Here is a 56152-nt window from a genome sequence, read left to right as displayed (position 1 = left end):
TCGCAGACCCAGGCGAGCGCGCCGTCGAGGGCGCGGGCGACCTGGACGCTCATGCCCGTGGTCCTGTGCTTGCCGGAGTACAGACAGCGGTGCGTGCGCCACGACCAGCAGGGAAGCAGCGTGCCGTCGACGATGTACTGGTCGGTCGGGTCGAGCTCGTCGGCCGTCGGCACCTGCACGTTCTGCCCGCACATGTGTTTCTTGCCGGAGAACGGGCCGTGGTGGTCCTCGCGTTCGCCGACCGGGGCGACGAACCCGTCGACCAGCACACCGTCCCGGTGAGCCTGGTCGAGACGCTGATCGACCTCGGGTCGGGTGACCCAGCGCAGGATCGGCCGTAGAATCTGGTGATGGCGGGTGATGGTCGCCTGGGAACAGCCGAGGACCTCGCCGAGGACCTCGTCGGGCAGGTTGTGCCGCAGCCCGAACAGTACCGCGATCACCGCCGTGGGCAGCGGCAACACGTGCGGACGCCCGACCGGCGGGTCTCCCACTCATCGCCGACGATCTCACGTACCCTGCCGATCAGGTCGGCGAGCCGGTCAGCGGGAAGTCCTGTCATACATTCACAGCGCAGCGACTGGCCCTCGATCAACTTCACCACGAAAGATGATCTACAAGATCCCGGCCGCTGCGTCTACTCCGGACACTCCCCCGTGATGCGACCGACTTCAAATCTCACCCAGCTTAACATTCATGAGGGTCGACCAAGTTTCAAATGACCCTTCTGGCGTCCCGCACCGGAAACTCGCCCACATAATCGGGCGAGTGACTCGATATTCTTTTCGGCGGTCCTGGTCCAGGTGAACGGTCGCGGGTTGGTGTTCCAGTCGGCAACCCAGGAACGGATGTCGGCTTTCAGGGCTTGGACGCTCTTGTGGACGCTGCGCCGGATTTCTGTTCGGTGAGGTGGCCGAACCAGCGTTCGACCTGGTTGATCCAGGAGGGGGTGGTCACGGCACTAGGCGGTGGGAGATAGTGGGATGGTGACTTCCATCTACCGCAGTGTCCAGGGACAAAGCCGGCTTCAGGGTTGGTGTTCTGATCAGCTTGATCGCTGGACGGTGCCGCACCAGCGGTTCTCGGTGGCAACCAGCAGGGGCGATACGCATGTGGTGTCCGCCGGTGAGGGGGCGCCGTCCGTGGTCGTGCTGCCGGGTACGAACTTCAACGCGGCGACGTGCCTGCCGTTGACGGAAACGTTGGCGCAGCGGTGGCCTGTGTGGGTCTTGGACGTTCCGGGACAACCCGGTCTCAGCGCGGCCGAGCGTCCGGACCGGGGAGGGCTGGCGTGGTATGGCCGATGGCTTGGCGAGTTTCTCGACCGAGCGGCGATCGGGCCGGTGGTGATCGTCGGCCACTCCCTCGGCGGCGGTATCGCGCTGGCCTGCGACTCGCCACGAGTCGTGGGTCGGGTTCTCGTTTCGCCGGCTGGCGTCGTCCGGTTACGCGTTACTGCCGGAGTGTTGGCCGCGACCCTGCCATGGCTGACCCAACCGACCAGCAGCCGTAGTGCTCGCCTGCTGCGGATGATGCATGGACCGGGCGAACATCCATCGCCTGTCCTGACAGATTGGATGACCCTGGTGGCCCGCGAGTGCCGGTCCAGCCTCGCGCCCCTCCCGTTGCCCGTCGCCACGCTACAGCGGGCGGCCGGGGTACCGATGGCGGTAGCGACGGGTGAGCGCGACGTGTTCCTTCCGCCATCGCGACTACGACGGGCGGTGTCACGGTCCCTTGGCGTCGACATGGAGGTGCTGCCAGGCGCGGGGCACCTGGTGCCGGACGAGCACCCCGAACAGGTGCTGAGCCTCGTTGATGAGGTGATTGGACGCGTTATCTAGTGTCCTGCGCCGGAAATTCGCCTGATAAGTGGGTAGGGTGGGGGGATGCCGAGAACTGGTCGTCCCACCCCGCCGCTGACGCTGACCGACGAAGAGCGGACTACGTTGACCCGCTGGTCACGGCGGGCGACGTCGTCACAGGTTCTGGCGATGCGTGCACGGATCATCCTGGCGTGCGCCGAAGGGGCGTCGAACACGGACGTCGCATCGAGTCTCGGCGTACATTCGTCCGCTGTGGAGTAAGGGGCGGCGGCGTTTCCTGAAACTACGCTGGACGGCCTGGTGGACGAGGAACGGCCGGGCCGCCCGCCGTCGATCAGCCTTGACCGGGTCGAGGATGTGGTGGTCGCGACCCTGAAGCAGACGCCACGTGACGCCACCCACTGGTCCCGCGGGTCGATGGCGGACAGGTCCGGGTTGCCCAAGTCCACGATCGGGCGGATCTGGCACGACTTCGGCCTCAAGCCCCACCGTACCGACACGTTCAAGCTGTCCACCGCATCGGTGCCGCCGCCCTCCACTGGGCGCGACGGTGGCGGGTGTTCGGCCGCGAGGTACGGCGCTTCGGTACGGCCATGGAACGGCCTCCTCTCATTTCCACACAGGAGATAACGGTAGCTCTTTTCATTAAGATCGCCGGCCGGTCGGGCGACCGGAACCGCCGACCGACCACCAGCCGGTCGACCGGTCACCCACAGCGGCCGGTCACCCGTCGTGGTCGGGGGCACGCCCCCCGGACCGTGATCGGGCAGGTCACGATCGGCGTGGTCGGCGTGGAACAGCGCCTCGGCCAGCAACTGCCGGACATGCACGTCGGCGGCCGAGTAGTAGACGAAGGTGCCTTCCCGCCGCCCCCGGACCAGCCCGGCCAGCCGCAGCTTGGCCAGATGCTGACTGACCGCCGTCGGCGCGGCACCGACCAGCTCGGCCAGGCAGGCGACCGACGACTCACCCTGCAGCAGCGCCCACGATCCCCGGGGTCATCGCAGCGGTGGTCAACGCGGCCGGCTCTGCCGACCCGGCCGGCGGCGGTGGCTCGTCCATCTCCAGCAGCAAATCGGCGAGCATTCGCTCGGCCAGACGCAGCACCGCCGACCGGTACGGCACCTGCTCGAACACGGCGGTTACCGGCAGCTCCACCGAGCTGAGGAACATCGCCCCCCGGCCGACCAGCCAGCTGCGCTCACCGGCGGTGCTGCGTTTCGCACCCCGGGCCACGAAGCAGACCATCGGCTCGTACAGCAGATCGGTCGGCCCGGCCCGGTCGTCGTCGAAGCGGACCAGCCGCAGCCGGGGCACGGCGCTCTCGACCGCCGGCACCGGGCGGCAGTGCCGGGTGACGTCATCCGGCGGGCGCACGCCGTCCACCCGGTGTCGGTGCTGCAGACCGAGTACTCGGTGTTCGAGCGGGCGGTGGAGCCGCAGGTGCTGCGACGGTCCGCGAGCTGGGCATCGGGTTCGTTGCGTACTCGCCGCTCGGCTGCGGCTTCCTGACCGGCGCGGTCCGGCCCGCCGCCGAATACCCGGACGGGGACATGCGGACCGGGGACGAACGCTGGCAGCCGGGCAACTACGAACAGAACCTGGCCGCGGTGCGCGAGCTGACCACGATGGCCGCCGCCAAGGGCGTCGCGGTCACCCAGCTCGCCCTGGCCTGGCTGCTTGCCCAGGGCGATGACATCGTGCCGACCCTGGGCACCCGCAACCCGCAACGGCTCGCCGAGAACGTGGCGGCGGCCGCCGTACCGCTCACCGTGGCCGAGGTCGACCGGATCCGCCAGATCCTGCCGCACGGCGCGGCCGGCTCCCGCTACCCGGCCGCCCGGATGCCGGTCTGATGACATTCGACGCGCGGCTCGATCTGCTCGTGGTTCAGGCCACGAGCTGGCCGAGCAGCCACAGTCCGGCGATGGCGAGCGCGGCACCAGCTCGATCAGCATCGCCAGCCCGACCGCCAGCACCGCCCGCTTCGTGGCCGGCCAGGCGGCGGCGAAGTCACCGAGCCGCTGCCGCTCGGCCAGCCAGACGCCGAGCACGAAGCCGATCACCAGGCCGAGTACCGGGACGAAGAAGAAGCCGACCAGGCCCAGCTCGCCGCCGACCAGCAGCGACCGGTTGGGTACGCCGGCCCAGCAGAGCAGCAGAGCAGCAGACCGGGCAGGATCGGCACGATCACGCCGATCAGCCCGACCAGAATGGCCAGGCCGCTGAGCAGGACGACCAGCGTCTGCGTGTCGTCGAGATCCACACCGACAGGGTGACCGACGGCCGCCAGTGTGGCGAACCCGGCGGCGGCAGAGGGCTGCGATTCGGCTACGGATCCGAAACAATGTCCGAAACCTCGGGAGGATCGCGTGGCCGCTGCTGCACCGGCAGACGATGTTCATCCGGCCTGGCTGCCGGCGCAGGCGTGGCGCGCCATCGGGTCGCGGCACACTCTGGTCTCCGGCACCGAGAAGTCCGTCGCCACCGTGTACGCCGAGGTGCAGGCGGCCTGCGACCGGTTTGGCGGATCGGTGACCCGGCTGTCGGTCGACGGTGAGGCGGACCTGATGCTGGCGTTGACCGGTGCCGCCGGTCCCGGGGCGACAGCCGGTGCGGTCGACGACCTCGGTGAGGAGGGCTACACGATCGGCCGGGCCGGCAGCCTCACCACGGTCACCGCCGCCGCTCCCGCAGGGCTGCTGTACGGGCTGTTCCACGTGGTCCGGCTCGGCGAGTCGGCGTTCGGCGACGACATGGCGACGCGGACGCACCGGCCGGCGATCCGGCGGCGGATGCTCGACCACTGGGACAACGTCGACGTGCACCCGGTGATGGGGCAGGTGGAGCGGGGCTACGCCGGCGGGTCGATCTTCTGGCGGGACGGCGCGATCACCGACGACACCGACCGGGTCCGGGCGTACGCCCGGTTGCTCGCCGCCAGCGGCGTCAACGCGGTCACCATCAACAACGTCAACGTGGGGCGTACCGAGGCGCGGCTGCTCACCGACCGGCTCGACGACGTCGCCACGTTCGCCGGCATCTTCCGCCCGTACGGCATCCGGTTGCACCTGTCGGTGACCTTCGCCGCGCCGATGGTGCTTGGCGGCCTGGCCACGGCCGACCCGCTCGACGAGGCGGTACGCGACTGGTGGGCGGCAACCACCGCCCAGGTCTACGCCAGGGTGCCCGACTTCGGCGGATTTGTGGTGAAGGCCGACTCGGAGGGCCAGCCCGGCCCGTTCGCGTACGGGCGCAGTCACGCTGACGGCGCCAACCTGCTCGCCGACGCCCTCGCCCCGTACGGCGGGGTGGCGCACTGGCGGGCGTTCGTCTACAACCACCGGCAGGACTGGCGGGACCGCACCACCGACCGGGCGCGGGCCGCGTACGACCAATTCGCCCCGCTCGACGGCCAGTTCCGCGACAACGCGATCGTGCAGGTCAAGTACGGGCCAATCGACTTCCAGCCCCGGGAGCCGGTGTCGCCGGTGATCGGCGCGATGCCGGCTACCCGGCTGGCCGTGGAGCTGCAGGTCACCCAGGAGTACACCGGGCACCAGCTGCACGTCTGCTATCTACCTCCGCTGTGGAGTGAGATACTCGGCTTCCGGTTCGACGGCGACAGCCTGGAAGCCGACGGTGACATCAGCGGTGACCTGGGTTCGTCGGTCGCCGCAATCACCAGGCGTGGCGGCACCCTGGCCGCCGTGTCGAACGTCGGCGACGACCCGTTCTGGTGCGGACATCCGCTCGCCCAGGCCAACCTGTACGCGTTCGGCCGGCTCGGCTGGGATCCGACCGCCGACCCGGCCGCGCTGCTCGACGAGTGGATCGACCTGACCTTCCCCGTCGGCGACGCGGCCGGCAGCGTCGCCGATCCGGGGCGGTTGCGGCAGGCGCTGCACGCGATAATGGACGGTTCGTGGCGTACCTACGAGCGGTACACCGCGCCGCTGGGTGTCGGCTTCATGGTCAGCCCCGGCAACCACTACGGTCCGTCCGTCGACGGGTACGAGTACTCCCGATGGGGCACCTACCACTTCGCCGACCGCGACGGCGTCGGCGTGGACCGGACCCGGGCCACCGGCACCGGCTACACCGGCCAGTACCCGAAGCCCTGGTCGGAGGTGTACGAGTCGTTGACCGATTGCCCCGACGAGTTGCTGCTGTTCTTCCACCACGTGCCGTACGACCACCTGCTGCACAGCGGCTCGACGGTCATCCAGCACATCTACGACACTCACTTCGCCGGAGTCGACGAGGCGATCGCCATGCGGGAGCGGTGGCTGGACATCGCCGACACCGGCCTCGACCCGGCCCTGTACGCCCGGGTCGCCGACCGTCTCGACGAGCAAGTCCGCTCGGCGCGGGAGTGGCGCGACCAGATCAACACCTACTTCTTCCGCAAGTCCGGCATACCCGACGCGCTCGGCCGCCGGATCCACTGACCGGCCTCGTCACCGGTCGAGCCCGGTCACCCGGCGAGCAGTGCGCCGGAGCCGATGCGGAACGGGACGGCCGCTCGGCGGTCAGCACCTCGCCTTTCGTCGTAGTCATGTGCTCGACGTCGTGTTCACCGTCGAGCCGGAACAGCCGCAGGGTGACAGCGGAGCTCCCCCGCGCCATGATCATTTGATGGCTTGCTGGGAGAATCCCGGCGTGTCGCCCAGCAGAGCATCAAACGATCATCAGAACGACGAACCGCTATGCTGACCGGTCCCAGGCTCGCGGATCACGGCCCAGCAGTGCGAGCAGTTGGATCTGGTGGTCCGTGGTGGGACCCGGATCGTGGCCCAGTACGTCGAAGTCTGGCCGGGCGATGTCGAGCCTGCCGAGTTCGGCAAGGTCGATGCCGTCAAGCACCGGGACCACCGCGAGGTTACCGCGGACCACGTGGTCGACCAGCGCCCGTACGTCCCACTCGGAGCACGGCGTCGGGGCGCTCCACTGGTCGGCGCCGATCTGCGCGACGAGGTCGCAGAAGTACCCGTTCTGCTAGATTCCAGTGGAGTTCTTAATCTTCGGAGGTCAGGTGGGGTATCGAGGTCCGTTGCCGCAGCGACTCGTCGACCGGGTCAACGCCTGTACCGCAGCCCTGTACTCGTCGCCACGGTGGGGGCGGCTGGTCCGTCGGCGCATCACGATGATTACCTACACCGGACGCCGGTCCGGTCGCACGTTCAGTACCCCGGTCGGCTACCGCCGGGCCGACGGCACCATCACCATCACCGTCGTAGTGCCAGACGCCAAGAAGTGGTGGCACAACTTCACCGGTGCCGGTGGCCCGGTTTCGCTGCACCTGGAAGGGATCGACCGATCCGGTCATGCCGTCGCCCGCCGCGACGACCGCGGCCGGGTCACGGTGACCGTCGAACTGGACTCCTGACCGGCGCGGTGCGCCGGCTCAGCTCGACGGCAGCTCCACCCCGTCCGGGGCGCGCATCCGCCAGGCGTCGGTGACGAGTTCGGCTAGCCGGTCGACGTCGACCCGCGCCAGCCGGAGCATCACCAGCGGCAGTCCGTCGTAGCCGGGTGTGGTGAAGAACAGGTCGGGCTCGCCGAGCAGCAACGCCTGCTTCTCCGCCTCGTCGCCGACGTACAGCACGGCGACGTCGGTCCGGATCACCCGTGGCTTGCCGGGCCGACGCTCCGGATAGGACCAGACGAGGCCCTTCCCGGCGACCCGAAAGTCAAATCCATCGCTGTCGATCTCGACGACCTGCGGTAGGGCCGACGCCAGTCGCCGGACGTCATCGGCGTCAGCCATCGGGGCACCCGTACCGCACCGCGCTTCGCATCCCCACAGGTTAGCCAGCCGGCTCCGTCGCCACCACGAACACCCTCGGAACGGGAACGTGACGAGCCATCGAGCGTCCGCCGCCACCGATCGGATCGCCTTATGCGACGGGGCGTCGAAGTTGCCCGGCACCTGAACCGGACCGGTGACCCGAGCGCCCGGGCGGCGGCGACCATCTCGGTCGACGAGTCGATCCCGGTCACGGTGGCTCCCGACCAACGGTCTGCAAGGTGGACGGCGAGGGTGCCCGGCTCGCAGCCGAGGTCGACGACCACGGCCGGGTCGGCGACGGCGACCCTGGCCAGCAAATCAGCGAACGGGCGGGAGCGGTGGTCAGTGAAGCGCAGGTAGGCGGCCGGATCCCACATCGCTGTCTCCTCCCGGCCGATCCGATGTCCGACCGGCGTCACGGCCGGGCCGGCGTCCGACCGTCGCGGTACGCCGCCCACTCGTCGGCCAGCATCGCGAAGTCGAGTTCCGTACTCCATTCGCCTTTGAACAATTCGTTGCGCACCAGCCGGGCCTCCTGACGCATCCCGAGGCGTCGGGCCAGCCGGGCCGACGCCTCGTTGCGCTCGTCGACCCGGGCCACGATCCGGTGCAGGCCCAGGTGGTCGAAGCCGAGACCGAGCAGCGCCCGTGCCGCCTCGGTGGCGTAGCCCCGGCCGGCGGCGTCCGGGTGTACGACGTACCCGATCTCGCCGCCGCGATGGATTCGGCTGCGCCAGAAGAGCACGACGTCCCCGATCAGCCGGCCGGTGGCGGCCACCTCGACGCCGAGGGTGAGGGCCTGACCTTCGTCGCTGAGGCCGGTGTTGGCCCACTGGGTGGCGAGCCGCTGGACGACGACGTCGCGGGTCATCGGCTCGAGCGGCACGTACCGGCAGACGGCCGGCAGACTGCGGTAGGCGAGCAGCGCGTCGACGTCGTCGCCGGCCAGCGGTCGCAGCAGCAGCCGCTCGGTGCGGACCGGATAGTCAGGATGCAGGGCGGGATCTTCGGAATGCAGGGCGGACTGCTGCACGGTCGGCACGCCGCCCATGCTGCCACCACGCCCACCGTCGATCGCCTGCCACCACACCCGCCGCCATCCGATTTGCCGGGCCGTCCAGCAGCTGAGCCAGCCGGTCGACGGACGTGAGATCCAGCTCACATCGACGCTCAAAGCCGGGCCCGTCGCCCGGTCCGTCTTGCCAGTTGTGAACGACGACAGGAACGACGACAGGACGGGGCGACGAGGGTGACGGGTCGGATTCTCTTCGTGGAACTGCGCCGTACCGCGGTGGTGTGGTTCGGTGTCGGGCTGGCGTTCGCGGCGGCCTCGTTGGCCGTCGACGGGGAACGCTGGGACGGGTACTGGATGGCGGGGGTGCTGGCCCATCACGACACGCTGGAACTGATCTGGCCGCTCGCGCTCGCGGTCGGTGCCTGGCACGGGCGCCGGGACCACGCCAGCAGGATGACCGAGCTGATCGCGACGAGCGCCCGACCAGGCCTGGCCCGGGTGGCACCCCGGGCGGTCGCGCTCGTCGGCTGCCTCGCCGGCGGATTCACCGGCGGAGTGCTCGAGGTGCTGGCCCTCGCGGCGCTGGCCGCAGACCATCAGCCGGCCGGCTGGGTCTGGCCGGTGCTGCTCGGCGCGGCGAGCGTCGCGGCGGCCGGTCTGCTCGGCCTCGGCCTGGGTCGGCTGCTGCCGTCCCGGCTGACCGCCCCGCTGCTCGCCATGGGTGCGCTCGCCGCCGTCGTCGCACTGCAGTTGCTGGCCGACAGCGGCGACAACCGGGCGTTGCTGCTCAGCCCGACATCCCTCGGGCCGGTTGACGGCTACTCCACGATCGACGACCGAGCCGTCGCGGGCATGCTGGTGTGGTACGTCGCTCTGGCGGCGACCGGGTGGGCGGTGTACGCCGCCGCCACTCGCCGGTCCCGGCTGCTCGCCGTGCTGCCGGGCGTCGCCGGGCTGCTCGTCGCCCTGATCGTGCTGCCACCGGTCAATGAGGCTGCGCACCCCGACCTACGGGCCACCGAACTGGTCTGTGCCGACGGGACACCCCGGGTCTGCGTCAGCCGGGTCGACGCGTCGGTCCTGCCGGAGCTGGTCGGGCCGGCCCGGCGGGCGTTGGCTCTGCTGGCCAAGCTGCCCGACCCGCCAACCGCCGTCGTGCAGCGGGTCGGCCCGCACGGAGCCTCGACTGTGGAGCGCCGGAAGACGGCCAATTTCCATCTGCTCATCTACGGCGACGGAACGATCGCCACCGGGCTGCGCACGCTCGAAGCCGAAATCCTCGACGGCGCCGGGACCGTCGCGTGCGGTGCCGCTCCCGGCGACGTCGAGGGCTGGGAGCCGATTCAGGCGGCCCGGGCGGCGGCCGGCCTCTGGCTCGCGGGCCGGGACGCGGCACCGGACGAGTTCTGGGATCCCGTACAGGGCATGGTCGACGAGGCGCTGGCCACGCTGCGGTCGCTGCCGGCGGACGAACAGCCGGCCCGGGTCGCCGCACTTCGGGAGGCCGCGCTGAACTGTCGACCCGACCTCTACGAGGTGCTGACCGCCAACTGACGCGTATGGGCGGTAGACCCCATTTCGGATCGTGAGGGGTTGACGGCGAGGAGTCATCGACATCAACATGTTCGCCATTGGCGTTCAACGATCTTCGATGCCAACCGGTTGATCCCGGCCCTGCGATCCAGGAGACGATCGATGTCAGGACGCAAGCCCTCCCTACCACGACTATTGCCCCGGGCACGCCGCCTGCTGGCCGTCACCGCTGGTGCCGTGCTGGCCGGCGGGCTGCTCGGCGTACCACTGCCCGTCTCGGCCGCGCCCACCGACGGCGGTGCCGACGCCCCCGGTGCCGGCGCCGCCGCAGTCGCCGAGGAGCTACAGACCACAGTCGCCGAATCGACCGGCGACCGGGTCCAGGCGCTGCTGATGCTGCCCAACCCGCAACGCTATCCGACCAACCCGGACACCGCCGTCGACCAGCTGCGCGCCCACTCCGAGGAAATCCAGGCCGAGGTCGAGACGGCGCTGGAGGAGCACGCCGAGACCGCCGGCGACGTACGGGTGGTCAACCGCTTCTGGATCACCAACATGCTGCTCGTCGAGTTCACCGCCGACGCCTCCCGGCTGTCGGCGCTGGCGAGCCTGCCCGGTGTGCAACGGCTGCTGCCGAACTTCACCCTGAGCGTGCCGGAGACCGAGATGACCGCCGCCGCCGACCCGGCCGCGTCGATCATCGACGACCGGATCACCTGGGGCATGGACCGCATCGGCGTCGAAAAGGTCTGGACCGAGCTCGGTCTGGACGGCACCGGCGTCCGGGTGGTCACCCTCGACACCGGGGTCGCCATCGACCACCCCGACCTGGTCGGCAAGATGGCCACCGACGACCCGACCGACCCGACCTACCCGGGTGGCTGGATGGAGTTCAACTCTGCCGGCGGTCTGGTGGCCTCCGAGCCGCACGACTCGTCCACCCACGGTACGCACGTCTCCGGCACCATCCACGGTGGTGCGGCGTCCGGCGTGACAATCGGCGGTGCCCCCGGCGCCGAGATGGCGCACGGCCTGGTGATCCCCGACGGAAGCGGCTCCTTCGCCCAGGTCGCCGCCGGCATGCAGTGGGCGGTCGCACCGACCGACTCCGCCGGCAACCCGGCGGGCCGGCCGGCCGACGTGGTCAGCATGTCGCTCGGCGCGGCGACCTACGCGACGGAGATGGTCGCCCCGACCCGGGCGATCGTCGCCGCTGGCGCATTCCCGTCGTTCGCCATCGGCAACGAGGACATCTTCGGCAGCTGCGGCGTCGGTTCGTCCAGCCCCGGCAACGTGTACGAGGCCGTCGGCGTCGGTGCCACCGACATCGACGACAACGTCGCCGACTTCTCCTGCGGCAACGTGGTCAACAAGTCCAGCTGGGCCAGCCCACCCGCGGACTGGCCGGACAGCTGGGTCACCCCGGACCTGTCCGCCCCGGGCGACGAGGTGTGGTCGGCCCACCCGGACGGCAGCTACCGCTACGCCAGCGGCACCTCGATGGCGACCCCGCACACCAGCGCGGTCGCCGCGCTGCTGCTGCAGGGCGCACCGGAGCTCAGCGTCGACGCGACCCGTACCGCGCTGATCGACACCGCCTTCTGGGACGACCGGTACGCCGACGTGGCACCGGACACCCGCTACGGCCACGGCCGGATCGACGCGTACGCCGCCGCCGTGCAGGTGGCGCTCGACAGCGGCGTCACCGGCCAGGTCACCACCGCCGGCACCGGCGCCCCGGTCGCCGACGCCACGGTCACCGTCACGCCGGGCGGGGCCTCGGTGCGTACCGGTGACGACGGCAGCTTCACCCTGCGGCTGGCGCCGGGCAGCTACACGCTGACCGCCACCGCGTTCGGTCACGAGACCGCCAGCGTCCCCGACGTCGTCGTGGTCGAGGAGTCGTTCACCACCGTCGACCTGGCAATGGTGCCGCTGCCGATCGGGGTGGTCACCGGTGCCGCGACGTTCGACGAGAGCGGCCACGGCGTACCCGGGGTGACGGTCACGGTCTCCACCGACGGCGCGCCGGTCGGCAGCCCGGTGGTCACCGGCACCGACGGTAGCTACCGGCTCGAACTGCCGGCCGGCAGCTACCGGGTCACCGCCGAGCATCCCCGGTTCGACGTCTCCCCGGCCGTCGAGGTGGCCATTCCGGAAGGCGGCGCGGTCACCGCCGACTTCACGCTCAGCCCGCCGCCGCAGACGGTCGCCCTGGTCGGCAGCTACGTCGACACGTACGCCGACGAGATCTTCGCCCCGCGCGGCATCGAGACGGTGAGCTACGACTGGGACGAGCTGGTGGCCGCCGCCGACCATCCGGTCGTGGTGCTCGGCTACGGGGTGAGCAGCGACTACGACGAGGCGACCTTCCAGGCGTTCCTGGACGCCACCGACGCCGCCGGCACCGGGGTGATCTTCACCGACCACGCCTACAGCACCGGCAACGGCATCCGGCAGCTGTCCCAGCACACCGGGCAGCCCGTCTCGACCGGCTCCATCACCGGCGGTACCGGCGTGGCCGAGTCGTACTACGAGGTGACCGCCGAACACCCGATCCTCGACGGGTACGCCGTCGGTGACCGGATCCCGCTGGACGACAGCACCCAGGCCAAGTGGATCGCCTGGTTCGGCGACTACTCCGGCGACGGCCGGCAGACCCTCGCCGACCTGGGACGCAGCGACACCACCGGGATCTACGGCGGCGGCATCGGCGTCGACCAGCGGGCCACCAACCGGCACGTCCTGCTGTCCACCCACGGTGTGTCGGTGACCCGCGGCCCGGTCGACTGGACCGAGCAGGCCACCCAGGTGTTCCTCGACGCGATCGACTGGGCAGCCCGCCCGGCCGAGGAAGGGCAGCCGTACTTCGCCGTGCACGGGTTGACGGTCGACCCGGAGGTGGTGAAGAGCAACGAACCGGTACGGGTCACCGCCCAGGTGAAGAACATCGGCGCGGCGGCCGGTCCGTACCAGGCGGTGCTGCGGGTCGACGGTGAGTCGGCGGCGACCACCACGGTCAACCTCGGCTCCGGCGTCAACCAGACGGTCAGCTGGACGGTGCAACGGGCCGAGCTCGGCAACTACGCCGTGACGCTCGAGTACCTGACCGGGTCGTTCCGGGTGCGTCCGCCCCGGGTGAGCCTCACCGCGCGTACCGTCGACGCTCCGGACGCCGAGCCCGGCCCGCTGGCCGACGCCGCGGTCGAGCTGGTCCACGACGGCGCCGTGATCCCGGTCGGTGCGACCGACGACGCCGGCACCCTCACCTTCGAGACTCCGGCCGCCGTCGACCGCTACACCCTGGTGGTGCGCAAGGCCGCGGCCGACGGTGGTACGTCGTACCTGCTGCACAAGGCGATCACGGTGTTCGACGACGACGAGGTGCTGTTCGCGCCCCGGGTGCTGGCCGGTGGGCCGGCCGGGGCCGAGGCGGCCCAGGATCTGTCGACCCGGGTGGACCTCGCCGCCGACCTGGTCGGCGGCGACCATGAGGCGACCGTCTACCTGCGCCCGGCCGGCACCGCGCCGTGGGCGTACTCGTTCGGGCCCGGACCGCTGGTCGCGACGCTGGACAGCTACCAGGCGGTCACCGTGCACCAGCTGCCCCGGTTGGAACGTGACTGGTGGCTGGTCAGCGAGATCCTGCCGGAGATGGACTGGGTCGACCCGTTCGACGCCACGTTCGGCTTCGGCGGCACGGCGCAGGTCGAACTGGCCGCGTCAACCCCGGAGCCGGGCTCGGTCGAGGTGGACTGGTCGGTGACCGACGCGCACGGACACCCGTTCGCGACGGTGCGCGCCACCGACGTACGGCCGTTCGCCGACCTGCCGGCGGTGACCCGCCTGGAGGACGTCGTGCCGGCGGTACGGGCGTTGGCGCCAAACGAGGCCCGGCCGGTGCTGCGGCTGTCCGACCCGACCGGGGCCGAGATCCGGGCCGGTTACCTCGACTGGGCGGCCCAGCCGTACGGGTTCGAGGTCGACGACCCGCAGCCCGGTCGGTACCAGCTCCAGCTGGAGCTGGACACCGGCTGGTACAGCGGGCTGGTCGACGCCGAGTCGTCCCTGGTGCTGGCCGAGGCGGCGACGATCACCTCGACCTACCCGCAGACCGCCGAGGTGGACGGCTGGTTCCACCCGGAGGTCCGGGTGGTCAACCCGAGCGGGATCGACCAGGGCACCGCCGAGTCGACGCTGACGATCACCCACCCCGACGGTGACCTGCTGGCCCGCGACGTCGCGGTGCAGCTGCGGGTCGACGGGGCCTGGGTGCGGACTCCGCTGACGGTGCAGGACGGTGCTCTGGTCGGGACGATCTCGCCAGAGGTGGCGCTGACCGCCGGCACCGACCTGACCTGGGAGCTGCACGTACGCACCCGCCGGCCCGGCGCGTTCACCTTCACCCATCAGCTGGCCGGCGATGCGGTGGCGGTGACCGCCAGCTCGGCGGTGACGGTGGGCTGACGACGTCCGGCAGGTAAGGATCCTCACCGGCCGCGCGACCCCCGGGCCCGGGGGTCGCGCGGCCGGTGAGGATAAGGTCTGGCCGTGCGGACCAAGCAGGAGTTGAGCGACGCCATCCGGCAGCGACAGCGGGCGGTGCTGATCGTCAACGCCAGGTCCCGCCAGGGCCGCCAGTTCTACACCGACGCCGTCCGGCGGCTGACCGACGCCGGATTCGAGCTGATCGCCAGCTACCCGGTCGACGAGCCGGGTGAGCTGGAACGCAGCCTGGACGAGGCAGTCCGAATGGCCCCGGACCTGCTGATCGCCGGCGGTGGGGACGGCACCATCGGGGCCGCCGCCCGGCTGCTCGCCCACCGCGACATCGCGCTCGGGCTGCTGCCGTTGGGCACCACCAACAACTTCGCCCGTACCCTCGGGATCCCGATCGACCTGGATGCGGCGGTCCGGGTCATCAGCTCCGGCAAGGTGATCGACGTCGATCTCGGCCTCGCCGGTGACCTGCCGTTCGTCAACCATGTCGGCATCGGGTTGTCCGCCGAGGTGATGCTGCGCACCCCGCCCCGGCTGAAACGGGTGGTCGGCAAGTTCGCCTATCCGACGACGGCGGCGGCGTTGATGGCCCGGCACCGTCCGCTACGGGTCAGCGTCCGCACCGCCGGCAGCAACCGGGACTTCCAGACCCACCAGCTGTACGTCGCCAACGGCGGTCACCAGGCCGGCCGGCCGATCACCGCGGACGCCAACGCCGACGACCGGCTGCTGGTGGCGTACCCGGTCGGTGGTGCGACCCGGCACAGCCTGCTGGCCGCGACGGTACGCAACGCGGCGACCGGTCACCGGCGTACCCTGCGGCACGACCCGTTCCTCGCGGTCGGCGAACTGCTGGTCGAAACGGACCGGCCGGCGCCGGTGGAGATCGACGGTGAGGTGTGTGGCGAGACCCCGATCCGGCTGCGGGTCGACGCCAACGCGTTGCGGGTGATGGCCGCCGCGGGGACCGTCGACCACTGACCCGACCGCGCGGTCGGGCCGCACGACTCCGGCTGGCCGCCGGTCTCGCCCCACTGGAGGGCCAGGCCATCGTCGGCGGTGGACATGTAGTTCGACGCAGCACGTACCATGCGCTGGTGTCGACCGTCGCCGCCGCGATACGGCGGGTCCATCTCCGGTCAGTGGTCCGACCGGTCTGGCTGTTTCTGCCGAGTCTTCCTCCGTCACCGCAGGCCCAGGCGGTCGGCCGCACGCCTGGCGGCACCACCCGGCCGCTGGCTGCTCCAGGCATGGCGGCGGACCCGCCAGCTACCAACGCCACCGCCGGAACCGGTACTCGTACCGCACACGGGGTGCCAGCCGCGGTACTACCAGTGATGACGACATGTGGGCCGTCGCGCTCTGTTCAGGCACCGCCGGACTCGACCACGTCGCCGGCGGCGACCGGGTTGACCGAGTCGACCGCAGGTAAATTGGCGACGAAGGGTTCCCGGTCCGCATCGGACATCCGCAGTTCCCGCCGCGACGGCACGACCTCGCCACTCATCTGACCACCCTACGACGCGTTCGCCCACCCCCGGCCGCGCGCGGCGCGGTCCGGCCCGCTGCCTCGGGCCGGACCGCGCCGACGTCAGTGCCGGATCGGCATCAGCAGCGAACAGCTCCGGTCGTCGTCGGGCAGTCGCACGGCCAGCGGCCGGATCGGTCCGTCCAGGTCCAGCACCAGCTGACCGCCGCCGGCGGCCGCCACCGCCTGCAGCAGGAACTCCCGGTTCACCGCGACGTACCGATCCGGTGCGGCGTGCCAGGCCGCCTCGTCGACGCATTCGACGGTGCCGTCGTCGGTCGCCGCCAGCACCGCGACCGGGTGGGTGACGCCGAGGTGTTCGCGTACCACCGCCGGGGCACGGCCCGGCTCCAGCGCCCGTCGCAACTCGGTGGCGTCCACGGTGACCTGTCGTCGGCCCTCGGCGCCCCGGACCGGCAGCAACGGCCGGTAGTCGGGAAAGTCGTGGTCCAGCGGGTCGGTGGTGATCCGCCAGCCCGGGGCGGAGGCGTTGACGCCGTCCGGACCGAAGGCAAGTTCCGCTGTTGGGTTACGGTCGACCTGGCTGCGTACGCCGGTCACGAAGCCGCCGGGCACCAGGACCGACGCCGCTGGGCCGTCGACCGCCGTCGGGACGAGTTCGGCGACCGCAATGCGGTAACGGTCGGTCGCGGCGAACCGTACGGCGTCGGCGGAGACCTCGACGTGCACCCCGGCCAGGGCGGGAATCTCGAGGTCGATGCCGACGGCGAACCGTACGGCGTCCAGCGCGCCGGCCAGGTCGGCGGCGTCGACGGTGACGTGGGTGGTGGTGGTCATGATCGTCCGATTCTCCTCGGCATCGAGCAGGGCATGGATGCGGGAGAGCTCCCGACGGGCATCGGCCAGCCCGTCCTGCAGCCGGCGCAGGTGCACGTCGAGCAGCCGCCGGGCCACCGTGACGTCGGGCAACGCCCGGACCGCCTCGGTGATCTCGGCCAGCGGCAGGCTGACCCGGCGCAGCCCGGCCAGCAGCCGGGCGGCGCGCAGCTGACTCACGGCGTACCACCGGTAGCCGGTGCGCGGATCCACCGCGGCCGGCACCAGCACGCCGGCGGCGTCGTAGAACCGCAGCGCGCTGACGGTCAGCCCGCTGGCGCGGGCCGTCTCGCCGATGCTGTGCATGTCGCTCTCCACGTCCATGGACTCTGCGGCCTAGACCAGGTCGAGGGTCAAGGCCAGCCGGGTACCGGAGCCGACGGGCCGGGCCAGCGGCGGGATGCCGGCCCGTGGCAGCATTGCAGTTCCGACCAGATCGATGTGCGCGTCCAACGAGACCGACGTGCCCCGCCGGGAGGCAGGATGACCCCGCACGCACCTGCACCGCCCGCGATCGCCGGGCTGCCGCCGCTCGCCTGGCAGCACACGCCGGTGGCAGCGGATCATCACGCCGGTCGGCAGGCCCTGTCGCTCACCGCCGGCCCCGGCACCGACTGGTTCGTCGACCCGGTCGGCGAGTACCGCACCCACAACGCCCCGGCGCTGCTGTTCGCCTGCCCGGACGGCGAGTTCGCGCTCTCCGCCCGGGTCACGGTCGACTTCACGGCCGCGTTCGACGCCGGCGTGCTGTGCCTGCGCATCGACGAGGAACACTGGGCGAAGCTGTGCTTCGAGTACTCACCGCAGGGTCGGCCGATGGTGGTGACCGTGGTGACCAACGGCACCTCCGACGACGCCAACGCGGTCACCGTCGAGGCGTCCAGCGTCCACCTCCGGGTGCTGCGCAAGGGGTCGGCGTACGCGTTCCACTACTCAGTCGACGGCATGTCGTGGCAGTTCGCCCGACTGTTCCGGCTGACCGGTGCCGCCGATGCGCCGACCCGGGTCGGCCTCCTCGCCCAGTCGCCCACCGGTGACCGCTGCACCGCCACGTTCGAGCAGATCAGTCTGGACGACGTGGTTCCGGACGATCTGCGCAGTGGGCGGTGACCCGGACGGTGGTCCCGGACCGGGCTGGGTGGCCTGTGCTACCGGCTCGGCTCGCTGCACCTCGCCGACCAGGATCCGGCGGCGGCGGCGCTGGACGACGCGGTACGCGCGTACGCCGGGCTGGTCGGTGCCGTGCCCGACGCGGAGCTGACGCTGGCCGACGTGCTGGCCCGCCGTGGTCTCGCCCAGTCGGTACGGGGATGGGCCGCCTCGGCAGAGGTCGACGTTGACGCAGCGGTCCTGGCCTGTCTGTCGGTGACCGGCGGCGATCCGGCCCACCCGCGACGCCGGGACCTGGCCCGGGTGCCGGCGTCCAACGCCGCGACGCTGGCACCGGACGGTGACCCACAGCTCGCGATCGCCTCGGCCAACGCCGCACTGGGCTACTACGGCCATCCCGACGCGGGCGGCAACGACGCGGACGACAGCGTCGACAGTGGGTACGTACACAGTGCAGCGGTGGTGTCGGCGTTGCTGAACTTCGTCGACGGCCGGGTCGTCGAGGGCTTCGTACCGGCGGCGGTGATCGCCGCCGGCCTGCCGCCGGGCCAGGCCCGGCAGGCGCTGGAGGCCGAGTTGCGGGTGGTCGACGGGCTGCTGTCGATGGCCGGTGGCCCGGTGCCGTTCCCGCCGGAGATGGGTCGCAGCCTGGCGCGGCTGGTGCTGCTGACCGTGCGGGACCGGGGCCTGCTGTGGGTGCCGGCCGACGACTGGCTGGACCGGGCGGCCCAACCGACGCTGACAGCGGTGGCGCAGCGGCACACCGCCGGGGCCGGGCAGGCGACACCGCTGGAGACGGCGACGACACCAGCGATCCGGCGTTGCTCTGGACCGCATCGACGCGGTGGCTGTCCGGGCTGTCGTTGGAGGCGGCGGTGCAGCTGGCGACGGTCGCCGTCGACGTACTGCCCACGGCGTCGGCGTACGCCGACGGACGGCGGCTGGCACCGGCCGCGCACGCGTTGCTCGCCAGCGCATACCGGGCCGCCCCCCGACCGGCCACCGCCGGAACCGGCGGCGTACCTGCCGGTCTGGCAGCGGCTGCTGGAGGTGGCCACCGGCAGCTGCCGGGCGGCCGGTGACCACCCGCTTGCCGACGACTTCGACGCATGGCGCGCCCGGTTGGGGTGACCGGGCGCGCACCTGCGCGACGGTTACCGGCAGGACTCCCACCTGCGTGACGGTTACCGTGCCGGATTCGCACCTGCGTGGCGGTTACCGTGCAGGACGTACCCGCAGGCCGTGCCGAGGACCAGCTCGGCGATGGCAGCGGCGACCAGACCGGTGGCCGGCATCCCGTCCAGAGCGATGCTGAGCAGCCGGGACAGTCCGTACGCCAGATAGACGGTCGCCCCGATCAGCGCCGCGGCGAAGGTCAGCCGGCGGACGAACGCCCCGAGGGTGACCAGGATCCCGGTGGCCAGCAGTGCCCCGCCGGCTGCCCGGGTCTCGCTGAGCAGGCTGCTGTTGCCGGCGAAGTCGATGCCGTTGCCGGCGTGGAAGGCGTCCGGTGCAGTCAGGACCGCGCCCCCGATACCGACCACGACCAGACCGGCGACGACGAGAATCACCTTCTGGCTGCGGCTGCCGGTGCGGGTGTTGATCTGGGGCGGCGCCGGCACCGGGCCGGCGACGGTGGTCACTGCTGCCACGCCCCGGCGGCGGCCGCCTGCCGGCAGAAGTCGGCGAAGTCCCGCGGTGCCCGGCCCAGCGCCCGCTCGACGCCGTCACCGAGCGACGCGTTGCGCCCGTCGAACACCTCCACGCACAGGTCGGTGAGCAGCCGCGCGTAGTCCGGCCCCAGCTGCGAGACCAGGGCGATATGGAACTGCTCGGCGGTGACCGGCTGGTAGCCGACGGCCCGGCCGCTGGCCGTGGCGATCTCCGCCGCCACCTGCGCGAAGGTAAGCAGGCGCGGCCCGGTTACGTCGTACGTCCGGCCGTCATGCCGGCGGTCGGTGAGCACCGCCACCGCGACGTCGGCAACGTCGTCGACGTCCACGAACGGCTCGGCCACCCCGCCGGCGGGCAGGGCCACCGTCCCGGCCAGGACCGGGCCGAGCAGGTGTCCTTCGGTGAAGTTCTGGTTGAACCAGCTGGCCCGCACGATGCCGTAGGTCAGCCCGGAACTGGCGACGATCGCCTCACAGCGGCCGGCGTTGGTCTCGCCCCGACCGGAGAGCAGGACCAGCTTGCGGACACCGGCGTCGCGGGCGGCGGCGGTGAACTTCTCGACCACGGTGGGCGCTTCGGGTGCGGCGAGGTCCGGCGAGTACGACAGGTAGACGGCGTCCGCCCCGCGCAGCGCGGCGAACCAACTGGCCGGCTCCGCCCAGTGAAACGGCTGCTCGCCCTGGCGGCTGGCCCGGACCACGGGGTGGCCGAGTGTGGTGAGCTGGTCGGCGATGCGCCGGCCGGTCTTGCCGGTCGCCCCGGTGACGAGCACTGACGGTCGTGACATGGCGTGGGAACTCCTGTTCGGTCTTAGGTGTCGTGGACGGCCATCTACCGCCCGCTGCTGGCCACCGCCCAGGTCGGGCGAAGCGTCCGACTCGGGCGGGTGATGTCTTGTCGACCAGCCTGCCGGGGTGGCATCGGCGGAACAATGATCCTGATTCCTGATTTCTTTGCTCATCGTCCAGACCTGTGGATGTTCGGCATACTCTCCGGGAAACTGGGCAGGGTGTGGACGACACCCAGCTGCGCGATCCCGGCGATGAGCGACCCGCTCGGCGAGACCCTGCACATGTTCCGGCTGACCGGCACCCTCTACTGCCGGGCCGAGCTGACCGCCCCGTGGGGCATCGACGTGCCGGCTCTGCCGGGCTGCATGACGTTGCAGGTGGTCACCGCCGGCCGGTGCTGGCTGGAGGTGGGCGATGCCGAGCCGTACCTGATCGGGCCGGGCAGTCTGACGCTGATTCCGGACGGTGTCCCGCACCGGTTCCGCAGCGCCCCGGACGCATCGACGCGGCCGTTGTTCGACATTCCGGTGCAGCAGCTCAGCGAGCGCTACGAGATCATGCGACACGGGGGCGGCGGCGAGCTCACCCAGGTGACGTACGCGGTGCTGCGCCCGGACCACGTCGCCGCCCGGCGGTTGATCGCTCAGCTACCGCCCGTGCTGCATCTCGACCGGTTCGACGACGACGAGTCGGGGTGGCTGCACAGCACGTTGCGGCTGGTCGCCCGGGAGGCACAGGCGCTGCAGCCGGGGGGTGAGACGATGCTGACCCGGCTGGCCGACATACTGGTGATCCAGGCGATCCGGTCCTGGTTGGACGCCGCTGCGGAGGCGCGCCAGGGTTGGCTGGCCGCGCTCCGCGACGACCAAATCGGCCGGGCGCTGACCGCGCTGCACCGCGAGCCCGGGCAGGACTGGACGGTCGGCACCCTGGCCCAGCAGGCGGGCATGTCCCGGTCGGCGTTCGCCGCCCGGTTCACCGAACTGGTCGGTGAACCGGTGATCCGCTACCTGGCGACCTGGCGGCTGCAGCTGGCCCACGACCACCTGCGGCGCTCCGCCGACACGCTGCCGGTGGTCGCCCGCCGGTTCGGCTACCACTCGGAGGCGGCGTTCTGCCGGGCCTTCAAAAGGGCGTACGGGGTTGCGCCGGGCCAGGTCCGTCGGGAACGGCTCGGCGCCGGGAACGACTGACCCGACGCGAGGTCGCGGACCGGTGAACCGGCACACTAGGTGGATGGCACACCTGCGGGTCGACTTCTACTCCGACGTGCTGGAGCAGGCCACCTCGATGACCGTCCTGCTACCCCAGCACACCAGGACCCGGATCGGCGCTCCCGCGCGGGCCGGCGACGCCGATTCCCCGGTGCTCTATCTCTTGCACGGGCTTACCGACGATGCCACCGCGTGGACCCGGTACAGCTCCATCGAGCGGTACGCCGAGGAACGCGGCCTGGCCGTGGTGATGCCCCAGGTGCATCGCAGTATGTACGCCGACGAGGTGCACGGAGCACCGTTCTGGACCTTCCTGTCCACCGAACTGCCGGCCGTGGTCGACTCGTTCTTCCGGGTTTCCCGACGGCGGGAGGACACCTTCGTCGCGGGCCTGTCGATGGGCGGGTACGGGGCGTTGCGCTGGGCGCTGCGCCAGCCGCACCGGTTCGCGGCGGCGGCCAGCCTGTCCGGCGTACTCGACGTGGCCGCCCGCCAGCACGGACCGTCGGTGTCCACCACCGACCCACTGATGCGGCGGGTCTTCGGCGAGCAGGACATCGCCGGCAGCGACGACGACCTGCTCGCGGTGCTCGACCGGGCCGACCCGGCGGCGGTGCCGCAGCTCTGGCTGTGCTGCGGCACCGAGGACGTGCTGTACCCGGACAACGTCCGGTTCCGCGACGCCTGCGTGGCGCGGGGTGTCTCGCTCACCGTCCACTTCGAATCCGGTGACCATGTGTGGAGCTACTGGGACGCCAAGATCCGGGACGTACTCGCCTGGCTGCCGCTGTGACCGATGGAACCGACGCGGCGCGAATGGCCGCCGGGCTGGGCGATCAGTTGACCACGCTGACCTTCACCGATCTCGGCACCGAACAGGTCACCAGGACGATCATCGACGCCGTGGTGCGGTGGGGTACCGAGCAGGGCTGGCGGGTGTACCGGCGGGCAGCCAGCGTACTGCCGCTGCCGCCGCCGATGCACGGCCGGCACTCGGTCGTCGACGTGGCCTGTGCCCGGCCCGACGCGCCGCCGCTGGTGGTCGAGGTGGACCACACCGACCGACGCCGTACGGTCGAGAAACTGCTCGCCGAGGCCGCAGCCGGTCGAGTGGCGATCTGGGTCCGATGGGGCAGCCGTGGCTTCACCGCCCCGCCCGAGCCGGTGCGCATGGTCACCGTGCCGGTCACCGCCCGAGCCGCGGAGCGACCGGGCGTACGGTTGTTCAGCCGGCAGCCGGCGCGGCCGTTGGCGCCGCCCGATCACCGGCCCGGCCCGGTGACCGCAGCCGGGCCTCCGTCGTCCCTGTTCGACCCGGCTGACGGCGAGCCGCCCACCGGTGGTTGACCGCCCGGCTGGGCCGGCCGGCGGATCATCCCGCTGCGGGTGCCGGAGCCATCCCCGTTGTCCACGCGCTGAGCACGCGAACCGGTCCCGGCACCCACAGATCGGGACACGGAGGCACGGTGGCTCACGCCCTCCCGCGCAGGAGCGGACCACGTCGGATCTCGCTGTGAACAGTCTCGGCCACCGTGAACGTCCGAAAAAGGCGCATCGCGTGACAGAATCTGGTGCTGATGTCACGGCGAGGACAAGGTGACTCGCTCAGGAAGGACGGTGACATCCGTGTCCGCTGTGGAGGTCAAGTCGGAGCTGCGCACCCTGCGGGCCGGTCGCGGCGTGTCGGCGCCCGATCTGTCCGGTCGGCTCGGCGACCGCCTGCGTACGCTCTGCGGCAACAGTGCGGTGAACCGCGACGACGAGCCCGCCGATTTGCGCGAGCGGGTGATAGCCGAGCTGAACAGCCAGGTCCGACGCCTACCGGACGACATGGCGCTGGCGGCGCGGGTCGCGCTGGGGCTGCACCCGCAGGCGCAGGACGCGCACTTCCGTGGCCGGGTCGCCTGGCTTGCCCGGCGGCTGGGTCGCGAGGACCGGACCGCGCTGCGTCGGATCAACGAAGCGGAAGTGCTGCTGGCCGAGGCGATCGGCCAGGAGCTGGGCCGGCGCAGCTCCAGCCCGGTCGGAGCCGGTTGGCACGTCGCCGGGCTGCGGGTGCTGGTCCGGCTGGACACCCCGACGATGGAGGCGTACGAGGAACGGCGGATCGTCGCCGACCGGGACGGCGTCGACGAGATCATGCTCGGCATGTCGCTGCCCTGCCCGCCGGGCAGCGACGGGCTCGACATCCGGGCAGATGTGCACTGGGGTGGGCGGCTGATCAGACACGAACGACCGCTGCCGCAGCGGTCGCAGTTGGTCGTCGGCCTGCCCCGGCCACTCGCCGCCGGTGAATCATGCGACTTCAGTGTGGTCACTCGACTGGGTCCGAGCCAAATCGCCTCACCGCACTACGTGCTGACGGCCACCCGACGGTGCCGACGGTTCGAGCTGCGAGTGAGATTCGACCCGGTCCGGTTGCCCAAGTGGGTGCGGCGGGTGACCGGGGAGCCCGTTCGGTTACTGGACACACCGCAGCCCGGCAGCGAACTGCTGCAGCCGGACGCGGTCGGCGAGGTCTACACGGAATTCGACGATCCGGAACTGTATCTCGCGTACGGCATCCAGTGGTTTCCGGCACTACAGCCGTGACGCAGGATCGGAACGTTGGCACGGGTCAGTCGGTCTCCATCACGCATCACCTCCGCTGACGTCGACAGGCAGAATCCGGTGAAACTGCCATTGGCAGACAGCGATCGACTGCGTCTCCCCGGCCGGTGCCGGGAATCGCGCCGATCAGACGGGACAAGGTAGTGGTTGGTCGACAACGGTTGCCCGGCATCGGCCCGGCAAGTGCCGGCTAGCCGACGCTAGGCGGTCGGACCCGACCAGGGTGTGACGCTGGCCGGGGGCTGCACACAGGTGGACTGCACCGCAGACCGGCTGGGCCGGGCGGCGAGCGTGGACACCAGGAACGTCGCGCAACGCGACGAACCGCTGATTCCTCGTGGCCGGCTTTCCGGCCACCGATAGGTCAGTTACCGCTGACCGAGGCTACGACAGCGCGATCCGGCCGGCACGGCCGTCGATCGCCAGGCGAGACAGCGTCGAATCGCTGGGCCGGGTCGTCGGGCAATGAATGCATCGGGCAATGAATGCACGTGGCTCAAGGTCAATCATGATCTGTCTCCCCGTGAGTCGCCGTACAGTAACCTTATCACCGCCCGCCAAGTTTGCCATCGTAAATACGGCGACAACCCGGTCACAGTCCTCTGTCCACAAGGCTGGCCGGTCCGGACAGGCCGGTCGGTCCGGGCGACATCTGATAACCTCGCCGTAGCGTCGCGTGCCGGTGGCAGTCCGTGTCAGGCATGGAGGTGCCGGACCGAAGGGAGCACGACGATGACAAGCGCCGTTTCCTTGCCCTCCACAAGTGAGTGAGGGCGACGAAGCCAGGCTGGTGGCCTGGAGCCGCGAACTGCGCGGTGTGCACAACCGGCTCCGCGAGGCGCTGACCTACACCCGAGAGGCGTTGGCCGCCGGCCGGCCGGCGGAGCCTGCGACCCGGGATTTGCTGCTGTTCTGTCACGGATTCTGCGCCGCTCTGACTGCCCACCACGAGGGCGAGGACGGTCGACTGTTCCCGGCCATCGCCGCACAGCATCCCGAGCTGCACGACACGCTACGCAACCTGCGGCAGGACCATTCGATGATCGCGTACCTGCTGACCGGGCTGCAGGCCGCCGTGGCGCGAGCCGCGCCGCCCGCCGAGCTGGACCGGCACCTGGATGGCCTGGCCGCGATCATGGAGTCCCACTTCAGGTACGAGGAACGCCAACTGCTGACGGTGCTGGAGACGCTGGCGCTGGACGCGGATCCGGGCAGCGTGCTGGGGCCGCTGTAACCCGGCCGGCCGGGCGCCGCTGCGCGTCTGGCCCGCCCGTCCGCCGGAGCCCACCGCGCGTCAGCTCCGGCTGCCCGGCGTGGCCCGACCCCGGCTGCGGCGGGCGAGCCTGCCCTGCAATGCCCGGCGGGCGACCGGCTTCAGGTCGTCGACGACGTCGACCAGCACCGCCATCTGTTCCAACGCGGCCAACGGCGATCCGGCCAGCACCCGGCGGAGCACCAGCTCGATCTCGTCGGTCCACAGCCGCAGCGCGGCCGCCGCAGCCGGAGCGAGCCGCTCGTCGGTCTGCGAACGGAACGTCGGTGCCCTGCTCGGGAAAGAGGATGTGGCGGGTCGCGCCGAGGTGCAGCAACGGCCCGGTGACCGGCGGGCCGCGCCAGAACCGGTCCATCACCCCGGTGCCGACGCAGCCGATGGACTGCTCGCGACCAGTGGTACGGCCAGCAGCGCCAGCCGGTGATCAAGTGCGGCGGCGGCGACCACCAGGGTGAGCCGGACGGCGACCTCGGCGAGTGCCCGGTCACGACCGCGCTCCGGCGGTACGCCCTGCTCCAGCCACAGTCGCAGCCGGTCGAACGACCATGCGGTGGCTTTGCCTGAGACCGGGCGGAAGGCCCGGTCGGCGAGCGGGCCGAGGCGACCCCACCCGGGCGTGTAGTCGTAGCCGGTCCGGAACCGGACGCCGTTGAGGGTCGGCTGGTAGCGCCAGAAGCCGTGGCCGGACCGGATCAGCGACAGCTTGTGGTCGCAGGTGAACCGCAACGCGGAGGCAGCGGAGCCGTCGGGTCGGCGGCGCTCGCCGGTGGACTGTCCGGTGCCGGCGACGGTCAGGCCGGGCAGCAGCGGGTGGCGTACCGGAACCGTCCCTGCGACCCGTACGGCTCGATCCGGGTGAAGCGCAGGTCCCACCGGGCGTGCCGGGCCGGGTCCTGGGTGTACGCCACACCTGGTCAACCGGGGCCTGGATCAGCGCCTCGATGTACAGCACGCCTGACCTCCCTGGTTTGAGCGAATGCTCAACTGAGAGGTTGGCACGAGTCTTGAGCAGTCGCTCAAATGATCGGTGGCCGCGCTGACCTGCAGGCGGCGATCAGTCGGCCGGGGCCCACGGACTGACCGCGATCCGGCCGGTGGTGCCGATGTCGAGGCCGCCGTCGGGCTCCAGCACCTGCGCCGGTACGCCCGCAGCCGGCGCCACGGCCAGGAAGCTGCCGTGCGTCGGCGAGACCCGAACATCGTCCACTGTGTTGCGCCAGACCAGGACCGCGCCGGCCCGCTGACCGGGCTGCACCGTGATCGGTACGGGGCTGCCGGCCACGGTGTCGATCCGGGCGATCACCTCGGCACCCTCGATCACCTCGACCGCCAGCGGCTGCAGTTGCTCGTCGAGGACCGTGAGCTCCGGAAAGCCGTCGAGGTGCACCGGTTCCTCGGCACAGTTGACCAGCCGAATCGGCATCGCCCGCAGACCCATCGCGGCGTCCACCTCACCCAGACTGAGCAGCGCTCCGGAGTCCGGGCAGTCAGGTGACGGATCCGCCGACGGCACCGGCGTCGGCGTGGGGACGGGTGCCAGATCGTTGTCCGGTGGCTGCGGACCTGGTTGCGGCAGCTGACCGGCACAGCCGGCGAGCAGCACCGCCGTCAGCAGTAGCGCACCGGCCCGTCGGCGAATCACCGGTCGCCCGTCTGGTTCCCGGAGACAGGCTCGCCGCCGCCGTCGCTGCCGCCGTCCTTCTCGTCCTTGTCGTCCTCGTCGAACGGTTCGTCGCTCCACCGCCACCGGGCCTCGTCGCCCTCGACGTGCAGCAGGAACTCCGACACCGCCGCCCCGTCCGAGTCGATCAGCACGACCGCAGCCCGAACCTGCTGGTACGCCCGTTCCCAGGCGCCGTCGTCCGGACCGTCCTCGACCACCCGCATCGCCCGCAGCTCCGCGTCGAAGATCGGCCGCAGCGGCGCGAACGACTCGGTCGGCCGGAGGGTGGCGTACAGCCAGGGAAAGTCGCCGTCGGTCACCGCCAAATCAGCCAGCAGCACGCCGTCGTGGTCGCGCAGCGACCAGCTCACTCCGAATCCCATGCCACCCATCTCTTCCGCCGCGCGCCGCCGTCGGCACAGTAGTACAGCCGGGCACCTACCGTGGTGCCCCGTCCCAGGCCTGAGGACCGGCCCGCCGGGTGCCGTCCGGCCCTGCCGCCGACCGCGTCGACCCGGGACCGTGAGGGTATGACCGCGCGAGCGCACCACCGACGCCCCGAGGCGAAATGCCCGATCCGGCCAAGCGAGCCCTGCACGCTGTGCCTGCCCGGCGCCACCGGTCCGGCCGACTGCGGCCTCGTCTACCTGGTGATGAGCGACGACGAACTCCGCGCTGGGCTGCACGAGAACCGCCGGGTCGCGGCCTAGCGGATCACGTCCGCTAGGCCAGCGCCAATCGGGCGGGTTGGGATCGGACGCTCCACCGCTGCCCCGCCCCGTACATCCGGTTCTACCCGGTACGCCCCGGCACCGGGCAGGCTGCTGACCGCCTCGACCAGTTCAGTGCCGATGTAGTGCAGGCCGACCCCGTCGTCGGTGGCGTACCCGGCCGGCAGGTCGCCCGACGCGACGCACTCCAGGTACCGCCTCCGGCGCGGCTGTTCCGCCAGGTCATGGTGTACGCCGTTGCTGTACGGCAACAACCCCAACGTCTCGGTGACCGGGTCGAGCCGCTCAGAAAAAGAGTCCGTCACCCCGCCGGTGTGCCAGCAGATACTGCCAGCACTCCCCCCGCCCAACACCACACCGGCCGCCCAGCACTCGCGGAGGATGGCGTCGACCCGGTGCGCCCGCCACACGGCGAGCAGATTCACCACGCTGCCGCCCGTCACCCAGATCAGCTGCTGCTCGCGCAGGAACGCCCCGACGTCGTCGACGTTCGGTCGAGGAAACAACTGCAGGTGGGACGGGATCACCTGCTTGGCGTCGCCGACCGCCGCGTAGAAAGACTCGATCACGTCTAGCTGGTCACCGGTAGCGGTCGGCACCAGGCAGACCTTCGCCACCGGCACACCGGTCAACGAGATTGCGTGGTCGAGCAGCGCGCTGCGGCGCGGAGCCGGTTCACCCGGCGGCGGATGCAGGATGCCGGAGACAGCGAAGATCTGGCGACGACCTGGGGGCATCTGCCCATCATGCAGGAACCACCGCCGCCTTCCAACGAATGACTCAAGATCTATTACACGTTTTCAAGCTATATGTGACCTGTAGACAGCTGAGCAGGATATATTGTACTTCCATCCGATTTGAGGGGTTAACGGCCGAGACCTGGTTGGGAGCACGCGCATGCCGAGTCACGCGGACGCGTCGGCGCCGGCTTCCGTCCTGCCTGGCGCCGATCGGCGTGTCGCACCCCGGTTGCCGAACGGTGGAGCTGGCCGTCGGCACTCCAGCAAACCGGACGGGAGCCGGGGCGGAAGGGTCCTGGTCCTCGAGAACGACGGGCCCGAGAGCCCGGCGGACCGGCTCGACGAGGAGTTCGACGTCGCGCTCCGCCTGCGCGGGCCGGTAGACCTGGAGGCACTGCCAGCCGTACTCGCTCAATACCAGCCGAAGCTGCTGCTGCTGAAGCAATCCCTGGACGCCGCCGATGCACGGCTGATCGCCGCCTGTCGCGCCCACCGGGTGCCGATCCTCGTCCTCGCCCGACCGGTGTACGGACTTCTCCGGCCAGCCCGCCTACGACGTCACGGCGGGCTGCCCTGGTTCCAGCTGCGTTCCGGTCCACTGACGACGGCAGACATGTGGGCGAAAAGAGGACTCGACCTCGCCTTGATCTTACTCGCGGCGCCGCTGCTCGTTCCCCTGCTGCTACTCGTCGGCGCGGCGGTGGCCGTGACCGGCCCTCCACTGTACGTGCAGACCAGAGTAGGTGCCGGTGGCCGGCTCTTCCGACTGGTCAAGTTCCGGACCATGCACGTCGACGCGGAGTCCGCCACAGGGCCGACGTTGGCCACTGCCGACGACGACCGGATCACCAGACTCGGCCGGTTGCTCCGGCGTACCCGCCTCGACGAGCTCCCGCAGCTGTGGAACGTCGTCCGGGGGGAGATGAGCCTGGTGGGTCCGCGGCCCGAACGGCCCGAGTTCGTCGGCGAGCTGTGCCGGCTCCAGCACTACCACCTGCGTCACCTCATCCGACCAGGGCTGACCGGCATCGCGCAGCTGACCGGCGGTTATGCAGCGACGGCTGAGGACAAGCTTCGGTGTGACCTGCTGTACCTGCACTGCCGGTCGCTGCGGCTGGACCTGGGTCTGCTCCTGCTCACCATCGTGGAACTCTGCCGGGGATTCCCCCGTGGTTAGCCTGTCAACCGGGACCGGCCGCCGGGTGGCCCGCAACACCGCCAGTCTGCTGGGCGGTCGACTGATCGTCACCGCAGTCGGGTTGGTGACGCTGCCCCTGGTGTATCGGCACCTCGGCAGCCAGGAGTTCGGTATCTGGGTGTTGCTCTGCGCAGTCGTCGCTGTCCTGGCCATCATCGACCTGGGCCTCGGCTCGGCCATGGTACGTGAAGTCGCGCGGGACGACGGCGACTCGTCGCCCCGGCGGCTACGTGCCACGCTGGCCCTCGGGCTGGGCTGGGCGGTGTGCCTCGCCGTACTGGCAACGGCCCTACTGACCGCCTCCTGGCCCTGGGTCGGTCGGTTGTTGCAGCTGGGTGAGCTCGCCGGTGAGGCACGCCGGGCGATGTTGTGGTTGCTGGTGTCACTGTTCCTCGGCGGCGTCGAACTGCCGTGGCGCGCGGTTCTGGAGGGCACCCAGCGGCACGGCACGGCGGCCTGGATCGGTGCCGGAGCCGCACTGGTGGGCGGCGTGCTGACGGTCGGGCTGCTCCGGATCGGCGGTGGGCTGGTGGGCCTGGCCGCCGTCACCGCCCTGACCAGCGGCCTGCGGGGCGGACTGACCATTCTGGCCGCCCGCCGGTACTGCCCGGCCTACACCCCGCGGCTGCCCGACATCCGGCGTGAGGATCTGCGTGTGGTCCGCGGCTACGGCCTCCGGGTGCAGGCCACGAGCGCCGCAGGGGTGGTCAACACGGAGCTCGATCGGTTCGTACTGAGTGGCTTCTTCACCCCGGCCACCGCAGGGCACTTCGACCTGGGTGCCCGGCTGCTGAACCTGCTCCGGCTACCGCCGGGGTTCGCGCTGCTCGCGCTTTTTCCGGTCGCTGTCGCGGGCGTGGCCAACCCTGGTTGGCTCAACCGGTTCTACCTGCGAACGACGTGGCGTCTGGCCGCCTTTCTGGCACCGTGCACGGCTGCCGTCGTGGTGGCCGCCGACCCCCTGGTCCGGCTCTGGATCGGCGACCAGGTGCCCTGGGCGGCGACGAACCTCGCGGTACTGGCTCCCGCGTACGCGGTCAACCTGGTGCTCGGCGCGGCGACGATCGTGGCCCGGGCGGAGGGACGCCCCGGTCTCGAGACCCGGTACGTCATGCTGTCGGTCCTGCTCAACCTTGGTACGACGGTCCCCCTCATCTGGTTGTACGGCCCGGTCGGCGTACCGCTCGCCACCGCGGCTGCGATCCTGCTCTCGTCGGGCTATTTTCTGTGGCACTTCCACCGCAGCACGGCTCGGCCGCTGACGCCGGTGCTGCGAATCCTCGGCTGGACAACCACCGCCGCCGTCGTCGCGGCGGCCGTCGGCGGTCTCGTGTCGCCGCACCTGCCGGACGGCGACGGACGGCTGGGCGCTGCGCTCGCGGTGTGCTGCAGAACCGGTATCACGTTGCTGGTCGCGACGCTCCTGGTGGCCGGCGTGCGATGGTTCCGCCCCACGATCGACGGTCGCGCAGCAGATTCGGCGGACCGCACGGCGGCTCAGGTGAACCCGTGTGTCGATACGGAGATTGCCGTTCGCACCGGAGCACCGTTGACCGACGAAGTTGGCAGCCGATGAGTCCCCGTCGTGCCTCCTGCCTGGTCTGCGGTCCGGGACCGACCGACGAAGCCATCCTTGGAGGACGGCTGCGGCAGTGTCTGGCCTGCGGCTTCGCCTGGACGATCGGCGCGGCCGATCCGACACCGGACCTCTACGACGACACGTACTTCGAAGGCGGCGGTTACGAGGACTACTTCCTGCCGGGGCCGCGCCGGTTCGAAGCCAGCCGGCGGTTGCGCTGGCTGCGCTCCACGATCCGGCCGCAGTCCCTGCTCGAGGTCGGACCAGCGGGCGGGTTCTTCCTGGAGGCTGCCCGGAGGTGCGGCATCGACGTGTACGGCGTCGAGGTCTCCGCGGCGGCGACGCGGTACGCCCGCGACCGCCTCAACCTGCCAGTTGAGCAGGGCAGCTTCGAATCCGCGACGCTGCCCGACCGAATCGACGCGGTCTGTGCCTTCCACGTACTCGAACACGTCACGGATCCCTGGCAGTTCCTGCGTGCCGCACGAGCGGCGCTGCGTCCCGGGGGTGCGTTGGTGCTCGAGGTTCCCAACATCGCCTCGGCGGCGGCCCGGCTGCTCGGCGAGCGATGGCCTGGGCTGCAACCCGAGTACCACCGTTGGCACTTCACCCCCGGCTCGCTGGCGCACCTGGTGACGATGGCCGGGTTTCGGGTGCTCCGGCAGGACACCACGGTGTTCCGCTACTACATGCCGCTCCGGTATCAGCTACGGCACGCCCACCGGCTGCTGCCATCGGACTGGTCGGCGACCCGCTCGCTGCGGCTGGTCCATCCACGACAGGGCGACCTGGTCCGTCTGGTGGCGAAAGCGACGGACGGCGAGTGACAGGAGAACCGATGAGATCTGCGGAGAAAGTTGCGACCGGCTGCCTGCTGTGCGGCGACGGCTCGGGCGGTCGCCCCGTCACGGACGGGCTGCTCCGGCGCTGCGACACCTGCCAGTTCGTCTGGACGGTCAGCGAGTTGCCGCCACCCGAGCAGTTGTACGACCGCGCCTACTACGAAACCGACGGATACCAGGACTATTTCGCGTCCGCCGGACAACGACGGTACGAGTCCGCCCGGCGGCTCCGCTGGCTGCGGTCACGGGTTCGCCCGGCGACCCTGCTGGAGGCGGGGTCGGCAGGTGGCTACTTTCTGCGGGCCGCCCGCGACGCCGGCATCGACGCCCGCGGCGTCGAGGTGTCGGACGCCGCCGCCAGCTTCGCCCGGGAGCAACTGGGTGTGCCGGTACGCACGGACCGGTTCGAGGATCAAGCGCCAGGAGCCCCGGTCGAGGCGGTGTGCGCCTTCCACGTACTCGAACACGTGACCGATCCGCGACGGTTCCTGGCGGCGGCCCGGGCTGCACTGCGACCGGACGGCTGGCTGGCGTTGGAGGTGCCCAACATCGCTTCGGCGGCTGCGCGCAGGCTTGGCAGCGGGTGGCCGGCGATCGCCCCCGACTACCACCGTTGGCACTTCACGCCGCACTCGCTCGCCCGGCTGCTGGCCGAGTCCGGCTTCCGGGTGGTCGGTCAGGACACGATCTTTTCCCGCTACTACTGGCGGGCTCCGGCCCGCCTGCGGCAGGCCCGCAACCTGGTGGTCGCCGACTTCGCGGCCTGTCGATCGCTGCGAGTCAGCCACCCGACCCTCGGCGACCTGCTGCGGGTCTTTGCGCGCAGGGAGGATTCATGAGCAGCGTGGACCTGTCGATCCTGCTGGTGAGCTGGAACACCCGGGAGGAGACACGGGCGTGCCTCGAGTCGCTGCCCACTGGGATCCGCGGGGACCTGAGTCTCGAGATCGTCGCCGTCGACAACGGCTCGTGCGACGGGTCGGCCGAGCTACTGGCCGACCATCCCCAGGTACGGCTGCTACGCAACGAGCACAACGTCGGATTCGCCGCCGCCGTCAACCAGGCCTACCGGCAGGCCCGAGGCGCGCTGATCCTGCTGCTCAACAGCGATGTCCGGTTTCACCCGGGCGCATTGAGCACAATGGTCGAGCATCTGCGACAGCACCCCGAGGCTGCCGGGGTCAGTCCGCTGTACCTGAACCCGGACGGGACCTTCCAGCAGCACTATGTCAATCTGCCGAGTTTCACTGCCACGATCGCTCTGGTCACCGCGCTCCGCAAGCTCCCGGTCTTCCGGCAGGCGCTGCACAAATTCCAGATGCGCGGGGAGGACTTCAGCCGACCCCGGTTGCTGGCCTCCGGCAGCTGCATGCTGCTGAGGAGGCAGGTGCTGCCGACGGATCATATTTTCGACGAACGGTTTCCGATTTACTGGAACGACGCCGTGCTCGCCCGCACGTTGCGGGACGCCGGCCGCCAGTTGTGGATGATCCCACACGCGGTGGTGACGCACAGTAGAGGCGCCTCGTGCCGTCGGCTCGGACCAACCATCCGGCAGCGCCATCTACTCGGCAGCCTGGTCGGCTATCTGTCCCTGACCGAGCCGCGATACAAGCTGGCTGTCTTCCGCGCGGTGAGCCTCGTCGATCACGGTCTGAAACGGCTCTTTGGCCGGCCCGTGCCGCTGGGACTGAGCGATCTACGAGCGGCGCTACGCGGCGACGTCGGTCCGCTGCCTGATGGTGACATCCGGGACTGGTGGGTGATCGTCGACTCGGGGCGGTCCGTGGCAGCTGCCGGCTCCATTCCGTCAGGCAGGGTGACCTCAGCCCTGGTGACGGAGGCGAGCCGGCGGCAGGACAAGCGGGTCTTGCTGCTGCGCGCGGAGCCCGCCGCGCGGTCACGCTGGCGGTTGACGGTCCAGACGCAGGACCAGTCCGTCTGGACCACAGACCTTCCGTCGGCGCTGCCGTTCGGCAGGTACGTCGGTTGGATCGATCGGGTCAATCTGCAGGTCGGCGCCGGCCGGCTACGTCGCTGGCTGGACCGGCAGGCCGGCGCCCGGGTGCTGTACCTGACCGACGAGCGCGTGACCGCGGTGATCGGATACCTCGGCGAGGATGAAGTACACAGTCTCTCGTCGCCCCTTCCGGCAGCGGCGGAACCAGCTCATGTCTAGGCATGGTCACCCGGTCCGCTCGTCGTCCCGGTCCGTTGCCATGCCACGGCCGCGGCGACACGGTGCCGGCGACACCGATGTGTCACGACAGTCCGTCGGCACCGGCAGCGGGTGGGTGGTGATGTTCAGCGCCACACCATGGCGTGGCGGAGCCCACCGCCAGCACGCGTTGGCCCGGCAGATCGCGGTCGACCGTCGGGTGCTCTACGTGGATCCCCCCGGCCAGCTACCGAGTTGGCGAATGTCGGTCACCCCGGTGGAGCACAACCTGTGGCGCGCCGAGGTGCCCGTCCTCCTACCGCTCGGCCGACAGCTGCCCCCGGCCAACCTGGTCAACCGCCGGTGCGGCGCGTCACTCATCCGTCGCTGGTTGGACGACCGGCCGGGCCACCGGTTGCTGTGGATCGACGAGGACCTGGCCGCGACGGTCGCAGGGCGCTTGGGAGAGCTGGCTGTCGTCTACGACGCAACAGATCTGGACTGGACCTTCACCCGGCGGTGGAACCGATGGCACCTACGGCGGGCCCTGGGCAATGCGCTGGCCGCCGCCGATGTGGTGTTGGCCTCGTCGTCGGCGCTGCCCGCGCGGCTACCCAGCGGGCACCGGTCGGTGGTGGTACTACCGAACGGCTGTGATCCGGACCGGTTCCATCCAGCCGGGCCGGTCTCCTCGTGGCTGGCCCGGCTGCCCCGGCCGGTGCTGGGCTACGTCGGTGCCGTCGACACTCGGGCGTTCGACGCCGACCTGGTGGCGCATCTGGCCACCGAGCACCCAGAGTGGACCTTCGTACTCGCCGGTCCGACGACCCGGGGCGGCCGGAGTCCGCTCGTCAGGCTGCCCAACATCGTTCTCACCGGTCCGGTTCCCTTCGCGGACGTCCCCGGGATCCTGCGCGGCTGTGACGTGACAATCATCCCTTACCGGGTCGGCGGGCTGATCGACTACGTGCATCCCAAGAAGTGCTACGAGTATCTCGCGATGGGCAAACCCGTCGTCGCCACACCGCTACCGGCGCTGCGTGGCATCGGCGCTCCGATCCGGCTGGCGGCGGGGCCGCAGCAGTTCGGCGCGGCGGTCGAGGAGGCGTTGCAGACAGCGGACGTTCCGGCCGAGGTGTCGCTACGCCGGTCCGTCGCGGTCGACAACAGCTGGGCGGTGCGGGGCGCCCAGCTGCGTACTCTGCTCACGGATCTGGCCGGACCGCCACTATGAGACTGGCATACGGCTTGTGGACCGCGCCGCTGCCGATGGTGTTCGCCGCGACCGTCGTCGGGGCGCTGGCCGTCTCACCCGGCACCCTCGGCACCGTCCTGGCAGCCTCGGCTGTCTGCTGCGCGGCGTTCGTGCTCTGGCCGTGGGCGGTGCTCCCAGTCGCCATCATCGGCGGCACGATTGCCGGCGTGACCATCGGCGGCGGCGACGTCGCCACGATCGTCGCGATGCACGCGGCCCTACTGGGTGCCGGGGGGATCGCACTGGCGATCCGGGTGCTGATCGGGGCGGAGAAGCTTCGGCGTACCACTGCGGACCTGCCGATGCTGGGTCTCACGCTGTTGGTGCTGCTGGCGGCGGTGTACGGCCTCTCGCTCGGCAACCCACCCCGGGACGTCCTGGTCGGTGCCTACCAGATCGCGGTCATTCCGGTCTACTTCTGGATCGCGGCCCAGACGCTGGGCGACCTGAGACGGCTGCGCGCAGCCGCCATTCTCTACCTGGTGCCGACCGTGGCACTCACACTGACAGCGCTGGCCACTGCAACCCAGACAGGTGGCTTGATCGCGCTACTCGCCGTACCACCGCTGATCGTCCTGGCCGGGCTCGCCGAAGGTTGGAGCCGGGCCGGCTTCGCCTTGCTCGCCGGGTTACTCCTGGCGGATGTTGCCGTGTCGATGTACCGGGCGCTGTGGTTGGCCGCGGCAGTCGCTCTCGCGGTGATGCTGGTCTGGGGCGGACGGACCCTACGTCGTGGCATGGCAGCGACGGTCGCCGTCGCCGTCGCCGGTGTCGTGTTCTTGGCCCTGGTGTCGAGCCTTGCCAACCACGTCGACGTGGTGGCCCTTGAACTGCAGGAGTCGTCGGGCTACCGGGGCCCCGAGTCCGCTGTCGGAATGAACGTCTTCGCGGAGCGCCCTTTCACCGGCGGCGGGCTGGGGCAGTCGGTGCGGGACATCTACCTACCAGACTTCACCCGAGATGATGTCGGCCCGGTCTACCACGCCTTCTACGTGACCGTCCTGGCGAACATCGGCATCCTTGGCCTCATCGTCGTGCTATGGCCGCTTTACCGCACAATACGGAACGGATTTCTGTACGGTAACGGCATAGCGTTCGGGTTCGCCGCGCTCACCTGTGGATTCCTTGTCGGAGCAGCATTCGCCGGACCGACGGCGGGCCACTGGGAACTCGGCCTGCTGCCAGCTCTGACGATGATCACGGGTTCGATCGATACACCACAGCCGACCGTACCCGAGGAGGTGAGGACATGACCGAGTCGAACGCGACCGCGGTGATCGTGACGCACAACTCGCAAGATCATATTCGCGCCACTCTGACGGAACTGGCGAGAAGCCGACTACCGGTCATCGTGGTGGACAATTCCTCCAGCGACTCCACAGCAACGATCGTACGATCAGAGTTTCCCGAGGTGACGCTGCAGACGAACATCGTGAACGTCGGTTTCGCGACTGCCGTCAACCAGGCAGTCACGGCCGTCCGGACCGATGTCGTACTGCTGGTGAACCCGGACTGCGCATGCCCTTCCGCTACGGTAGACGCCCTCCTCACCGCTTTGCGTGACCACCCTCATGCCGGGATCGTAGGGCCACGCATACGCCGCCCGGACGGGCAGATAGCCATCAGTGCACACCCGTTCGAGTCATTGACCACGGTCGTCGCGTCCCGGTTCGGCGGCAGTCTGCTACCGGTACAGCTACGCCGGCTGGTGTCCGGACGAACCCGCCGGGCGACGTACGACGCGTGCCGGGAGACGGGCGGCCCGGTCTCCGTCGACTGGATCTCCGGCGCGTGCATGGCAGTGCGCGTGCACCTGCTGCGACGAATCGGCGGCCTCGACGAAGGTTACTTCCTCTACTACGAGGACGAGGAGCTGTGCCTTCAGGCATGGCGCAACGATGTCGCGGTCCTGTACCTGCCGTCCGCGGAGGCGATGCATGTGGGCGGCGGCAGCAGCAGCGCCGACCCTGCCCGCACCTGGCCGCACCTGTACCGGAGCATGCTGCGCTTCTTCGCGCTCCACCGACCCACGACGCTCGCGGCCCTCCGCGCCGTGGTACTGCTGCGCGCGATGCTCGGTATAGGTATCGCCGGGATGCGGTTGCCCATCCAACCTCGAACCGGAGCGGCCCGCGCTCGAGCCTGGTCAGAGATCTCACGGATCGCGTTGTCCAGCCGGCCGGAAAAATCGTGGAGGAAAAAGTGCACGTGATGGTCACCGTCGTCGGCGCACGGACGGAACACTGGATCGAATTATTCGCCGCCCTGGCGAATCGCCCTGATGTCACGGTCACGGTTGTCGCGGCCAATGTTTCCGAGCTGACCCGGACCGAGCTCGACCTGGTGTCAAGCAGGTCCACCAGGTTCCGTTACCACGTCGTTCCCCATCTGTTGGGGGAAGGCCGGACCGGGCACATGGCATCGGTCCTCTTCCGGACTGACGTCAGCCGAGTTGTAGAGCAACCACCGGATGTCGTGCATATCATCGGTGAGGCCGCCTACCTGTCGACCTGGCAGGTAATCCGTTCCTGCCGGCGACGCTGGCCGGGCGTACCGGTCTCGCTCTACGCCGCGCAGAACATCGTCATCGGGTTTCCGGCGCCCTTCCCCACCATTGAACGGTACTCCTATCGTCAGGTCGATCACATGTTCCCGATCACCCCGGCGGCGCTCTACGTCCTTCGAGTTAAGGGATACGCCGGCAACGCTTCCGTCGTGCCCCTGGGCGTCGACCCGAAACTCTTCCGGCCAGGACCGACCGGAGACGCAGGCCGTCGCTTCACCGTTGGATTCGTCGGTCGGCTCGAACACCACAAGGGTATCGCCGATCTGCTGCGCGCGGCCGAGTCGGTCGACTGTGACGTGGCGTTCATCGGCGCAGGTGCCCTCCGGCCCCTGGTCGAGCGGGCGATCGGGCGCCGCCCAGGGCGAATCGTGCTGCATTCCTGGGCAGATCACCATGACCTGCCCGGCCACCTCAATCGGATGGATGCCCTGGCGCTGCCCTCCGTCGAGGTCGTGCAGCGCAACGTCCTGCCGTGGGTGGGCATTCCGCTACGCGAACAGTTCGGCCGGGTACTTGTCGAGGCGATGGCCTGTGGCACACCGGTGGTCGGCAGCGACGTCGGCGAGATACCACACGTGATCGGCGATGCCGGCCTGACCTTCACCGCTGGCGACTGGGTCGGTCTTGCCAACTGTCTCTCCCGACTCCGGGATGATTCGGAGCTCGCAGCCAGGCTGTCCGCCAACGGACTGGCCCGAGTCAACCGGTTGTTCAGCTGGGAGAGCATCGCTGACGCCATGTGCGATGCGTGGAACGGGCTTCGCGGCGCCGGGGACCGGCGCTCGGCGACGGGTCTGCCCCGACATCGCGGGGAACCGCACCGTGCGCCGCGCGCCGCCGCAGCACAGCAGTTGGAGGCGAAACCATGACCCGGTGGTCCCGTGGCCTGCCGACAGTCCGTGCCGTCGCCCGGCTCGCCGGGCTTCCGGTCTTCGGATTGTGCCTCGGGCTGCTCGCCGCGCAGTTGGTCACCCAGTGGACCCCGCCCACCTATCAGGCGTCGGCTTCGCTGCTGATCAGTGCGAAGGGCGACGGGGAAGTTGCCGGCCAGGAGACGGCGTCGATCACCCTCGCGCAGAGTCTGGCGCCGACGATCGCCCGGATGGCCGAGACGCGCGAGGTCGCGGCCAGGGCCGCCGACAGTTTGCGGTTGCCGGCGGACGAGGTCGTCGGGCAGGTGACCGGACAGTTCGAGCCCGGCATGCAGATCGTCACCGTGGCGGCGGCCGCCCGCTCGGCCGACCGGGCGGCCGCGATCGCAAACGAAGCCGCAGCCGCGGTGATCGGGCGGCTCGCTGACTTCCCGCTCGCGGAGCAGGTTCAGGTCGATGCGCGGGTGCTGGACCGGGCCACTGCGCCGGCCCGGCCGGTCCTACCGAAACCCACGCTGAACAGCGCGCTCGGTGCGATAGCCGGCCTACTCGTCGGCCTCGGCCTGACGACCGCCCGCAACCGGTTCGACAATCGGCTACGCGATGTTCAGGCGGTGGACGCCCAGCTGGGTCTGCCGGTGCTGGCGGTCTTCCCGCAGCTGCCGCGACGCTTTGCGCCGCGACATGTCCGGATGCTGCGACACGGTGCGGCGACCGTGGCGGCGGACGCCCTGGTCGCAGCCCTCAGCGTCTTCGTCGATTCGCTGCCCGGCCGGCGGATCTTGGTCACCAGCGCCCGACACGACGACGGGAAGGCCATGGTGGCCGCCCTGCTGGCCCTTCGGATCGCCGACGGCCGCGACAACGCGACGCTCGTCGAAGCTCAGAGCACCGGTCAAGGTGACCCGCAGCCGGCTGCCGACCGCATCGTACTGAGCTTCATGGAACGCACCTTCGGCCGGCCGGCAATCGGCCCTGTTCCGACCGTCGTCGGTGCGGACCTGGTGGGCCAGTGGCCGACCGGCGGGCAGCTCGACGAGACCATCGGCCGCACGGACGACGACCTGGTGCTGCACGCGCCGCCAATCCTGACCGGAACCACGGCGGCCACGCTCGCGAGAAAGGTCGACGCCGTCGTACTGGTGGTCCGGCGAGGTGACACCGACACGGCCGACGCCAAGCAGGCCTCGATGCTGATGCGGCACCTCGGTGTGCCGTTCGTCGGTGTCGTCGTCGTCGACGGCGCGACCATGCTGTCCCACCGGTTGTCCGGTCACCCTGACCGATTCGCGGCTCCGGGCTCCGACGGCGGTCGACACCGACGGACGGATCCACCGTCTGGCACCGAGACTCCGGCCGCTGCCGCCACGCCGACGGCGACCGCTCCTCGATCAACACAGTCCGCAGCACTGACCAGCGTTACACAATCAGCGATTCGCGCCGAATAGCAGCCATTCGATGCTGGTCAGTAGTAACCTATTTCAGCAGATGATGGCTACCGACATCCGTCCAGCCAATCATCAATTGATGAGACTTCTCAGAAGGAGTTCAGATGACCGTCATGCCGGCCATAGATCCGGAACCCACCGGCACCGCCGCCGGCGACCCACGGGCCTTGTACCTGGACCTCATGAAGCGCACCCTGACAAGGTACGCCTTCGGCGAATCATGGATTCGCTACCACCCGCGCCGCAATTCACTGCGCAGCACCCTGCTCCGCCAGGGTCAGCGGCTGCTCAACCGGCGGGACATGGACATCATGGTGCGATTCCCATTCAATGCTGACGAACGCACGAACGGCCGCGACTGGCCCCCGGAAGCCGAGACGATGATCGGTCTACGGCGACTCGACAACCTTGAGAAATGTGTGACTGAGGTGATCGATGACCAGGTTCCTGGGGACCTGATCGAGACCGGAGTGTGGCGCGGCGGTGCCTGCATCTTCATGCGCGCGTTACTCAAGGCGTACGGGGAGACCGATCGGGTGGTCTGGGTAGCCGACTCATTCCGAGGGCTGCCCCGACCGGACCCCGAGCGGCTCGAGGACGTAGAGGATGCCCTCTGGAAAGAGCCGTTCCTCGCCGTGCCGCTGGATCGGGTCCAGGCGAATTTCCGCCGGTACGGCCTGCTTGACGACCAGGTCCGGTTCCTGCCGGGTTGGTTCGAGGAGACGTTGCCGACGGCCGCGATCGACCGGGTCGCGGTCATGCGACTCGACGGGGATCTATACGACTCGACGATGGTGGCGCTCGACGCACTGTATCCAAAGCTCTCCGACGGCGGCTACGTCATCATCGACGACTATCACGCCGTACGTGGCTGCCGGCAGGCGGTCGACGACTTCAGGCGCGCTCACGGCATCAACGACGAGCTCCACCAGGTCGACTGGACCTGCCGGTACTGGCGCAAGTCGCCCTAGCAGCTCACCGGCTGAGTACTCCGACGTCGGTCCCAGCAGGAAGGTCCCCTGGTCCAGGCGTCTACTACCGGCGGTAGGCTTGACCGGTGACGCGACTGGGTGACCTCGAACGCGCGGTGATGGACGTGCTGTGGGACCGCGACCCGGCGGCCGATCCGGTCACCGTCCGCGACGTCGCCGAAGCTCTGCAGGACCGCGACCTGGCGTACACGACGGTGATGACGGTGCTGGACCGGCTGGCCGGCAAGGGCATGGTCAGCCGGGAGCGGGCCGGCCGGGCGTGGCACTACCAGCCGGCGGCCAGCCGCGAGGCGTACATCGCCCAGTTGATGCTCGACGCGTTGGACCTGGCCGGCAGCCGCGACGCGGCCCTGGTCCGGTTCGCCAGGTCGGTCACCGGCACCGAAGCCGAAGTGCTCCGGGCCGCGCTCACCGACCAGGCGCAGGTGGCGGACCGGCGGGGTTGACGCTGCCATGGCACACGGCGCGCACTTCGCCGCGGTGATCCTCGCCTGCTACCTCACCGCGCAGGCGTTGACCCGCTCGGTCTGGTTCGGCCCCGGCTGGACCTGGCGCAGCCCCCGGGTGGCGATCCTCTGCTGGCAGGCGCTCGGCTTGGCGGTCGGACTGGCCGCGATCGGCGTTCCGCTGGCGGTCGGACTCGCCCCGTACGGCATTGGGCCGGGCCGCGCCGCCGGGCTGTTCGTCGGTAATCTGGCCGCCGGAGTGACCAGCCTGGCCGCCGGACGCGGCTGGCCGACGGACGTCCTCCCGGCCGGGCTGGGGCCGGTCCGGCTGACGCTGGTCGGCGTCGCCGCCGCGATCGCCGCCGTCCTGCTCGGATCCACCGTACGCAGCCTGCTCGCCGCCGTACGGGCCCAGCGTCGCCACCGCGACCTGCTCGCTCTGGTCGGCCGCGCCGATCCGGCCGCACCGGGCGCGCTGGTGCTCGACCACCCCGGCGCGGCCGCCTACTGCCTGCCCGGGGTCCGGCCGACGGTGGTCGTCAGTGCCGGCACGCTCGACCTGCTCGGCCCCGGCGAGCTCGCCGCCGTACTCAGCCACGAGCGGGCGCACGCCGACGAACGGCACGATTTGGTGCTGCTGCCGTTCACCGCGCTGTGCCGGGCCCTACCCCGGGTGCGTTGGCTGCGGGCGGCGCACGACGCGGTCGCCCTGCTGGTCGAGATGCGCGCCGACGACAAGGCCCGGCGTCAGCACGCCGACGAGCCGCTCGCCGCCGCGCTGCGCCGGTTCGCCAGCGCCGGCAGCCGGATCACCCCGGCCGGTGCCCTCGGCGCCGCCGACCTGGAGCTCGACGCCCGGGTACAGCGGCTGCTGCTCGACCGGCCGGCGCCCCGGCTGCGGCCGGCGGCCGCGACTGTGGTCGCCGCCGCGCTGCTCCTGCTGCCCGCGTCGCTGTACCTCAGCTGGTGAGCACCACCGGCACCGCTACCGCACCGGCCGACCGGGCCGGTCGCCGCCGGCCGTTCGATCCCCGGCTGGTGCGGCAGGTGCCGGCGGTACGGGTGCGGCTCGCGCTGCTCGGCGTACTCGGCGTGATCGCCGCCGGTCTGATCATCGCCCAGGCCACCACGCTGGCCCTGGTGCTGGCCGCGGCCGCCAGTGGCGAGCTGCACCGGGCCGCGCTCGGCGGCTTCGTCCTGGCGGTCGCCGGCCGCGCCGCGCTGCTCTGGGCGCAGGGTTACCTCGCCGCCGACGCGGCGGCCACGGTCAAGGCGCAGTTGCGGGCAGACCTGCTGGCCGCGATCCACCGGCGTGGCCCCGCCTGGTTGTCCGGTCAGCGCGCCGGCCAGCTCGCCACCCTGACCGGCCGGGGCGTCGACGCGCTCGACGGCTACTTCACCGGCTACCTGCCGCAGTTGGTGCTGAGCGTGACCGTGCCGGTGGCGGTGCTCGCCCGGCTGGCGTTCGCCGACTGGAGTTCCGCGCTGATCGTCGCGGTCACCCTGCCGCTGATCCCGGTCTTCGGCGCGCTGCTCGGCTGGCACGCGCAGGCGGCGACCGAACGGCAGTGGCAGCGGTTGGCCCAGCTCGGTGGCCACTTCCTGGACATGGTGGCGGGGCTGGCGACCTTGCGGGCCTTCGGACGGCAGCGGGCGCAGGCCGAGGTGGTACGCCGGATGGCCGACCGGCACCGGGTCGCCACCATGGGTACGCTGCGCATCGCCTTCCTCTCCGGGCTGGTCCTGGAGCTGGTCGCCACGCTGGCGGTGGCGTTGGTCGCGGTACCGATCGGACTTCGGCTGCTCACCGGTGGGATGGCGCTGTCCACCGCGCTGCTGGTGCTGCTGCTCACCCCGGAGGCGTACCTGCCGCTGCGCGCGGCGGGCAGCCGGTTCCACGCCAGCATGGAGGGTCTGACCGTGCTGGACGAAGCGCTCACCCTGATCGGCGAGGACGATCCAGCGCGCGACGCCAGCGACGGAGAGCCGGTCCATGACGCCAGCCTCGACGGGCCGGCGGGCCGAGCGGCACCGGCGGTCGTCGGGTCGCCGCCGGCGGAGATCAGGTTCGAGTCGGTCACCGTGGTCCACCCCCGGACCACGGCGCTGCGGGACGTCGATCTGACGATCCGGGCCGGGGAACGGATCGCCGTGATCGGTCCCAGCGGGGCCGGCAAGAGCACCCTGCTGCACCTGCTGCTCGGCTTCGTCGCGCCGACCGCCGGCCGGATCACCGTCGACGGGGTCGACCTCGCCGAACTCGACATCGAACAGTGGCGGCGACGGGTCGCCTGGGTGCCACAACACGCACATCTGTTCGCCGCTTCACTCGCCGACAACATCGCACTGGGCACGCCCGCCGCCGACCCGGCCGAGCTGTCGGCCGCAGTACGCGCCGCCGCGCTCACCGATGTGGTGGCGGCGCTGCCCGACGGGCTCGACACCCGGCTCGGTGAACGCGGCCACGGCCTGTCCAGCGGACAGCGCCAACGTGTCGCGCTGGCCCGTGCCTTCCTCCGGGACGCGCCGGTGGTCCTGCTCGACGAGCCGACCGCCCGGCTGGACGGCGCCTCGGAGGCGGCGGTCCTGGCCGGGTCACGGCAACTGGTCACCGGCCGGACCGCGTTGATCGTGGCGCACCGGCCGGCGCTGCTCGACGGCGTCGACCGAGTCGTCCGGCTCGACGCCGGCCGAATCACCGGACGCGACCTCGCGGCGGCCACCCCGTGACCGGCGCCCGGCCGGAGCGGACCGTGCTGTCGCTGGCCCGGCCGTACCTCGGCCGACTGGTCGGGGCCGGTCTGCTGGCCGCAGCAACCGAGGCGGCGGCGCTCGCGTTGATGGCCACCGCCGTGTGGTTGCTGATCACCGCCGCCGGTCGGCCGCCGCTGGACGCGGTCACCGTGGCGATCGTCGGCGTACGGGCGCTGGCGATCAGCCGGGGCGTGCTGCGCTACACGGAACGGTTGGCCGGCCACGACGCCACGTTGCGGGTGGTCACCGACGTACGGTTCCGGATCTTCACCGCGCTGGCCGCGCGACGGCCGACCACCGAGGACCGGTCCGGTGACGCCCTCAGCCGGTTGGTCTCCGACGTCGAGGCCGTGCAGGACCTGCTGCTGCGGGTGCTGGTGCCCGGCGCCGCCGCAGCCACCGTCGCGGTACTCGCGGTCGCCGGTGCCGCGACGGTCAGCCCGGCGGCGGCGCTCGCGCTGGCGGCCGGGCTAGCGGTCGCCGGTGCCGGTCTGCCGGCGGTCACGGCGCTGCTCACCCGGCGTACGGCCGACCGGGTGGCGCCGTTGCGCGGCGAACTCGCGGCGGACGGCGCCGATCTGATCCACGGGGCGGCCGATCTGGCGGCGTTCGGCGGCACCGCCGCCGCCCTGCGCAGGAGCACCCGCCGGGCCCGGGAACTCGCCCGGCTGGAGCGGCGGCTGGCGGCGACCGGCTGGGCGGTCGATGGTGTCGGCGTGCTCGTCGCCGGGCTGACCGTGGCGGCGGTGACGGTGACCGCGTTGCGCGCCGGCGTCGGCGGGGTACTGGTCGGCGTTCTCGCGGTCGGCGCCCTGGCCGCCGTCGAGATGAGTCTGGCGCTGGTCGCCGCCGCCCGGCAGTGGGCGCAGTTACGCGGCGGGCTGCGCCGGGTCGCCGACCTGCTGACCGAAGCGGCCCGGACCGGGACAGGACGCGCCGAGACGGGACGGGTTGACGCTAAGCGGGCTGAGACGGAGCAGGCCGACGCCGAGTCGAGTTCGGCGCGACGGGCCGCAGCCGACCCGGTCGGTGCCGCGACGGCCGACGACCGACGGCGGCCGACGATGGTGCTCGACGGCGTCACGGTCCGGTACCGGGCCGGCACGTCACCGGCGTTGGACCGGGTCGATCTGTGGCTGCCGCCCGGACGGCGGATCGCCGTGGTCGGGCCGAGCGGTGCCGGCAAGAGCACCCTGCTCGGCGTACTCACCGGGGCGGTGCCGCCGGACGGCGGCCGGGTGACGGTCGACGAGGTGGACCTGGCCGACGTGCCGGCCGGAGCGCGGCACCGGTTGGTCGGCGGGCTGCTCGCCGAGGCGTACGTGTTCAACGCCACAGTCCGCGACAACCTGCTCCTGGCCCGGCCCGCGGCGACGGACGACGACCTCGCCGCCGCCGCGGCCGCCGCCGGCCTGTTCGACTGGGTACGCGAGCAACCGGACAGCTGGCAGACCCTGGTCGGGGCGGCCGGCAGCCGGATCTCCGGTGGGCAGCGGCAGCGACTCGCCCTCGCCCGGGCGCTGCTGGCCGGCCCATCGGTGCTGGTCCTCGACGAACCCACCGAAGGGCTAGACCCGGCGTCGGCGGACACAGTGCTGGCGTCGGCGCTGGCCGCCGCCGATGACCGCACCGTGGTGCTGGTGACCCACCGGCTGACCGGGCTCGAATCGATGGATGAGATCCTGGTGTTGGACGCTGGCCGGATCGTCCAACGGGGCGACCACGCCGAGCTGACCGGACGGCCCGGCTGGTACCAGGAACAGTGGATCATGCAGCGGGCCGCCGAACAGGGTTACCTGACGGCAGCCAACTGAGGCGGGACGGGGTGCGGGCATGCCACACGGCGGGCAGCCCACTAGGGTGTGCGCAGAGTCACCCACCCGACAGTCCGGGTCTGGGCGCCGTCACCGGAGAACACACGGAGGTCAGCGTGGCCAAGTTGCCGAACCAGCCCGATGCCGACCGGCGCACGGCCGGAGCCGACGGTCCTGACGACGAGGCGGACGTCGCGACGGCCGGTGCCGACGCGACCGCCGACCCCGACGACGCGGCGGTCACCGCCGACCGGTCGCTCTGGCAGGACGTACGGATCGACCCGGTTGAGATCGCGTTGCCGGCTGGCGTCGGCTACACACTGCGCGCCTACCGGTCATCCGCCGCGTTGACCCCCACCGACATCTCCGAGCGCGAGGAGGACGATCTGTTCGCCGCTCGGCAGCGGGCGGCCGCCGAGGAGGACGAGGACGACGAGTCCGTGGTCATCCTGGACGAAGAGTTCGCCGCAGCGCTCGCGGAGGAGGAGAACGAGCAACAGGACGGGTCGACGAGCAAGGCCGGCAAAGGTGACAAGGCCGGCAAGGGTGGCGCCGCCGGTGGGAGTAACGACGCCGACGAAGACGCCGACGAGGATGTCGCCGACACCGAGTCGGCCGACAGCGGTGAAGAGGTGCCGATCTTCCTCAGCCACCGAGGCAAGCTGCTGCTGTTCCGCGACCCCGAGGCGCTGGTCAGCTTCGTCCGGTCCGGCGCGTCGCACGACCTCGCGCAGCTGGACAGCTGGCCGGATCTGGTTGACCGGCTGCAGCCGGCGGACGTGGCGGCACTCCCGGAGGATACCTACGAACTCGACCTCGTGGTGGAGAACCTGCGAGGCGGTCACGACGCCTGGGACGCGGCGCTGCTGATCCAGTCCGGCGAGGTCGCGAGGGACCTCGCGTACGCTCTGCGGATGCCCTCGGTGCTGGACATGCTCTCCACCGGATCCAGGCTGGACGATCTGGACGAGGCGCTAAGGTCGACGGTTGACGGCGGCATCGGCGGTTTCATGGCGCGCCGCAAGTTGAAGAAAATCGGGGCACAAACGGCAAGTCTCGGCTGGCGCACGATCATCGGGAAGATCTCTGCCGCTGCGGACTGGCGCGACTGACCCCTCACCAGGGACCATCAGTCCTTGGCATGACGGGTGTCCGGGAGGAGGACGGCGCGGTGGCGCTCGTGCGGGTGTACTGCGGTCTGGCATCGGCGGACCGGGCTGCCCGGTCGGCTTCGACCGGTCCGGCCCTGTCCGCCGCGATAGTCGACGACGCCGGCCGGCTGCTCGACGTCTGCGAAATCGGCGACGACCCGGCCGGCTACGCCCGGCTGAGCTGCATGCTCATCGAGCGGTCAGGCGGCGCGAGCGGAGCTGCCATCGCCGCTGACAGCGACGACCACGTCGTCACCTCGCTGCTGACCGCCGCCGGTCGCCCACTCGCGGTGGCCGACGACGACGCTGCGGACGACTACGCCGAACGGTTCGCCGACGACGAGTCGCTGGACGAGATGTCCTCCGCGCCGGCCCAGCGGCGCGCCGTCGGGCTGGCCCGGGCGCTCCAGGCCGGGGCGATGTCCGCGGTGGCCCTGCCCGTCTCCCGCGACCTCGTCGCGTACAAGCCGGTGCTGGCCGCGCACGCCGCGTTGGCCAACGGGCGGCAGGCCGCCGCCGTGGCACTGCGCGAGGTGCTCCGGGAGCTGTACCCGGCCGCACTGCGGGCCTATCCCGACCCGGCCGAGCCGGTCGCGCTCGCGGTGCTCGACGCCCTGCCGGAGCCGGGCATGCTCAGCGGCACCAGCTCGCGCAACCGGGAGCTCACCGTCGCCGCTCACGCGGTCGCCGCCCACCTCGCCTCCGACGGGGTGGCCGACGCGCAGACCATCGACGCGGCGGTGACCGCCCTACGGGTGGCGATCGTCGAGTCGCCCCGCCGCGGCACCGTCAACAAGGCGCTCACCTCCGCCACCGCCGAGACGGTGCGGCACGCCGTCGCCGCCGTCCGGGCCTGCGACGCCGCCGCCGACGCTCTGGTCGCCACCCTGACCGCCCGGGTCGTCACCCCGACACCGATCGGCGGGCCGCACGTCGCGCGTCGGGCCGCCGACCCGATCTCCGGTCCGCCGTCACCCGGGCTGCACGCGGTACCGCCGGCCCCGGACGCCGGCCCGAGCCGTACCCCCGCCGGCGGCCGGCGGGCCCGTCCACAGCCGGTCGGCGGCAGCGTTCCCGCCTCCCCCCAGCCGATGACCACACCTCCGGTGGCACCGGCCCCGGTGGCGCCGCCGCCGAACGCACCGGCACCGCTCACCCCGCTCGCCCCGGTGGCCAGGCGGTCCGCCGATCCGGGCAGCGACCGGCCGGTATCCGCCCCTCCTCCGCCACCGCCCGGGATGACCCCGATGCCGGCGCAACGTCCCGGCATCGCGCCGGCGGACGCCGGCGAGCCGTTCCGCGCCACGCTCACCACCGCTGCCATCAACGACGCGCGGGCACAACGCCGACCGACCCCGATCACCCCTCGGCCCGACACCCGGGCAGGTGCCGGTCCGGCCGGTCCTGACCCGGCCGCCGCACCACGGTCGGCGCCGCCGGCGGGTACGGAGCCGGTCTCCGGGACCCCGGTGTCGGCGCACCCGATCTCTGCCAGCCCGATGTCCGGGGCACCGACCTCGGCAGCGCCGGCCAGTGGTTCACCGCTTGCCGAGCCGCCGACCGGGGGTTTCTCCGCGACCGATTACAGCCTGCCCGTTCCCGCCCCGCGGCCCGGTCCGCCGACGTCGTCGCCACCCGGTTCCCGGTCCAACTGGCCGCTGGTGCCGCCGGGTCCCGAGGGCGGCGACGAATCCGATCCGGGCTACCCGGGAGGGCACGAGGAGCACCGGCCGGCCGCGTCCAACGGGCCCAGCGGCCGGGTCAAGCCACCGTGGCTGGCCGACGACCTGCCGCCGGAGCCGCCGATGCTGCGTCTGGTCGAGCCACCGGTCGCCGACCAGGTCCGTCGCGACGACTTCCGACCCGACGGCTACGGACGGCCCGAGGACTACGGCCGGCCCGACGCGCCGGTGGAGACGCCACCGCTGCGCCTCGTGGACGCTCCCCAGCCGCCCCCCGAGTACGGTCGCGGCCGACGGGCCGCCGTGGAGCCGCTGAGCGCCCCACCCGTACCCGATGAGGGCGACGGCGACCTGCTGATCTTCGCGGCGGCACGGTCGGCCTGGTTCGTCCGGCATCCGGAAACCGACGGGGCGGAGTTCGCGACGCAGGCGGACAACGGCTGGCGGGCCGCCGAGTTGGCCGCGCAACCCTCCATCGGTGCCGCGACCAACGCCGGGCTACCGAAGCGGGTGCCGCAGGCCAACCTGGTTCCGGGCTCACCGCTGCGCGACGAACGCCCGCTGCGGATCGTCCGGGACGCGGCGAGCATCGCAGAGCACACCAACGGCTACTTCCGGGGCTGGCGTCGAGGTCAGGAGATCGGCGGGTACGCCGTCGGCGGGCGGCCCGGCCGGGAGGCTGCCGGCGGGTGGGACTTCAGCCGGGACCAGAGCGGGCAGGGCGACGGCCGCGAGTACGAGTACCGGCCGGCCGGTCACCACTCCTGACCGGGGTCACCACCCGCAGCTGACGGGTCGCCCGCGTGCTCGGGCTCGGCGCTGGTGTGCTCGGCCCCTGCGTGCTCGGGCCTGGTGCCGGCGTGCTCCGGCTGCCCGTCGTGCCGCAGGCACCAACTGCCGCCCATGCCCACCCCGCCGATGTCGACAGGCACCACAATCGGACCGGCCGCAAACGACACCTACCGGCGGCACCTGGGTCAGGTGCCGCCGGTTCAGACCGGAGATCGGGAGAGTCTGTGCCGGGTGAGCTGGCGGTCAGGCCGGTGCCACCGCACGCTGACGCCGCATGGTCAGCACGTACTCGACCAGCGAGATCAGCACGTGCTTCGTCGACTCACGGTTCCGCGCGTCACACGCGACGACCGGGACGTCGCTGGAGATCGCCAGCGCGTCCCGCACGTCCTGCGGATCGTGGTACTGCATGCCGTCGAAGCAGTTGATCGCCACCAGGTAGGGCAGCCGCCGATGCTCGAAGAAGTCGATCGCCGCGAAGCAGTCGGCCAGTCGACGGGTGTCGACCAGCACCACCGCCCCGATCGCTCCCCGCACCAGTTCGTCCCACATGAACCAGAATCGAGTCTGGCCCGGCGTACCGAACAGATAGAGGATCAGATCTCGGTCGATCGAGATACGTCCAAAGTCCATGGCGACCGTGGTGGTCGTCTTTCCCGGCACCTGTCGCGTGTCGTCCACGCCGACACCGGCCGAGGTCATGATCGCCTCGGTGGTCAACGGCGTGATCTCCGAGACCGAGCCGACCAGCGTCGTCTTGCCGACGCCAAACCCACCGGCGATCACAATCTTCGCCGATGTCACGCGCCCGGCCATGGGGCGGTGCGCCATGTCAGAGCCTGCGAAGTCCACTCAGCACCCTCTCCAGCAGTTCCGTGCCCACCGCGTCGTTCGTGTCGTCCAGGGATGTCGGCTCGTACACCGCGACCAGGCCGTCCGAGGCCATGTCCGCAATGATGACCCGGGCTACTCCGAGTGGAAGCTGCATCCGCGCCGCGATCTCCGCGAGCGACTGCAGCCGGCCGTCACACAGCGCGGCAATGTACTGGTGCTCCCGGCCCGAGCCGCCCTTCACAGCACCTGAGGACCGGCCGCGCACCGTCGTTTCCACGAGCGCCTCGAGGGCGATTTCCAGCTTCGGCCGGGTACGACCACGGGTAACGGCGTACGGCCTGACCAGAGCACCGGTCGGTTCATCGCGCTCGGTCATCTGCCGTCACCCCCTCTCGTCCTACCCGCAGCTCCACCTGTCGGAGCTCGTAGCGTCCAGTTCTTCTCTGCGGACCGGCGCCGGTCGTCGACGCCGGCACCGGTCTCGTCAGCGTGGTCAGCCCAGCATTCCAGCGGCCGTGCGGGGCGCTGGCGTCAGCGCCTCGCCAACCCGGTCCACCAGCAGGGCCATCTCGTACCCCACCTGACCGACGTCGGAGCTTCGGGCGGCCAGTACCGCGAACGACGAACCGTCCGATATCGACATGAGGAAGAGGAAGCCGTTGTCCATCTCAACCACTGTCTGCAGCACCGCACCACCCTCGAAACACCGCGCCGCGCCCTGGGTGAGGCTGACCAGTCCGGAGGCGATGGCCGCGAGCTGGTCCGCACGGTCCCGGGGAAGATCCCGGGACGCCGCCAGGAGCAGACCGTCCGCTGAGACCGCAATCGCGTGAGCGACCCCCGGCACGCGATCGGCGAAGTTGGCCAGCAGCCAACCGAGATCCTGCGTAGTTGTCATCCCTCATGCTCCTTGCCAGCCTGCGAGGATTGCTGCCCTCCCGGGGTCGCCCCCGGGTTGGTCGAGTGGTCGTCCTTGGGCTGAGTACGGCCGCGTTGCACACCACGGTGGTACGCGGACAATAGCCCACGGACCGCTTCCGGTGTGCGACGCTGTACCGAACTTGACGCCTTGTCTACGCCACCTGGTACTAGCTGTGCCATCGGGACCCGCTTCGGCAGGCCCGCCTGGGTCTTTTCGGCCACTTCGACATCAGCCGCAGCGCTTGCCGCGCGCCAGCCGTCGTCTGCGGCAGTCTGCCAACTGTCCGGCGTACCCTCGCCACCCCCGCCACCGGCGGCAGCCGGCCGCGAGGTGGCGGCCACCGGCTCCGGCCGGCGCGGCAACGACGAACCGGGCCTGCCGGCCGTGGTCGTCCCGGCTTCCGACGCCGGAGTGGGAGGCCGGGAGGCGTCCACCTTGGCGATCGGCTGGGTGGTGGCGGTCGAGGCCGCACCACCGGACTGCTTGATCATCGCCCCCGCCGCCGCCCGCGCTTCGTCCGCGGTGGGGCGCCGGGTCCGGAACCAGGCCGACTCCAGCTCGCGGAAGATCGGCAGTTCCATTGTCTCGTCGGCGAACTGCTTGGGTGCCGCTGGCGGGGTGACCGTCGGGTGTTGGGCAGTCGCCGCGTTGTCCGGACCCGACCGGGACACCCTCGGCAGTTCGGCGGTCATGTCCAGCGCCGCAGCGAGCTTCTCCGGCACCGGCGGTGCCGGAGTGTCCCGCTGCTCTGCCGCGACCGGCGGCCAGGCCGGAGGTGCCGCGCTGGGCGGCGACGCAGCCGGAGGTGCCGCGCTGGGCGGCGGCCCAGCCGGAGGTGCCGCGCTGGGCGGCGGCGCGACCGGAGCGGCCGGCGGCGGTGTCGCCGACCGCTGCTGGTGCGGCGGTGGCTGCGGTGGGCGTTGGAAACTGGCCGGCTGCTGGAACGCGGTGGGCTGCGGGGCCGCTGTCGGCGGCACCGGTGGAGCCGAGAACGGCCGCACCGGGGGCGCGGAGACCGGCGGGACGTACGGCTGCCCGCTGACCGGTTGGTGGCCGGTCGGCGCGCCGTGGGTCTCCGGCGAGGTGGCGGCCTGACGCGGAATGCCGCTGGTAGGTGCTGCTCCGGTCACCTCGCCGTCGACTGTCCAGTGATCGTTGGATCGGCGCTGTGGCAGCGGACCGGTACGCTGCTGACCATTGGCCGGCGGAGCTCCCAGCACGTCGGAGCCGTTGGCACCGTTCGTGCCGTTGGTCGCTCCGGTCAGGTCCGACCAGGCTGGCATCGGGCGGGCCGGGGCGGCCGGCGGTGTCGCCGGGCCACCACCATTGATCGGTGCCGGTTCGAACGGTCGTGGCGGGGGGCCGGCCGGTGCCGGTGGCTCGGCCGGTCGGCCGCCGAAGCCACCGCCCGACGACCCGTTGCCGCCCTCCAACGCAAGGGGTGCGGCGAACGACGGCCGGGCGACGGCGGGCGTCTCCTGGCCGCCACCGGAGCCGAACGCGGCCGGGGCGGCGTTGCGGCCGGCGAGGGCCCGCGGAATCAGCACCGAGGTCGGCAGGGTGACGTCGGCGACTGTGCCCCGGTCGGCGGCCGGGCGCAGCTCGACCTTGACACCGTGCCGCTTGGCCAGCCGGGCGACCACGACGAGACCCATCATCCGAGACACCGCCACGTCGACCATCGGCGGGTTGGCCAACCGGTCGTTGAGCTCCCGCAACTGGTCGGCGCTGACGCCGATACCGCGGTCCTCGACGTAGAGCACGGCACGGTCGCCGACCCGGCGGGCCTCGACCATCACCTGCGAGTCCGGCGGCGAGAAGGCCGTGGCGTTGTCGAACAGTTCGGCGACCAGGTGGACCAGGTCGTTGACGGATTGCGCGGCGACCTCGATGTCCCGGTCGACCATCCCGAATTCGATCCGGGTGTAGTGCTCGACCTCGGACTGCGCGGCGCGCAGTACGTCGATCAGTGCCGCCGGCTCACGCTGCACGCGGGTAGAGTCCGCGCCGGCGAGAACCAGCAGGTTCTCGTCGTTCCGCCGCATCCGGGTGGCAAGGTGGTCGAGCTGGAATAGTTCGCCGAGCCGGTCCGGGTCCTCCTCGCCGCGCTCCAACCGGTCCAGGTGGCCGATCAGCCGGTCGACCAGGATCTGTGACCGGCGGGCGAGGTTGACGAACATCGTCGACACCGAGGAACGCAGTGCGGCCTGTTCGGCGGCGGTCTTCACGGCCTCCAGGTGAACCGCGTTGAACGCCTCGGTCACCTGACCGAACTCGTCCTTGCTGCGCACCGGCAGCGGCTCGGCGATCTGGTTGGCCAGTTGCATCGGCGAGCTCTGCGCGGAGACCTGCGGGTCCCGCAGTCGGGCAACAGCATGCGGGAGACCGTGCTGGGCCACGGCGAGCGCGCCCTGGCGCAGTTCACGTAGCGAACGCGCCATCGCCCGGGCGACCAGAGCGGCGAAGAGGATCGCCAGCAACAGAACGACGAGTAGCAGGATCGTCTCGACCAACAACTGCTGCTGTACGTCGTTGCGCAGGATGGTGGCCTCGTTGACCACGTCGCCGTCGATCTTCTGCTCGACGGTGCGGATCAGGTCCGCGTGTCCGGTCAGCGCCGCGTCCCAGGCGTCGGCGTCGAACGGCGTGTCACGCATCGACTCTTCGTTCTGGCCCCGGATGAAACCGCCGTAGGTGTCCGCTTCCCGCAGCGCCGGACCGGCCACCGTCTGGTTGTAGAACTCCAGGTCGTCCTGGACGGCGGCAGCCTCGAAGCTCTGCCGGGACTGGGCCTGGCCGGCCCGGGTACTGATGTAGTCGGTACGCAGTGACGGGGTCAGCGCGTTCTGACTGAACGCCCGCAGCACGACGATCCGCTCACGGGAGAGGAACTCCTTGTTGCGGGCCAGCGAAGCGGCGGCCCGCATGTGGTCGCTCAGCTCGGTGTCGTTGGCCAGCTGGGCGGCCGAGTCGCGGATGTCGAGCAGGTCGCTGAGCAGCACCTCGTAGGCGCGGGCAGCCTCGGTGAGACGGTAGGTGCCGTCAGCGGTGGCGCTGTTGACCACCTGACTGCGCACCCCGGGCAGGTCGGCGAGGTTCTGGTCGATCCGGGAAAGCAGGTTACGGAAGTTCACCGGCAGATCGGTCAGCTCCACGCGGCGCTGCGAGTACGGCGTCCGGGCCTCGTCGACGGTGTCGTGCAGGGCGTTGTACGCGTCGAGGTAGCCCTGCCGGCGCTGCTCGTTCCCGGTGCCGAGCAGGAGCACTGCGGCGGCCCGCTCGTTCTGCAGACCGTGGACCAGGTCGCCGGACGCGGCCGCCAGCGTGGCAAGCGTGCGTGCCTGGGACGCGTTCCCGGCGGTCTCCAGGTGCCCGATGAGGCCGTTGGTGCCGACCACGATCGTCGCCAGGGTCGGCACGATCATGATCAGACCGAGCTTGGACCAGATCGGCAGATCGTTGAGCCGGCCAACCGGCCGGCGGAGACGCGACAGGAATGAATCTGCCGTCTTCGGCCGCTCGCTCACGTCACCGCCCTCCTCATCGGTGCCGGTCCGTTGCACCGGACACCGCCCATCGGCCGACCCGGGCGGATCGGACCCCCGAGATTCCATCACGACGCCACGCAAAGAGAAAGCCCAGGTGGCTCGTCACCGCGAGTGTGATGCGATGGTTATCCCGACATACGACAAATAGCACTTGCCTGGTCACGCTAAGTAAACGCTTCGGTCCGTGTTGCCGGCTTCGAGAGCAACTGTGCTCTCGGAGCGCGACGAGCATCTTACGCCCACCACGTCGAGCCGCCACCACCGATGGGACCCGCCGGACATGGCCCTCCGCGACCAGCCACCGACCGAGTGGTCGGCTGCCGGTGGCCCGAACGGGGGACAGCTGTCGGCGGCAGACGGGCCGTCGGCGGGCCGGCTACCAGATCAGCCGATCAGCTTGGCGTACGCGGGCTTGATGACGTCGTCGATGACCGCCAGCCGCTCGTCGAACGGGATGAACGCA

The 56152-nt window shown here is 71.0% G+C and carries 54 protein-coding genes and 7 pseudogenes (1 of these 61 cut by a window edge); 35 read left to right on the top strand and 26 right to left on the bottom strand.

From position 1 onward, the window contains the following. A protein-coding gene (locus ACFHW1_RS24375) for a hypothetical protein (protein ID WP_416616159.1) crosses the window boundary here: on the bottom strand, window positions 1-494 show its 5' portion. It extends 64 nt beyond the left edge of the window; the window shows 494 of its 558 coding nt (coding positions 1-494); it begins with the start codon at window positions 492-494; its stop codon lies off the left edge, out of view. A 492-nt stretch (window positions 495-986) separates the two neighbouring features. On the opposite strand from ACFHW1_RS24375, the gene ACFHW1_RS24370 reads away from it, so the two are divergent. Beyond that, window positions 987-1844, top strand: a complete 858-nt coding sequence (locus tag ACFHW1_RS24370) for an alpha/beta fold hydrolase (protein ID WP_416616147.1) — start codon at window positions 987-989, stop codon at window positions 1842-1844. A 270-nt stretch (window positions 1845-2114) separates the two neighbouring features. Continuing rightward, a pseudogene (locus ACFHW1_RS24365) lies at window positions 2115-2279 on the top strand (IS630 family transposase); the annotation flags it as partial. A gap of 49 nt (window positions 2280-2328) precedes the next feature. Here the strand turns inward: ACFHW1_RS24365 and rpmF are convergent. The 3 genes and pseudogenes from rpmF to ACFHW1_RS24350 form a co-directional block, all read right to left on the bottom strand. Then, complete coding sequence (gene rpmF, locus ACFHW1_RS24360; protein ID WP_416591994.1) at window positions 2329-2421, bottom strand: 50S ribosomal protein L32; 93 nt, start codon at window positions 2419-2421, stop codon at window positions 2329-2331. Between the two features lie 274 nt (window positions 2422-2695). Further along, a pseudogene (locus ACFHW1_RS24355) lies at window positions 2696-2767 on the bottom strand (ArsR family transcriptional regulator); the annotation flags it as partial. Window positions 2768-2792: 25 nt separating this feature from the next. After that, window positions 2793-3203 (bottom strand): AraC family transcriptional regulator, encoded by a 411-nt coding sequence (locus ACFHW1_RS24350; protein ID WP_416557605.1) that lies wholly within the window; start codon window positions 3201-3203, stop codon window positions 2793-2795. A 12-nt stretch (window positions 3204-3215) separates the two neighbouring features. Between ACFHW1_RS24350 and ACFHW1_RS24345 the strand changes: the two genes are divergently transcribed. Together ACFHW1_RS24345 and ACFHW1_RS24340 are read left to right on the top strand one after the other, a co-directional pair. Then, on the top strand, window positions 3216-3338 hold the full coding sequence (locus ACFHW1_RS24345) for a hypothetical protein (RefSeq protein WP_416591992.1): 123 nt from the start codon (window positions 3216-3218) through the stop codon (window positions 3336-3338). Further along, a complete protein-coding gene (locus tag ACFHW1_RS24340; protein WP_416591997.1) occupies window positions 3290-3682 on the top strand; it encodes an aldo/keto reductase in 393 nt (130 codons plus the stop codon). Before ACFHW1_RS24345 ends, ACFHW1_RS24340 begins: the two co-directional genes overlap by 49 nt. A gap of 144 nt (window positions 3683-3826) precedes the next feature. Here the strand turns inward: ACFHW1_RS24340 and ACFHW1_RS24335 are convergent. Then, window positions 3827-3928, bottom strand: a pseudogene (locus ACFHW1_RS24335) (DUF456 family protein); the annotation flags it as partial. Beyond that, entirely contained in the window at window positions 3889-4092 is a 204-nt protein-coding gene (locus ACFHW1_RS24330) for a hypothetical protein (protein WP_416557600.1), read from the bottom strand. The gene ACFHW1_RS24330 and the pseudogene ACFHW1_RS24335, both read right to left, overlap by 40 nt. Before the next feature lie 106 nt (window positions 4093-4198). On the opposite strand from ACFHW1_RS24330, the gene ACFHW1_RS24325 reads away from it, so the two are divergent. Then, complete coding sequence (locus ACFHW1_RS24325; protein ID WP_416557601.1) at window positions 4199-6277, top strand: alpha-glucuronidase; 2079 nt, start codon at window positions 4199-4201, stop codon at window positions 6275-6277. Window positions 6278-6533: 256 nt separating this feature from the next. Here the strand turns inward: ACFHW1_RS24325 and ACFHW1_RS24320 are convergent. Then, window positions 6534-6794: pseudogene (locus tag ACFHW1_RS24320) on the bottom strand (maleylpyruvate isomerase N-terminal domain-containing protein); the annotation flags it as partial. Window positions 6795-6879: 85 nt separating this feature from the next. Here ACFHW1_RS24320 and ACFHW1_RS24315 point away from each other — a divergent pair. Continuing rightward, window positions 6880-7215 (top strand): nitroreductase/quinone reductase family protein, encoded by a 336-nt coding sequence (locus ACFHW1_RS24315; protein ID WP_416557602.1) that lies wholly within the window; start codon window positions 6880-6882, stop codon window positions 7213-7215. Between the two features lie 18 nt (window positions 7216-7233). Here the strand turns inward: ACFHW1_RS24315 and ACFHW1_RS24310 are convergent, their stop codons facing one another. From ACFHW1_RS24310 to ACFHW1_RS24300, 3 genes and pseudogenes are all read right to left on the bottom strand, one after another. After that, complete coding sequence (locus tag ACFHW1_RS24310) at window positions 7234-7596, bottom strand: MmcQ/YjbR family DNA-binding protein (protein WP_416557603.1); 363 nt, start codon at window positions 7594-7596, stop codon at window positions 7234-7236. Between the two features lie 96 nt (window positions 7597-7692). Further along, a pseudogene (locus tag ACFHW1_RS24305) lies at window positions 7693-7994 on the bottom strand (methyltransferase domain-containing protein); the annotation flags it as partial. A gap of 38 nt (window positions 7995-8032) precedes the next feature. Next, complete coding sequence (locus ACFHW1_RS24300; RefSeq protein WP_416557542.1) at window positions 8033-8659, bottom strand: GNAT family N-acetyltransferase; 627 nt, start codon at window positions 8657-8659, stop codon at window positions 8033-8035. A gap of 207 nt (window positions 8660-8866) precedes the next feature. On the opposite strand from ACFHW1_RS24300, the gene ACFHW1_RS24295 reads away from it, so the two are divergent. The 3 genes from ACFHW1_RS24295 to ACFHW1_RS24285 all read left to right on the top strand — a co-directional run bounded on the left by ACFHW1_RS24295 (window position 8867) and on the right by ACFHW1_RS24285 (window position 15646). Further along, window positions 8867-10186: a hypothetical protein gene (locus ACFHW1_RS24295; protein WP_416569196.1), complete on the top strand. Its 1320-nt coding sequence runs from the start codon at window positions 8867-8869 to the stop codon at window positions 10184-10186. 141 nt (window positions 10187-10327) lie between these two features. Continuing rightward, window positions 10328-14632, top strand: a complete 4305-nt coding sequence (locus tag ACFHW1_RS24290) for a S8 family serine peptidase (RefSeq protein ID WP_416616145.1) — start codon at window positions 10328-10330, stop codon at window positions 14630-14632. 84 nt (window positions 14633-14716) lie between these two features. Next, window positions 14717-15646 (top strand): diacylglycerol/lipid kinase family protein, encoded by a 930-nt coding sequence (locus ACFHW1_RS24285; RefSeq protein WP_416557545.1) that lies wholly within the window; start codon window positions 14717-14719, stop codon window positions 15644-15646. Window positions 15647-16031: 385 nt separating this feature from the next. Here the strand turns inward: ACFHW1_RS24285 and ACFHW1_RS24280 are convergent, their stop codons facing one another. From ACFHW1_RS24280 to ACFHW1_RS24270, 3 genes are all read right to left on the bottom strand, one after another. Continuing rightward, window positions 16032-16172, bottom strand: coding sequence for a hypothetical protein (locus tag ACFHW1_RS24280; RefSeq protein WP_416557546.1), 141 nt, complete (start codon window positions 16170-16172; stop codon window positions 16032-16034). An 84-nt stretch (window positions 16173-16256) separates the two neighbouring features. Further along, complete coding sequence (locus ACFHW1_RS24275) at window positions 16257-17336, bottom strand: MerR family DNA-binding transcriptional regulator (protein WP_416616155.1); 1080 nt, start codon at window positions 17334-17336, stop codon at window positions 16257-16259. Between the two features lie 30 nt (window positions 17337-17366). Then, window positions 17367-17525 (bottom strand): hypothetical protein, encoded by a 159-nt coding sequence (locus ACFHW1_RS24270; RefSeq protein WP_416557209.1) that lies wholly within the window; start codon window positions 17523-17525, stop codon window positions 17367-17369. Here ACFHW1_RS24270 and ACFHW1_RS24265 point away from each other — a divergent pair. Together ACFHW1_RS24265 and ACFHW1_RS24260 are read left to right on the top strand one after the other, a co-directional pair. Beyond that, a complete protein-coding gene (locus tag ACFHW1_RS24265; RefSeq protein WP_416557210.1) occupies window positions 17514-18140 on the top strand; it encodes a DUF1349 domain-containing protein in 627 nt (208 codons plus the stop codon). The two genes, ACFHW1_RS24270 and ACFHW1_RS24265, sit on opposite strands and share 12 nt — an antisense overlap. A 132-nt stretch (window positions 18141-18272) precedes the next feature. Continuing rightward, window positions 18273-19271, top strand: a complete 999-nt coding sequence (locus tag ACFHW1_RS24260; RefSeq protein WP_416616143.1) for a hypothetical protein — start codon at window positions 18273-18275, stop codon at window positions 19269-19271. Between the two features lie 53 nt (window positions 19272-19324). On the opposite strand, the gene ACFHW1_RS24255 is transcribed toward ACFHW1_RS24260, so the two are convergent. Together ACFHW1_RS24255 and ACFHW1_RS24250 are read right to left on the bottom strand one after the other, a co-directional pair. Then, window positions 19325-19783, bottom strand: coding sequence for a DUF4345 domain-containing protein (locus tag ACFHW1_RS24255; protein ID WP_416569193.1), 459 nt, complete (start codon window positions 19781-19783; stop codon window positions 19325-19327). Then, complete coding sequence (locus ACFHW1_RS24250) at window positions 19780-20601, bottom strand: NAD(P)H-binding protein (RefSeq protein WP_416557213.1); 822 nt, start codon at window positions 20599-20601, stop codon at window positions 19780-19782. Before ACFHW1_RS24250 ends, ACFHW1_RS24255 begins: the two co-directional genes overlap by 4 nt. Before the next feature lie 255 nt (window positions 20602-20856). Here ACFHW1_RS24250 and ACFHW1_RS24245 point away from each other — a divergent pair, with 255 nt between their 5' ends. The 5 genes from ACFHW1_RS24245 (at window position 20857) to ACFHW1_RS24225 (ending at window position 25663) form a co-directional block, all read left to right on the top strand. Continuing rightward, window positions 20857-21798, top strand: a complete 942-nt coding sequence (locus tag ACFHW1_RS24245) for an AraC family transcriptional regulator (protein ID WP_416616141.1) — start codon at window positions 20857-20859, stop codon at window positions 21796-21798. Between the two features lie 43 nt (window positions 21799-21841). Next, a complete protein-coding gene (locus tag ACFHW1_RS24240; protein WP_416557215.1) occupies window positions 21842-22612 on the top strand; it encodes an alpha/beta hydrolase in 771 nt (256 codons plus the stop codon). Further along, window positions 22609-23166: a hypothetical protein gene (locus ACFHW1_RS24235; RefSeq protein WP_416569191.1), complete on the top strand. Its 558-nt coding sequence runs from the start codon at window positions 22609-22611 to the stop codon at window positions 23164-23166. Before ACFHW1_RS24240 ends, ACFHW1_RS24235 begins: the two co-directional genes overlap by 4 nt. Before the next feature lie 279 nt (window positions 23167-23445). Further along, on the top strand, window positions 23446-24411 hold the full coding sequence (locus ACFHW1_RS24230) for a hypothetical protein (protein WP_416557217.1): 966 nt from the start codon (window positions 23446-23448) through the stop codon (window positions 24409-24411). 781 nt (window positions 24412-25192) lie between these two features. Further along, window positions 25193-25663, top strand: a complete 471-nt coding sequence (locus tag ACFHW1_RS24225) for a hemerythrin domain-containing protein (protein WP_416557218.1) — start codon at window positions 25193-25195, stop codon at window positions 25661-25663. Between the two features lie 60 nt (window positions 25664-25723). On the opposite strand, the pseudogene ACFHW1_RS24220 reads toward ACFHW1_RS24225, so the two are convergent. The 5 genes and pseudogenes from ACFHW1_RS24220 to ACFHW1_RS24200 all read right to left on the bottom strand — a co-directional run. Then, a pseudogene (locus tag ACFHW1_RS24220) lies at window positions 25724-25957 on the bottom strand (hypothetical protein); the annotation flags it as partial. A 40-nt stretch (window positions 25958-25997) separates the two neighbouring features. Next, window positions 25998-26057: pseudogene (locus ACFHW1_RS24215) on the bottom strand (hypothetical protein); the annotation flags it as partial. Further along, entirely contained in the window at window positions 26057-26575 is a 519-nt protein-coding gene (locus ACFHW1_RS24210; RefSeq protein WP_416557219.1) for a hypothetical protein, read from the bottom strand. The pseudogene ACFHW1_RS24215 and the gene ACFHW1_RS24210, both read right to left, overlap by 1 nt. Window positions 26576-26756: 181 nt before the next feature. Continuing rightward, window positions 26757-27344: a DUF4232 domain-containing protein gene (locus ACFHW1_RS24205; protein ID WP_416557220.1), complete on the bottom strand. Its 588-nt coding sequence runs from the start codon at window positions 27342-27344 to the stop codon at window positions 26757-26759. Further along, window positions 27341-27748, bottom strand: coding sequence for a hypothetical protein (locus ACFHW1_RS24200; RefSeq protein WP_416557221.1), 408 nt, complete (start codon window positions 27746-27748; stop codon window positions 27341-27343). The genes ACFHW1_RS24205 and ACFHW1_RS24200 overlap by 4 nt, the downstream gene beginning before the upstream one ends. 147 nt (window positions 27749-27895) lie before the next feature. Between ACFHW1_RS24200 and ACFHW1_RS24195 the strand changes: the two genes are divergently transcribed. Continuing rightward, complete coding sequence (locus ACFHW1_RS24195; RefSeq protein WP_416557222.1) at window positions 27896-28075, top strand: DUF6767 domain-containing protein; 180 nt, start codon at window positions 27896-27898, stop codon at window positions 28073-28075. On the opposite strand, the gene ACFHW1_RS24190 is transcribed toward ACFHW1_RS24195, so the two are convergent. After that, on the bottom strand, window positions 28072-28833 hold the full coding sequence (locus ACFHW1_RS24190; protein WP_416557223.1) for a Type 1 glutamine amidotransferase-like domain-containing protein: 762 nt from the start codon (window positions 28831-28833) through the stop codon (window positions 28072-28074). The two genes, ACFHW1_RS24195 and ACFHW1_RS24190, sit on opposite strands and share 4 nt — an antisense overlap. Before the next feature lie 160 nt (window positions 28834-28993). Between ACFHW1_RS24190 and ACFHW1_RS24185 the strand changes: the two genes are divergently transcribed. From ACFHW1_RS24185 to ACFHW1_RS24105, 17 genes are all read left to right on the top strand, one after another. Beyond that, on the top strand, window positions 28994-30013 hold the full coding sequence (locus tag ACFHW1_RS24185) for a sugar transferase (RefSeq protein ID WP_416557224.1): 1020 nt from the start codon (window positions 28994-28996) through the stop codon (window positions 30011-30013). Further along, window positions 30006-31610, top strand: coding sequence for a lipopolysaccharide biosynthesis protein (locus ACFHW1_RS24180; protein WP_416557225.1), 1605 nt, complete (start codon window positions 30006-30008; stop codon window positions 31608-31610). The genes ACFHW1_RS24185 and ACFHW1_RS24180 overlap by 8 nt, the downstream gene beginning before the upstream one ends. After that, window positions 31607-32440, top strand: coding sequence for a methyltransferase domain-containing protein (locus tag ACFHW1_RS24175; protein ID WP_416557226.1), 834 nt, complete (start codon window positions 31607-31609; stop codon window positions 32438-32440). Before ACFHW1_RS24180 ends, ACFHW1_RS24175 begins: the two co-directional genes overlap by 4 nt. 11 nt (window positions 32441-32451) lie before the next feature. Continuing rightward, window positions 32452-33294, top strand: coding sequence for a class I SAM-dependent methyltransferase (locus tag ACFHW1_RS24170; protein ID WP_416569188.1), 843 nt, complete (start codon window positions 32452-32454; stop codon window positions 33292-33294). Further along, on the top strand, window positions 33291-34634 hold the full coding sequence (locus ACFHW1_RS24165; protein WP_416557228.1) for a glycosyltransferase family 2 protein: 1344 nt from the start codon (window positions 33291-33293) through the stop codon (window positions 34632-34634). The genes ACFHW1_RS24170 and ACFHW1_RS24165 overlap by 4 nt, the downstream gene beginning before the upstream one ends. Before the next feature lie 79 nt (window positions 34635-34713). Beyond that, the gene (locus ACFHW1_RS24160) at window positions 34714-35847 is read left to right on the top strand and encodes a glycosyltransferase (RefSeq protein WP_416591668.1); all 1134 of its coding nucleotides are present in this window, start codon (window positions 34714-34716) and stop codon (window positions 35845-35847) included. 188 nt (window positions 35848-36035) lie between these two features. Continuing rightward, a complete protein-coding gene (locus tag ACFHW1_RS24155; RefSeq protein WP_416569185.1) occupies window positions 36036-37121 on the top strand; it encodes an O-antigen ligase family protein in 1086 nt (361 codons plus the stop codon). After that, window positions 37118-38080: a glycosyltransferase family 2 protein gene (locus tag ACFHW1_RS24150; protein ID WP_416557231.1), complete on the top strand. Its 963-nt coding sequence runs from the start codon at window positions 37118-37120 to the stop codon at window positions 38078-38080. The genes ACFHW1_RS24155 and ACFHW1_RS24150 overlap by 4 nt, the downstream gene beginning before the upstream one ends. Continuing rightward, the gene (locus ACFHW1_RS24145; RefSeq protein ID WP_416569184.1) at window positions 38059-39303 is read left to right on the top strand and encodes a glycosyltransferase family 4 protein; all 1245 of its coding nucleotides are present in this window, start codon (window positions 38059-38061) and stop codon (window positions 39301-39303) included. The genes ACFHW1_RS24150 and ACFHW1_RS24145 overlap by 22 nt, the downstream gene beginning before the upstream one ends. Next, a complete protein-coding gene (locus ACFHW1_RS24140; protein WP_416557233.1) occupies window positions 39300-40754 on the top strand; it encodes a hypothetical protein in 1455 nt (484 codons plus the stop codon). Before ACFHW1_RS24145 ends, ACFHW1_RS24140 begins: the two co-directional genes overlap by 4 nt. Before the next feature lie 104 nt (window positions 40755-40858). Continuing rightward, a complete protein-coding gene (locus tag ACFHW1_RS24135; RefSeq protein ID WP_416557234.1) occupies window positions 40859-41725 on the top strand; it encodes a TylF/MycF family methyltransferase in 867 nt (288 codons plus the stop codon). Window positions 41726-41811: 86 nt separating this feature from the next. Further along, window positions 41812-42192: a BlaI/MecI/CopY family transcriptional regulator gene (locus ACFHW1_RS24130; protein ID WP_416557235.1), complete on the top strand. Its 381-nt coding sequence runs from the start codon at window positions 41812-41814 to the stop codon at window positions 42190-42192. A 7-nt stretch (window positions 42193-42199) separates the two neighbouring features. Further along, on the top strand, window positions 42200-43162 hold the full coding sequence (locus tag ACFHW1_RS24125) for a M56 family metallopeptidase (protein ID WP_416616139.1): 963 nt from the start codon (window positions 42200-42202) through the stop codon (window positions 43160-43162). Next, complete coding sequence (gene cydD, locus ACFHW1_RS24120; protein ID WP_416557237.1) at window positions 43159-44922, top strand: thiol reductant ABC exporter subunit CydD; 1764 nt, start codon at window positions 43159-43161, stop codon at window positions 44920-44922. Before ACFHW1_RS24125 ends, cydD begins: the two co-directional genes overlap by 4 nt. Further along, window positions 44919-46760, top strand: a complete 1842-nt coding sequence (gene cydC, locus ACFHW1_RS24115; RefSeq protein ID WP_416616137.1) for a thiol reductant ABC exporter subunit CydC — start codon at window positions 44919-44921, stop codon at window positions 46758-46760. Before cydD ends, cydC begins: the two co-directional genes overlap by 4 nt. A gap of 80 nt (window positions 46761-46840) precedes the next feature. Further along, entirely contained in the window at window positions 46841-47872 is a 1032-nt protein-coding gene (locus ACFHW1_RS24110; RefSeq protein ID WP_416557243.1) for a DNA primase, read from the top strand. Window positions 47873-47901: 29 nt separating this feature from the next. Further along, window positions 47902-50361, top strand: a complete 2460-nt coding sequence (locus tag ACFHW1_RS24105; RefSeq protein ID WP_416557239.1) for a transposase — start codon at window positions 47902-47904, stop codon at window positions 50359-50361. Here ACFHW1_RS24105 and ACFHW1_RS24100 read toward each other — a convergent pair. From ACFHW1_RS24100 to ACFHW1_RS24080, 5 genes are all read right to left on the bottom strand, one after another. Beyond that, on the bottom strand, window positions 50349-50525 hold the full coding sequence (locus tag ACFHW1_RS24100) for a hypothetical protein (RefSeq protein ID WP_416616135.1): 177 nt from the start codon (window positions 50523-50525) through the stop codon (window positions 50349-50351). The genes ACFHW1_RS24105 and ACFHW1_RS24100 overlap by 13 nt on opposite strands. Window positions 50526-50628: 103 nt before the next feature. Continuing rightward, window positions 50629-51216: a GTP-binding protein gene (locus ACFHW1_RS24095; RefSeq protein ID WP_282232215.1), complete on the bottom strand. Its 588-nt coding sequence runs from the start codon at window positions 51214-51216 to the stop codon at window positions 50629-50631. Window position 51217: 1 nt separating this feature from the next. Next, the gene (locus ACFHW1_RS24090) at window positions 51218-51595 is read right to left on the bottom strand and encodes a DUF742 domain-containing protein (protein ID WP_123605492.1); all 378 of its coding nucleotides are present in this window, start codon (window positions 51593-51595) and stop codon (window positions 51218-51220) included. A gap of 117 nt (window positions 51596-51712) precedes the next feature. Beyond that, on the bottom strand, window positions 51713-52117 hold the full coding sequence (locus ACFHW1_RS24085; protein WP_278171351.1) for a roadblock/LC7 domain-containing protein: 405 nt from the start codon (window positions 52115-52117) through the stop codon (window positions 51713-51715). Then, window positions 52114-55668, bottom strand: a complete 3555-nt coding sequence (locus tag ACFHW1_RS24080) for a nitrate- and nitrite sensing domain-containing protein (RefSeq protein WP_416569181.1) — start codon at window positions 55666-55668, stop codon at window positions 52114-52116. The genes ACFHW1_RS24085 and ACFHW1_RS24080 overlap by 4 nt, the downstream gene beginning before the upstream one ends. A 301-nt stretch (window positions 55669-55969) precedes the next feature. Between ACFHW1_RS24080 and ACFHW1_RS24075 the strand changes: the two genes are divergently transcribed. After that, window positions 55970-56152: hypothetical protein (locus ACFHW1_RS24075; protein ID WP_416557242.1), on the top strand; the 183-nt coding region annotated here is incomplete at its 3' end.

The sequence above is a fragment of the Micromonospora sp. LOL_014 genome (assembly GCF_048060245.1).
Lineage (GTDB): Bacteria > Actinomycetota > Actinomycetes > Mycobacteriales > Micromonosporaceae > Micromonospora_E.
Note: the sequence above shows the minus strand (reverse complement) of the source record. Positions and strands in the feature narration are given on the sequence as shown.

What these genes read in the sequence shown, in the direction of transcription:
- rpmF (WP_416591994.1), bottom strand. Translation starts at nt 2,421, where the DNA reads ATGGCCGTACCGAAGCGCCGTACCTCGCGGCCGAACACCCGCCACCGT.
- ACFHW1_RS24310 (WP_416557603.1), bottom strand. Translation starts at nt 7,596, where the DNA reads ATGGCTGACGCCGATGACGTCCGGCGACTGGCGTCGGCCCTACCGCAG.
- ACFHW1_RS24290 (WP_416616145.1), top strand. Translation starts at nt 10,328, where the DNA reads ATGTCAGGACGCAAGCCCTCCCTACCACGACTATTGCCCCGGGCACGC.
- ACFHW1_RS24280 (WP_416557546.1), bottom strand. Translation starts at nt 16,172, where the DNA reads ATGAGTGGCGAGGTCGTGCCGTCGCGGCGGGAACTGCGGATGTCCGAT.
- ACFHW1_RS24275 (WP_416616155.1), bottom strand. Translation starts at nt 17,336, where the DNA reads ATGCACAGCATCGGCGAGACGGCCCGCGCCAGCGGGCTGACCGTCAGC.
- ACFHW1_RS24265 (WP_416557210.1), top strand. Translation starts at nt 17,514, where the DNA reads ATGACCCCGCACGCACCTGCACCGCCCGCGATCGCCGGGCTGCCGCCG.
- ACFHW1_RS24250 (WP_416557213.1), bottom strand. Translation starts at nt 20,601, where the DNA reads ATGTCACGACCGTCAGTGCTCGTCACCGGGGCGACCGGCAAGACCGGC.
- ACFHW1_RS24245 (WP_416616141.1), top strand. Translation starts at nt 20,857, where the DNA reads ATGAGCGACCCGCTCGGCGAGACCCTGCACATGTTCCGGCTGACCGGC.
- ACFHW1_RS24240 (WP_416557215.1), top strand. Translation starts at nt 21,842, where the DNA reads ATGGCACACCTGCGGGTCGACTTCTACTCCGACGTGCTGGAGCAGGCC.
- ACFHW1_RS24200 (WP_416557221.1), bottom strand. Translation starts at nt 27,748, where the DNA reads ATGGGATTCGGAGTGAGCTGGTCGCTGCGCGACCACGACGGCGTGCTG.
- ACFHW1_RS24195 (WP_416557222.1), top strand. Translation starts at nt 27,896, where the DNA reads ATGACCGCGCGAGCGCACCACCGACGCCCCGAGGCGAAATGCCCGATC.
- ACFHW1_RS24190 (WP_416557223.1), bottom strand. Translation starts at nt 28,833, where the DNA reads ATGCCCCCAGGTCGTCGCCAGATCTTCGCTGTCTCCGGCATCCTGCAT.
- ACFHW1_RS24185 (WP_416557224.1), top strand. Translation starts at nt 28,994, where the DNA reads ATGCCGAGTCACGCGGACGCGTCGGCGCCGGCTTCCGTCCTGCCTGGC.
- ACFHW1_RS24175 (WP_416557226.1), top strand. Translation starts at nt 31,607, where the DNA reads ATGAGTCCCCGTCGTGCCTCCTGCCTGGTCTGCGGTCCGGGACCGACC.
- ACFHW1_RS24170 (WP_416569188.1), top strand. Translation starts at nt 32,452, where the DNA reads ATGAGATCTGCGGAGAAAGTTGCGACCGGCTGCCTGCTGTGCGGCGAC.
- ACFHW1_RS24165 (WP_416557228.1), top strand. Translation starts at nt 33,291, where the DNA reads ATGAGCAGCGTGGACCTGTCGATCCTGCTGGTGAGCTGGAACACCCGG.
- ACFHW1_RS24150 (WP_416557231.1), top strand. Translation starts at nt 37,118, where the DNA reads ATGACCGAGTCGAACGCGACCGCGGTGATCGTGACGCACAACTCGCAA.
- ACFHW1_RS24140 (WP_416557233.1), top strand. Translation starts at nt 39,300, where the DNA reads ATGACCCGGTGGTCCCGTGGCCTGCCGACAGTCCGTGCCGTCGCCCGG.
- ACFHW1_RS24135 (WP_416557234.1), top strand. Translation starts at nt 40,859, where the DNA reads ATGACCGTCATGCCGGCCATAGATCCGGAACCCACCGGCACCGCCGCC.
- ACFHW1_RS24125 (WP_416616139.1), top strand. Translation starts at nt 42,200, where the DNA reads ATGGCACACGGCGCGCACTTCGCCGCGGTGATCCTCGCCTGCTACCTC.
- ACFHW1_RS24105 (WP_416557239.1), top strand. Translation starts at nt 47,902, where the DNA reads ATGACGGGTGTCCGGGAGGAGGACGGCGCGGTGGCGCTCGTGCGGGTG.
- ACFHW1_RS24095 (WP_282232215.1), bottom strand. Translation starts at nt 51,216, where the DNA reads ATGGCGCACCGCCCCATGGCCGGGCGCGTGACATCGGCGAAGATTGTG.
- ACFHW1_RS24090 (WP_123605492.1), bottom strand. Translation starts at nt 51,595, where the DNA reads ATGACCGAGCGCGATGAACCGACCGGTGCTCTGGTCAGGCCGTACGCC.
- ACFHW1_RS24085 (WP_278171351.1), bottom strand. Translation starts at nt 52,117, where the DNA reads ATGACAACTACGCAGGATCTCGGTTGGCTGCTGGCCAACTTCGCCGAT.